The organism is Halorubrum sp. SS7 (assembly GCF_005435055.1).
Lineage (GTDB): Archaea > Halobacteriota > Halobacteria > Halobacteriales > Haloferacaceae > Halorubrum > Halorubrum salinarum.
The window spans coordinates 274423-328354 of sequence record NZ_SGXV01000002.1 but is presented as its reverse complement, the minus strand read 5'-3'; the positions used below and the strand labels follow the sequence as shown (position 1 = coordinate 328354).

At 71.9% G+C, this 53932-nt stretch carries 59 protein-coding genes and 2 tRNA genes (2 of these 61 running past the window's edge); 32 read left to right on the top strand and 29 right to left on the bottom strand.

The genetic code is table 11. From position 1 onward, the window contains the following. Positions 1–372 carry the 3' portion of a DUF5815 family protein gene (locus EXE44_RS04105; RefSeq protein ID WP_137716070.1) on the top strand. Its footprint begins 162 nt before the window's first position, so 372 of the gene's 534 nt are visible here — the last part of the coding sequence; its start codon lies off the left edge, out of view; its stop codon occupies positions 370–372. A gap of 141 nt (positions 373–513) precedes the next feature. Further along, complete coding sequence (locus tag EXE44_RS04100; RefSeq protein WP_121564246.1) at positions 514–738, top strand: hypothetical protein; 225 nt, start codon at positions 514–516, stop codon at positions 736–738. A gap of 78 nt (positions 739–816) precedes the next feature. On the opposite strand, the gene EXE44_RS04095 is transcribed toward EXE44_RS04100, so the two are convergent. Continuing rightward, complete coding sequence (locus EXE44_RS04095; RefSeq protein WP_137716069.1) at positions 817–1827, bottom strand: hypothetical protein; 1011 nt, start codon at positions 1825–1827, stop codon at positions 817–819. A gap of 200 nt (positions 1828–2027) precedes the next feature. Between EXE44_RS04095 and carB the strand changes: the two genes are divergently transcribed. Together carB and EXE44_RS04085 are read left to right on the top strand one after the other, a co-directional pair. Further along, positions 2028–5258 carry a carbamoyl-phosphate synthase large subunit gene (gene carB, locus EXE44_RS04090; protein ID WP_137716068.1) on the top strand — a complete coding sequence of 1077 codons (3231 nt, stop codon included), beginning with the start codon at positions 2028–2030 and terminating at the stop codon, positions 5256–5258. Positions 5259–5364: 106 nt separating this feature from the next. Further along, positions 5365–6240 carry a mechanosensitive ion channel family protein gene (locus tag EXE44_RS04085; protein ID WP_137716067.1) on the top strand — a complete coding sequence of 292 codons (876 nt, stop codon included), beginning with the start codon at positions 5365–5367 and terminating at the stop codon, positions 6238–6240. Between the two features lie 4 nt (positions 6241–6244). On the opposite strand, the gene EXE44_RS04080 is transcribed toward EXE44_RS04085, so the two are convergent. Further along, complete coding sequence (locus tag EXE44_RS04080; RefSeq protein ID WP_137716066.1) at positions 6245–6838, bottom strand: nitrous oxide reductase accessory protein NosL; 594 nt, start codon at positions 6836–6838, stop codon at positions 6245–6247. A gap of 104 nt (positions 6839–6942) precedes the next feature. Between EXE44_RS04080 and EXE44_RS04075 the strand changes: the two genes are divergently transcribed. From EXE44_RS04075 to EXE44_RS04065, 3 genes are read left to right on the top strand one after another with little or no spacing between them, the layout of a single operon-like run. Further along, entirely contained in the window at positions 6943–8961 is a 2019-nt protein-coding gene (locus EXE44_RS04075) for a NosD domain-containing protein (protein ID WP_137716065.1), read from the top strand. Then, positions 8958–9755, top strand: coding sequence for an ABC transporter ATP-binding protein (locus EXE44_RS04070; protein ID WP_121600689.1), 798 nt, complete (start codon positions 8958–8960; stop codon positions 9753–9755). Before EXE44_RS04075 ends, EXE44_RS04070 begins: the two co-directional genes overlap by 4 nt. After that, on the top strand, positions 9752–10615 hold the full coding sequence (locus tag EXE44_RS04065; RefSeq protein ID WP_137712044.1) for a copper ABC transporter permease: 864 nt from the start codon (positions 9752–9754) through the stop codon (positions 10613–10615). Before EXE44_RS04070 ends, EXE44_RS04065 begins: the two co-directional genes overlap by 4 nt. A gap of 14 nt (positions 10616–10629) precedes the next feature. On the opposite strand, the gene EXE44_RS04060 is transcribed toward EXE44_RS04065, so the two are convergent. After that, entirely contained in the window at positions 10630–10983 is a 354-nt protein-coding gene (locus EXE44_RS04060) for a hypothetical protein (protein ID WP_053772605.1), read from the bottom strand. 111 nt (positions 10984–11094) lie between these two features. Here EXE44_RS04060 and EXE44_RS04055 point away from each other — a divergent pair, with 111 nt between their 5' ends. From EXE44_RS04055 to EXE44_RS04040, 4 genes are all read left to right on the top strand, one after another. Next, positions 11095–11607, top strand: coding sequence for a helix-turn-helix domain-containing protein (locus tag EXE44_RS04055; protein ID WP_053772606.1), 513 nt, complete (start codon positions 11095–11097; stop codon positions 11605–11607). 99 nt (positions 11608–11706) lie between these two features. After that, positions 11707–12564: a sulfite exporter TauE/SafE family protein gene (locus tag EXE44_RS04050; protein ID WP_137716064.1), complete on the top strand. Its 858-nt coding sequence runs from the start codon at positions 11707–11709 to the stop codon at positions 12562–12564. Between the two features lie 103 nt (positions 12565–12667). Then, a complete protein-coding gene (locus tag EXE44_RS04045; RefSeq protein WP_137716063.1) occupies positions 12668–13357 on the top strand; it encodes an SCO family protein in 690 nt (229 codons plus the stop codon). Positions 13358–13447: 90 nt separating this feature from the next. Continuing rightward, the gene (locus EXE44_RS04040) at positions 13448–14074 is read left to right on the top strand and encodes a DJ-1/PfpI family protein (RefSeq protein WP_137716062.1); all 627 of its coding nucleotides are present in this window, start codon (positions 13448–13450) and stop codon (positions 14072–14074) included. Positions 14075–14092: 18 nt separating this feature from the next. Here EXE44_RS04040 and EXE44_RS04035 read toward each other — a convergent pair whose 3' ends face one another. Further along, the gene (locus EXE44_RS04035) at positions 14093–14557 is read right to left on the bottom strand and encodes a universal stress protein (protein ID WP_121564224.1); all 465 of its coding nucleotides are present in this window, start codon (positions 14555–14557) and stop codon (positions 14093–14095) included. Positions 14558–14617: 60 nt separating this feature from the next. Beyond that, a complete protein-coding gene (locus tag EXE44_RS04030) occupies positions 14618–15595 on the bottom strand; it encodes an aldo/keto reductase (protein WP_137716061.1) in 978 nt (325 codons plus the stop codon). A gap of 135 nt (positions 15596–15730) precedes the next feature. Here EXE44_RS04030 and EXE44_RS04025 point away from each other — a divergent pair, with 135 nt between their 5' ends. Continuing rightward, entirely contained in the window at positions 15731–16372 is a 642-nt protein-coding gene (locus EXE44_RS04025) for a ribonuclease HI family protein (RefSeq protein WP_137716060.1), read from the top strand. Positions 16373–16393: 21 nt separating this feature from the next. On the opposite strand, the gene EXE44_RS04020 is transcribed toward EXE44_RS04025, so the two are convergent. Both EXE44_RS04020 and trmB read right to left on the bottom strand, forming a co-directional pair. Further along, on the bottom strand, positions 16394–16744 hold the full coding sequence (locus EXE44_RS04020; protein ID WP_137716059.1) for a hypothetical protein: 351 nt from the start codon (positions 16742–16744) through the stop codon (positions 16394–16396). A gap of 58 nt (positions 16745–16802) precedes the next feature. Next, positions 16803–17855 (bottom strand): HTH-type sugar sensing transcriptional regulator TrmB, encoded by a 1053-nt coding sequence (trmB, locus tag EXE44_RS04015; RefSeq protein ID WP_137716058.1) that lies wholly within the window; start codon positions 17853–17855, stop codon positions 16803–16805. Between the two features lie 206 nt (positions 17856–18061). Between trmB and EXE44_RS04010 the strand changes: the two genes are divergently transcribed. The 4 genes from EXE44_RS04010 (at position 18062) to EXE44_RS03995 (ending at position 21697) form a co-directional block, all read left to right on the top strand. Beyond that, positions 18062–19132: a mechanosensitive ion channel family protein gene (locus tag EXE44_RS04010; RefSeq protein ID WP_137716057.1), complete on the top strand. Its 1071-nt coding sequence runs from the start codon at positions 18062–18064 to the stop codon at positions 19130–19132. Between the two features lie 43 nt (positions 19133–19175). After that, positions 19176–20801 (top strand): MATE family efflux transporter, encoded by a 1626-nt coding sequence (locus EXE44_RS04005; RefSeq protein ID WP_137716056.1) that lies wholly within the window; start codon positions 19176–19178, stop codon positions 20799–20801. 141 nt (positions 20802–20942) lie between these two features. Then, positions 20943–21260 (top strand): DUF6516 family protein, encoded by a 318-nt coding sequence (locus EXE44_RS04000; RefSeq protein ID WP_137695091.1) that lies wholly within the window; start codon positions 20943–20945, stop codon positions 21258–21260. A gap of 29 nt (positions 21261–21289) precedes the next feature. Next, positions 21290–21697, top strand: coding sequence for a transcriptional regulator (locus EXE44_RS03995; RefSeq protein WP_137716055.1), 408 nt, complete (start codon positions 21290–21292; stop codon positions 21695–21697). 135 nt (positions 21698–21832) lie between these two features. Here EXE44_RS03995 and EXE44_RS03990 read toward each other — a convergent pair whose 3' ends face one another. The 10 genes from EXE44_RS03990 to EXE44_RS03945 all read right to left on the bottom strand — a co-directional run bounded on the left by EXE44_RS03990 (position 21833) and on the right by EXE44_RS03945 (position 31779). Beyond that, positions 21833–22060 (bottom strand): hypothetical protein, encoded by a 228-nt coding sequence (locus EXE44_RS03990; RefSeq protein WP_053772616.1) that lies wholly within the window; start codon positions 22058–22060, stop codon positions 21833–21835. A gap of 100 nt (positions 22061–22160) precedes the next feature. After that, on the bottom strand, positions 22161–23363 hold the full coding sequence (locus EXE44_RS03985) for a DUF418 domain-containing protein (RefSeq protein WP_137716054.1): 1203 nt from the start codon (positions 23361–23363) through the stop codon (positions 22161–22163). Positions 23364–23453: 90 nt separating this feature from the next. Beyond that, positions 23454–24518 (bottom strand): Gfo/Idh/MocA family protein, encoded by a 1065-nt coding sequence (locus tag EXE44_RS03980; protein WP_137716053.1) that lies wholly within the window; start codon positions 24516–24518, stop codon positions 23454–23456. 110 nt (positions 24519–24628) lie between these two features. Further along, a complete protein-coding gene (locus tag EXE44_RS03975; protein ID WP_137716052.1) occupies positions 24629–25162 on the bottom strand; it encodes a hypothetical protein in 534 nt (177 codons plus the stop codon). A 72-nt stretch (positions 25163–25234) separates the two neighbouring features. After that, positions 25235–26941 carry a thiamine pyrophosphate-binding protein gene (locus EXE44_RS03970; RefSeq protein ID WP_137716051.1) on the bottom strand — a complete coding sequence of 569 codons (1707 nt, stop codon included), beginning with the start codon at positions 26939–26941 and terminating at the stop codon, positions 25235–25237. 76 nt (positions 26942–27017) lie between these two features. Then, positions 27018–28910, bottom strand: a complete 1893-nt coding sequence (locus EXE44_RS03965; RefSeq protein WP_137716050.1) for a DEAD/DEAH box helicase — start codon at positions 28908–28910, stop codon at positions 27018–27020. A gap of 364 nt (positions 28911–29274) precedes the next feature. Continuing rightward, entirely contained in the window at positions 29275–30024 is a 750-nt protein-coding gene (locus EXE44_RS03960) for a hypothetical protein (protein WP_137716049.1), read from the bottom strand. Positions 30025–30057: 33 nt separating this feature from the next. Beyond that, complete coding sequence (locus EXE44_RS03955) at positions 30058–30762, bottom strand: thermonuclease family protein (RefSeq protein ID WP_137716048.1); 705 nt, start codon at positions 30760–30762, stop codon at positions 30058–30060. A 64-nt stretch (positions 30763–30826) separates the two neighbouring features. Beyond that, entirely contained in the window at positions 30827–31483 is a 657-nt protein-coding gene (locus EXE44_RS03950) for a trans-aconitate 2-methyltransferase (protein ID WP_137716047.1), read from the bottom strand. 222 nt (positions 31484–31705) lie between these two features. Continuing rightward, positions 31706–31779: transfer RNA gene (locus EXE44_RS03945), tRNA-Tyr, on the bottom strand. A gap of 163 nt (positions 31780–31942) precedes the next feature. Between EXE44_RS03945 and EXE44_RS03940 the strand changes: the two genes are divergently transcribed. Both EXE44_RS03940 and EXE44_RS03935 read left to right on the top strand, forming a co-directional pair. Continuing rightward, positions 31943–32821: a hypothetical protein gene (locus EXE44_RS03940; protein WP_137716046.1), complete on the top strand. Its 879-nt coding sequence runs from the start codon at positions 31943–31945 to the stop codon at positions 32819–32821. 114 nt (positions 32822–32935) lie between these two features. Beyond that, positions 32936–33526 carry an NAD(P)/FAD-dependent oxidoreductase gene (locus EXE44_RS03935; protein WP_137716045.1) on the top strand — a complete coding sequence of 197 codons (591 nt, stop codon included), beginning with the start codon at positions 32936–32938 and terminating at the stop codon, positions 33524–33526. Between the two features lie 48 nt (positions 33527–33574). Here EXE44_RS03935 and EXE44_RS03930 read toward each other — a convergent pair whose 3' ends face one another. Both EXE44_RS03930 and EXE44_RS03925 read right to left on the bottom strand, forming a co-directional pair. Then, positions 33575–35200 (bottom strand): succinic semialdehyde dehydrogenase, encoded by a 1626-nt coding sequence (locus EXE44_RS03930; protein ID WP_137716044.1) that lies wholly within the window; start codon positions 35198–35200, stop codon positions 33575–33577. Positions 35201–35276: 76 nt separating this feature from the next. Beyond that, positions 35277–36359 (bottom strand): AI-2E family transporter, encoded by a 1083-nt coding sequence (locus tag EXE44_RS03925; RefSeq protein WP_241991788.1) that lies wholly within the window; start codon positions 36357–36359, stop codon positions 35277–35279. Between the two features lie 114 nt (positions 36360–36473). Here EXE44_RS03925 and EXE44_RS03920 point away from each other — a divergent pair, with 114 nt between their 5' ends. Together EXE44_RS03920 and EXE44_RS03915 are read left to right on the top strand one after the other, a co-directional pair. Then, the gene (locus EXE44_RS03920; protein WP_137716043.1) at positions 36474–37628 is read left to right on the top strand and encodes an aminotransferase class I/II-fold pyridoxal phosphate-dependent enzyme; all 1155 of its coding nucleotides are present in this window, start codon (positions 36474–36476) and stop codon (positions 37626–37628) included. Next, on the top strand, positions 37628–37912 hold the full coding sequence (locus tag EXE44_RS03915; protein WP_137716042.1) for a hypothetical protein: 285 nt from the start codon (positions 37628–37630) through the stop codon (positions 37910–37912). The genes EXE44_RS03920 and EXE44_RS03915 overlap by 1 nt, the downstream gene beginning before the upstream one ends. Positions 37913–37939: 27 nt before the next feature. Here the strand turns inward: EXE44_RS03915 and EXE44_RS03910 are convergent, their stop codons facing one another. After that, positions 37940–38641 carry a hypothetical protein gene (locus tag EXE44_RS03910; RefSeq protein WP_241991787.1) on the bottom strand — a complete coding sequence of 234 codons (702 nt, stop codon included), beginning with the start codon at positions 38639–38641 and terminating at the stop codon, positions 37940–37942. Between the two features lie 177 nt (positions 38642–38818). On the opposite strand from EXE44_RS03910, the gene EXE44_RS03905 reads away from it, so the two are divergent. After that, the gene (locus tag EXE44_RS03905; protein WP_017344606.1) at positions 38819–39196 is read left to right on the top strand and encodes a translation initiation factor IF-5A; all 378 of its coding nucleotides are present in this window, start codon (positions 38819–38821) and stop codon (positions 39194–39196) included. Between the two features lie 5 nt (positions 39197–39201). Continuing rightward, positions 39202–40044, top strand: a complete 843-nt coding sequence (speB, locus tag EXE44_RS03900; RefSeq protein WP_137716040.1) for an agmatinase — start codon at positions 39202–39204, stop codon at positions 40042–40044. 12 nt (positions 40045–40056) lie between these two features. Here speB and EXE44_RS03895 read toward each other — a convergent pair whose 3' ends face one another. After that, positions 40057–40308, bottom strand: coding sequence for a hypothetical protein (locus EXE44_RS03895; protein WP_053772633.1), 252 nt, complete (start codon positions 40306–40308; stop codon positions 40057–40059). Positions 40309–40404: 96 nt separating this feature from the next. Continuing rightward, positions 40405–42030 carry an amidohydrolase gene (locus EXE44_RS03890; protein ID WP_137716039.1) on the bottom strand — a complete coding sequence of 542 codons (1626 nt, stop codon included), beginning with the start codon at positions 42028–42030 and terminating at the stop codon, positions 40405–40407. 131 nt (positions 42031–42161) lie between these two features. Between EXE44_RS03890 and EXE44_RS03885 the strand changes: the two genes are divergently transcribed. Further along, positions 42162–42611: a universal stress protein gene (locus EXE44_RS03885; RefSeq protein WP_121564175.1), complete on the top strand. Its 450-nt coding sequence runs from the start codon at positions 42162–42164 to the stop codon at positions 42609–42611. Between the two features lie 51 nt (positions 42612–42662). Here the strand turns inward: EXE44_RS03885 and EXE44_RS03880 are convergent, their stop codons facing one another. Then, entirely contained in the window at positions 42663–43616 is a 954-nt protein-coding gene (locus EXE44_RS03880; protein WP_137716038.1) for an alpha/beta hydrolase, read from the bottom strand. A 49-nt stretch (positions 43617–43665) separates the two neighbouring features. Here EXE44_RS03880 and EXE44_RS03875 point away from each other — a divergent pair, with 49 nt between their 5' ends. After that, positions 43666–45048: a DEAD/DEAH box helicase family protein gene (locus EXE44_RS03875; protein ID WP_137716037.1), complete on the top strand. Its 1383-nt coding sequence runs from the start codon at positions 43666–43668 to the stop codon at positions 45046–45048. Between the two features lie 419 nt (positions 45049–45467). Here EXE44_RS03875 and udk read toward each other — a convergent pair whose 3' ends face one another. After that, the gene (gene udk, locus EXE44_RS03870; RefSeq protein WP_121564167.1) at positions 45468–46166 is read right to left on the bottom strand and encodes a uridine kinase; all 699 of its coding nucleotides are present in this window, start codon (positions 46164–46166) and stop codon (positions 45468–45470) included. Positions 46167–46366: 200 nt separating this feature from the next. Between udk and EXE44_RS03865 the strand changes: the two genes are divergently transcribed. The 4 genes from EXE44_RS03865 (at position 46367) to EXE44_RS03850 (ending at position 48142) form a co-directional block, all read left to right on the top strand. Then, entirely contained in the window at positions 46367–47089 is a 723-nt protein-coding gene (locus EXE44_RS03865; protein WP_137716036.1) for a cyclic nucleotide-binding/CBS domain-containing protein, read from the top strand. A gap of 66 nt (positions 47090–47155) precedes the next feature. Then, positions 47156–47743, top strand: coding sequence for a GNAT family N-acetyltransferase (locus tag EXE44_RS03860; protein ID WP_137716035.1), 588 nt, complete (start codon positions 47156–47158; stop codon positions 47741–47743). A gap of 61 nt (positions 47744–47804) precedes the next feature. Further along, positions 47805–47878, top strand: a tRNA-Thr gene (locus tag EXE44_RS03855). Between the two features lie 60 nt (positions 47879–47938). After that, positions 47939–48142 (top strand): hypothetical protein, encoded by a 204-nt coding sequence (locus EXE44_RS03850; protein ID WP_053772641.1) that lies wholly within the window; start codon positions 47939–47941, stop codon positions 48140–48142. Positions 48143–48182: 40 nt separating this feature from the next. Here EXE44_RS03850 and EXE44_RS03845 read toward each other — a convergent pair whose 3' ends face one another. Together EXE44_RS03845 and EXE44_RS03840 are read right to left on the bottom strand one after the other, a co-directional pair. Then, positions 48183–48602, bottom strand: a complete 420-nt coding sequence (locus EXE44_RS03845) for a universal stress protein (RefSeq protein ID WP_137716034.1) — start codon at positions 48600–48602, stop codon at positions 48183–48185. Between the two features lie 73 nt (positions 48603–48675). Next, entirely contained in the window at positions 48676–49188 is a 513-nt protein-coding gene (locus EXE44_RS03840) for a CinA family protein (protein ID WP_137716033.1), read from the bottom strand. A gap of 60 nt (positions 49189–49248) precedes the next feature. Here EXE44_RS03840 and EXE44_RS03835 point away from each other — a divergent pair, with 60 nt between their 5' ends. From EXE44_RS03835 to EXE44_RS03820, 4 genes are all read left to right on the top strand, one after another. Next, complete coding sequence (locus tag EXE44_RS03835) at positions 49249–49938, top strand: bifunctional 2-polyprenyl-6-hydroxyphenol methylase/3-demethylubiquinol 3-O-methyltransferase UbiG (protein ID WP_137716032.1); 690 nt, start codon at positions 49249–49251, stop codon at positions 49936–49938. After that, entirely contained in the window at positions 49935–50570 is a 636-nt protein-coding gene (locus EXE44_RS03830; RefSeq protein WP_137716031.1) for a hypothetical protein, read from the top strand. Before EXE44_RS03835 ends, EXE44_RS03830 begins: the two co-directional genes overlap by 4 nt. A gap of 68 nt (positions 50571–50638) precedes the next feature. Then, on the top strand, positions 50639–50917 hold the full coding sequence (locus tag EXE44_RS03825; protein WP_137716030.1) for a hypothetical protein: 279 nt from the start codon (positions 50639–50641) through the stop codon (positions 50915–50917). 71 nt (positions 50918–50988) lie between these two features. After that, entirely contained in the window at positions 50989–52170 is a 1182-nt protein-coding gene (locus EXE44_RS03820; protein ID WP_137716029.1) for a PAS domain S-box protein, read from the top strand. A 42-nt stretch (positions 52171–52212) separates the two neighbouring features. Here the strand turns inward: EXE44_RS03820 and EXE44_RS03815 are convergent, their stop codons facing one another. The 3 genes from EXE44_RS03815 to EXE44_RS03805 form a co-directional block, all read right to left on the bottom strand. Further along, positions 52213–52854, bottom strand: a complete 642-nt coding sequence (locus EXE44_RS03815) for a thymidine kinase (protein WP_121564147.1) — start codon at positions 52852–52854, stop codon at positions 52213–52215. 90 nt (positions 52855–52944) lie between these two features. Beyond that, on the bottom strand, positions 52945–53400 hold the full coding sequence (locus EXE44_RS03810; protein ID WP_137716028.1) for a hypothetical protein: 456 nt from the start codon (positions 53398–53400) through the stop codon (positions 52945–52947). A gap of 117 nt (positions 53401–53517) precedes the next feature. Beyond that, a protein-coding gene (locus EXE44_RS03805; protein WP_137716027.1) for an amidohydrolase family protein crosses the window boundary here: on the bottom strand, positions 53518–53932 show its 3' end. Its footprint extends 650 nt past the window's final position; only the last 415 of its 1065 coding nucleotides appear in the window; the start codon falls outside the window, past its right edge; its stop codon occupies positions 53518–53520.

Below are 53932 nucleotides of genomic sequence, written 5' to 3'. Positions count from 1 at the left end.
CTCCCGGACTTCCTCGTCGATGTCCTCCGCGAGGCGATCGACACCACCAGCGAGGAGATGCCCGAGTTCGACACGCCGCACCTGCTCGGCGTCGTCCTAGAGGAGTTCCCCGAGGCGGTCGTCGCGCACGACGCCAGCGAGAACGCCGACGTCGGGTACGCGATGGTGTGGGTCACCGAGTTCGACTCCCGCCGGCTCCACGAGATCGTCGTCGAGCTCGTCGTCGAACTGATGGAACACGCCGTGAGCCACGCGGACGACGACGAGGCGCTGTCGGCGTTCGAACGGGAGATGGTCGAGTTCGACGTGAGCGAGTTCGTCGAGCAGTACCGCGCGGAGCGCGACCTCGAGGCCGAGGACCCGTACGCCTGAGTCCGGGTCGCTACCCAGTTTCGAACGCGCAGTGGAACACCTCCGAAAGCCTGTTAGCGGGCGTCTCGCGCCCGCTGTCAGACAACCGTCCGACTTCTGTCTCACTGAACCCTATATGTTCGGAGACCGTACGTAAGACGTATGAGCGCCGGTGAATACGACCGGTACGAGCGGATCCGCGGCGTCCTCGCCGAGGCCGACGAGCCGCTGACGGCGCGGGAGATCCTGGCGCTCGTCGAGGAGTGCGACGAGTGCGAGGAGATCGGCAGCCCGCACCGGGTCGCCACGGTGCTCGGGCGGCGAGCCGAGCGCGGCGAGGTCGAGGTCATCGCCGGGCAGCCGTACCGATACCGGCTCAAGGCTTGAGCGCCGTCCCCGCGCGAGGCTGAGCTTCCGCGGCCCGCCACTCGGGGCGATGAGCCGACGGTCGTCCGACCTCCTCTCCTACGGCGAGACTATCAGATCGAACCGGTAGACGCCGTCACGGTACTCGACGACGACGTTCCGGAAGTCGACGCGCTCGTCGTAGCCGTCGATCGGTTCGAGGTCGTCCGCGATGGCGAGCGCGTCGAGGGCCTCGGTCAGTTCCGCCGACGGCGGTGCCCCCTCCTCGTAGCGACGCGGCTCCTCGGCGATGGCGTCGTCCAGGACGCCGGCGGCGGCCTCCGAGAGCCCGGCGTCGTCCACGTCCCGTTCGACGATGGCGTCGCGCGCGTACGCCGTGAACTCGCCCCGAGAATCGCTGATCTCGGTGATCGCGTACGTCCACTCCGGAACGTCGACCGTCCGCCGCTCGGCGACCGCTCGGAAGTACTCGTTCTCGTACGCCACGAAGTCGAACGACGGCGACGGGACGAGCTCGCTGGCGTCCGCGTCGAGCCCGTGGTGGAACTCGACGGTCTGGAGCTCGTCGAACTCGGGGTCGCCGAGGAAGCCGTCGTGACCCGCGTAGACCGCGTCGAGCGCCGCGTTCAGTACGCGTTCGTCTTGGTCGGAGAGGCCGAACGGCGGCCCGTCGAGCGTCGCGTCCTCCGGCGGTGCCTCGTCGACTCGTTCGAGCGCGAAGTGCCACCGCTCGGGTCGGCGTATCCGCTCGTCGACGATGTCGACTTCGTAGAAGGTGCCGTCGCGGCGGAGGAACGTCGGGCGCGGTCGCGTCTCGGTCCCCCACCGGTCGCGGCCGACGAGGGGCCACTGCTTGACGGTCACGCTCCCCGTGTCGAACAGCTCCGAGAGCCAGGCGGCCTTCGCCTCGGTCGCGAAGTCGACGCGGGTCACCGCGTCGATTTCGGTCGGGTCCGGCCACAGGTACGGGCGCTCGATCGACGACAGGTCCAGTTCGTCCGCGATGAGGGAGTACGCGTCGAGGTCGCCGGCGTTGAGACAGCCGGCCGTGGCGGCGGTGGCACCGGCGACGCCGAGCAGTCGGAGGGCACTGCGGCGGGAACAGCGCATATCACTCACCGAATTTCCGACATCTCGGTAAATCCCTTGTGGTGGACCCCTCAGCGCACCGAGACGCCGATGCGACGAGAAGATCGTGTGGTATCGTACCGACCACCGTGGTAGGACGTAGCTTGCGAAAATCGCAAACTCGTTGCGAGATTCGTACTCTACCGCCGACCTTATTACGATGAGCGTATTCCGTCCGCGTAATGAGCGAGGACCGGACGATTCTCCTTATCGGCAGCGGACCGATTCAGATCGGACAGGCGGCCGAGTTCGACTACTCCGGGGCGCAGGCGTGTCGCGCCCTCCAGGAGGAGGGCGCCCGCGTCGTCCTGGTGAACTCGAACCCCGCCACGATCATGACCGACCCCGAGACGGCCGACCGGGTGTACATCGAGCCGATCACGCCCGAGGCCATCGCGGAGGTCATCCGCATCGAGGAGCCGGACGGCGTCATCGCGGGGCTCGGCGGGCAGACCGGGCTCAACGTCACCGCCGAACTCGCAGAGGAGGGGATCTTGGAGGAACACGACGTCGAGGTGATGGGGACGCCGCTGGACACCATCTACGCGACGGAGGACCGCGACCTGTTCCGCCAGCGGATGGAGGGCCTCGGACAGCCGGTGCCGAAGTCGACCACCATCTCCTTGGACGACGACGAGTCGGTCACCGACTTCGACGAGGCGGCCTTCCGCGAGCGCGTCCAGGAGGCGGTCGACGCGGTGGGCGGCCTCCCCGTCATCGCGCGGACGACGTACACCCTCGGCGGCTCCGGCTCGGGCGTCGTCGACGAGTTCGAGGAGCTGGTCGAGCGCGTCCGCAAGGGGCTCCGCCTCTCGCGCAACAGCGAGGTGCTGATCACGGAGTCCATCGCGGGCTGGGTCGAACTTGAGTACGAGGTGATGCGGGACGCCGACGACTCCTGTATCATCATCTGTAACATGGAGAACATCGACCCGATGGGGATCCACACCGGCGAGTCGACGGTCGTCACGCCGTCGCAGGTGATCCCCGACGACGGCCACCAAGAGATGCGGGACGCGGCGCTCGAAGTGATCCGCGACCTGGGCATCCAGGGCGGCTGTAACATCCAGTTCGCGTGGCACGACGACGGCACCCCCGGCGGCGAGTACCGCGTCGTCGAGGTGAACCCGCGCGTCTCGCGCTCCTCGGCGCTCGCGTCGAAGGCGACCGGGTACCCGATCGCCCGCGTCACGGCGAAGGTCGCGCTGGGCAAGCGGCTCCACGAGATCGACAACGAGATCACCGGGGAGACGACTGCGGCCTTCGAGCCCGCCATCGACTACGTGGTGACGAAGGTGCCGCGCTGGCCCATCGACAAGTTCGACGACGTGGACTTCGAGCTCGGCACGGCGATGAAGTCCACCGGCGAGGCGATGTCGATCGGCCGCACCTTCGAGGAGAGCATGGTGAAGGCGCTCCGCTCCTCGGAGTACGACCCCGCGGTCGACTTCGAAACGGTCGACGACGCGACCCTCGAATCGGAGTACCTCGAACGGCCGAGCCCAGACCGCCCGTACGCGATGTTCGAGGCGTTCGACCGCGGCTACTCGGTCGACGAGGTCATCGACCTGACGGGCATCCACCGCTGGTACGTCGAGCGCTTCGAGAACATCGCCGACGGGACCGCGGCGGCCGCCGAGGGCGACTTCACCGAGGCCGCGATGGTCGGCCGCACCGACGCCGAGATCGCGGCGACCGCGGCCGCCGGCGGCGTCGACGCCGACGTGGGGCAAGTCGAGAGTTCGGTCCCCGACCGCACCTACAAGCAGGTGGACACCTGCGCGGGCGAGTTCGAGGCATCGACCCCGTACTACTACTCCGCGCGCCTGCCGGAGTTCCTTCAGGGCGCCGACACCGCCGGCGCGGCGAACGAGGTCCGCGTCGACCCCGACGTCGAGAGCGTCGTGGTCGTCGGCGGCGGGCCGATCCGCATCGGGCAGGGCGTCGAGTTCGACTACTGCGCGGTCCACGCGGTGCGCGCGCTCCGCGAGCTGGGCATCGACGCGCACGTGATCAACAACAACCCGGAGACGGTCTCGACCGACTACGACACCTCGGACGGGCTGTTCTTCGAGCCCATCTCCGCCGAGGAGGTCGCCGACGTGATCGAGACGACCGGCGCCGACGGCGTAATGGTCCAGTTCGGCGGGCAGACCTCCGTCAACGTGGGCGAGCCCCTCGAGGCGGAGATCGAGCGCCGCGGGCTCGACTGCGAGATCCTGGGCACGAGCGTCGAGGCGATGGACCTCGCCGAGGACCGCGACCGCTTCAACGTCCTGATGGACGAGCTCGGGATCGCCCAGCCCGAGGGCGGCACCGCGACGAGCGAGGCGGAGGCGCTGGAGCTGGCCCACGAGATCGGCTACCCGGTCTTAGTGCGCCCCTCCTACGTGCTCGGCGGCCGCGCGATGCGGGTCGTCGAGGACGACGCGGAGTTAGAGGAGTACATCGAGGAGGCGGTCCGCGTCTCGCCCGACAAGCCCATCCTCGTCGACCAGTTCCTCGACGACGCGGTCGAACTGGACGTCGACGCCGTCGCCGACGGTGAGGACGTGCTGCTCGGCGGCGTGATGGAACACGTCGAGAGCGCGGGCGTCCACTCGGGCGACTCCGCGTGTATGATCCCGCCGCGCTCGCTCGGCGACGAGACCCTCGGGCGGGTCCGCGAGGTCACCGAGGACATCGCCCGCGCGCTCGACACGGTCGGCCTGCTCAACGTCCAGCTGGCGGTGACGGGCGTCGACGACCCCGAAGCGGACAGCGAGGTGTACGTGTTGGAGGCGAACCCGCGCTCCTCGCGCACCGTCCCGTTCGTCTCGAAGGCGACCGGCGTCCCCATCGCGAAGCTGGCGGCGAAGGTGATGACCGACGACCTGACGCTCGCCGACCTCGACGCCGACGAGCAGATCCCCGAGCACCGCTCGGTGAAGGAGGTCGTCCTGCCGTTCGACCGCCTGCCGGGCTCGGACCCGCGGCTCGGCCCGGAGATGAAGTCCACGGGCGAGGTGATGGGCACCGCGACCTCCTTCGGCAAGGCGTACGACAAGGCGCAGGACTCCACCGGGAAGCCGATCCCGGAGTCCGGCACCGCCGTCGTCGACCTCTCGGCCGAGGAGTTCCCGGACCCGGGCACCGAGGCGGGCGAGGCGCTCGTCGACGGGTACGCCGAGCACTTCGAACTGAGCGAGGCGACGGACCTCATCGAGGCCGCCAAGCGCGGCGACCTCGACCTCATCGTCTCCCGCCAGCGCGACCTGCTGGAGGTCGCCGTCGAGGAGGAGATCACCTACTTCTCGACGCACGCCTCCGCGAAGGCGGCGCTGGAGGCGCTCGACCACGCGGGCGACGACCTCGACGTGATGGCGGTCTCCGACCGCCCGAAGCGCGTCGAGCGGTGGGGCGCCGCGGAATAGCCGCGGAGGCGACTCGGTCGGCCGGACGCTATTTTTCGGCTCGTGAGGGCTCACAAGCCCGATTTATCGGCTGTATTTAACTCCAATGGCGACGATCTGAGACGGTGTGACTTCGCAACTACTTCAGGCGGGCCTGCTCGCCGACCCGACCGCCGCCGTGGTATCGCTCGCCGTGACCGTCGTGACGTTCGTCGTCTCGTTCCTCGTGCTCTACCTCGTCGGGAAGTCGGTTCTCGTCAGGACGACCAAGCAGGTGTTGAACCAGCGCGACTACTCGCCGGCCATCGTCAGCCTCTCGTCCAGCATCGCGGGGGCGATCGCGCTGTTCGCGGCCGTCGCCATCGCGGCGACGGTGGCCGGGTTCCCGATGATCCTCGGGGCCTTCGCCACCATCTTCGGCGCGCTCGCGCTGGGGTTCGCGTTCGCGGCGAGCGACATCGTCCAGAACTTCGTCGCCGGCGTGTTCATCCTGAAGGACAAGCCCTTCGAGATCGGCGACTACATCGAGTGGAGCGGCAACGGCGGGATCGTCCGCGAGATCGACCTCCGCGTCTCGAAGCTCGACACGTGGGACAACGAACAGCTCACCGTGCCGAACGGCGACCTCGCCAACGCGGTCGTCAAGAACGTTCAGGCCAACGACACCCGGCGGGTCACCGTCGACTTCGGGGTCGATTACGGCACCGATGTGGACCGCGCCCGCGACATCCTCCTCGACGAGGCGGCGAAGACCGACGGCGTCCTCGCCGACCCGGAGCCGGCCGCACCGCTGACCGCGCTCGGCGACTCCGCCGTCGTGTTCAACCTCCGTGTGTGGATCGACCCCGCGGAGACCGGGGCCGGCGGCGTCAAACACGCGCTCACGGAGACCGTCATGCGCCGCTTCGACGAGGCAGACATCGGGTTCCCGTACCCCCACACCGAACTCGTCGGCTCGCTCGACGTCAACCAGATCGGTCGGGACGCGACGGCGGACGACTGACGGCTCACAGTGCTTCGAGCGTCGCGCGGTCCACCTCGGTCGCGGGCATCGTCTCGCCGCCGTACTCGGCGACGAACGACTCGACGTCGCCCTTCTCGCTGAACGGGATCAGGTCGGGTCCCATCGCGCCGATCACCTCGCTGCGCGCGACGACGGTGAGGGAGGGCTCGCGGGCGAACGCCTCGCTGTCGACGTGCGAGGAGAACATCGTGTCGCCGCCCTCCTCGAACACCTCCTGCTCGACCGCGGAGTAGTCGGTGAGAAACGTCGCGAGCGGCGTGCGCCCGGAGTCTTCGGCGTCGAACCGGTACGTGTACGTACAGGTGGCGCTACAGAACTGCGCCGGGCGACCGCCCTCCGGTTCGTCGTCCTCGAAGTGGACCTGCCCGACCGTTCCCGGGTGGTCCGCGACGATCATGCCGCACTGGTCGCATGCCTGGTCGTCGTCGATGGAGACCGGGGCGATCGAGTTCGACCCACCGCCGGCGCAACCGGCGACGGAACCGATCCCTGCGGCGGCGATTCCGGCGAGCACTCGACGCCGCGGGACGCTCATCGAGCTGGCGGGCGTGGGAGTCGATGGGTCGCGTTTCGTCATGGTCAGATTTGGAGTACCTGCCTCTTAGCCCCTCTGGACGCGTTCAGCGGCGCGTTCGAGGAACGAACCAGACGCCCTAAGTCGCCGGCGATCGAAGTACTCGCGTGGCAGTTTTCGACCCCGCTACCGCCCGGTCGCGTCGCCTCCGTCTCGCGGCCGTCGCGCTCGTCGCCCTCGCGGCCGTGGGGACCGCGGGCGCGTTCGCCGCGGACCCGAGCGAGTCGGTCCCCGAGCCGGTGCGCTTCGAGGACGCGGTCGAGTTGGGGCTCTCCTCGGAGACGGACGCCCTGATGGCGGGCGATGCGACGCTCCCGCGCGTCCAGGTGTTCTACTCGCAGCTCCAGTACGTCGTCGGCTACAACGGGATCGCCTCGTTCGTCGACTCGCGCGGAGACGGGCGGACCGAGCGACAGTTCGGCTACCCGCTCGTCGCGTACGTGGAGACGTTCGATCACCGAGACCCGGGCACGACCGAGTCCGGACTCTTCGCGGCGGGCGGGGCAGGCGGGTGGACGCCGGTCGACGAGGCGTTCTACGTCGTCGGCAGCGACGCCGAGACGCCGTCGGGCGAAGTCGTCGTCCCGTTCCGCGGCCGCGAGGCGGCGGCGGCGTTCGCCGACGACCACGGCGGGTCGGTCGTCGGGTGGGAGGCGGTCCGGACCCGGTCGTACGACGTCGACTCCGCGGCGACCGTGCGGTCGCTCGCCGCGGACCGCTGGCGGACGGCGAACCAGCGGCTCGCGGCCGCGGAACGGCGCGCGGACCGACCGGTCTCCGTCGTCGTCGGCGAGGACGCCCCCACCGTCTCCGCGGCGGTTGCGGCGGCGCCGCCGAACACGACAGTCCGCGTCCCGCCCGGGACCTACGAGGAGACGGTGACCGTGAACCGGTCCGTGACGATCGCCGGCGCGGGCGCCGGGCGGGGCGACGCAGCCGCGACCCGGATCGTCGGCAACGGCACCGGCTCGGTGGTCACCGTCCGCGCGGCCGACGTGGCGCTCACGGGGCTGCGAATCGCGGGAACGGGGAACCGGACCCGGGACCCGGAAGCCGCCCGTCAGTCCCGCGACCCGGAGGGCGGTACGTGGGACACGAACATCCAGCTCGGCTACGGCCACAGCGACGCCGGAGTGAAAGCCGTCGGCGCGCCGGGCCTCGTCGTCGACGAGGTGGTCGTGGACACGAACGCGAGCGGGCTCCTGCTGCGATCGGGTTCTCACGCGACCGCGAGCGGGCTCGTCGTCCACGGGACGGACGAGTGGCAGGCGGGGTTCATGGGCATCACAGGGATGGAGTCGCGCGTCACCGTCACGGACAGCCGGTTCGAGGGCGGGCGAGACGGGATCTACCTCCACCGCGCCGACGGCTCCGTCGTTCGGAACTCGACGTTCGTCGACAACCGGTACGGGACGCACCTCATGTACACCGGGGACGCGCTGGTCGCGGACAACGTCTTCCGAAATGAGCTGTTCGCCGGGGTGACCGTGATGACGCGGCCGGCCGGGAACGCGATCGTCGGCAACGACGTCCGCGACTCCAGCGCGGGGATCCAGGCGTCTGGAACGCGGACGTACGTCGGCTACAACACGCTCGTCGACAACGAGCTCGGCTTCTCCACGAGCGCCCGCGGGTCGCTGTACGAGCACAACGTCGTCGTCGGCAACGAGCTCGGGGCGCGGGCGACGACGGTCGTCCCCTCCAGTCGGGTCGTCGCCAACGACTTCGTCGGCAACGCGGACCACGCGGCGGCCGGGGCCGGCGCGCTGCGCGTGTGGGCCGACGGCGGCCGGGGGAACTTCTGGGAGGGCGCGAACGTCGGACCGCGCGGTCCTGGCGAACGGGCGTACCGCCCGACGTCGCCGGTCGACGGGGCGCTCCACCGGACGGTGAGCGCGGTAACGGTGCGTGAGTCCCCCGCCGCGCGGCTGCTCGACGCGCTCCGCGGGACCGTGCCCGGGGCGCGCTCGGGGAGCATCATCGATCCGGCGCCCGCGGCCGAACCGTATCACCCCGACCGGCTCGCCGCCGTCGCGGAGTCGGACGGCGACCCGGTCGAGTCGTCGTGGCGCTCCGCCGCCGGAGCGGACGGGAACGCCACGGCGACCGCGGAGGGGGCCGGATGAGCGACCGCACGCTCGCGGCGCTCGACGGCGTCACGCGCACCTACGGCGGCGTCGCGGTGCTCGACGACGTCTCACTGTCGGTCGGGACGGGCGTCACCGCCGTCATCGGTCCCAACGGCTCCGGCAAGTCGACGCTGCTCGGGGTCCTGAGCGGCGCGGTCGAACCCACCGCGGGGACGGTCCGGTACCCCGAGGGCGGTCCGCGCTCGGGGTCGGAGAAGCGCGTCGGCTACCTCCCGCAGCGGGTACCGTTCCGAGACGGGTTCACCGCCCGAGAGACCCTCGGGTTCTACGCGGCGCTCGCTGGCGGCGACCCCGACGCGGCGCTGGCGGCGGTCGGGCTCTCGGACGCGGCCGGGAAGCGGGTCGCGGACCTCTCCGGCGGGATGCGGCGGTTGCTCGGGATCGCACAGGCGAGGCTCGGCGACCCGGACGTCGTCGTCCTCGACGAGCCGACGAGCGGGCTCGACCCGGAGATGCGAGAGCGGGCGTTCCGCGCGGCGGCGCGGGCGGGCGACGACGCCGCCGTCGTCGTCAGCTCGCACGACCTCGACCTCGTCGACGCCCACGCCGACGCGGTCGTCGTCCTCCGCCGCGGCCGGGTCGCCGCGGCCGGGCGCCGCGAGCGCCTCCTCGACGAGCGGGGGGTCGACGACGTCGCGGCGCTGTACCGCGCGGTCGCAGCCGGCACCGACGGGGCGTCGTCGCCCGCGGGCGGCGGGGCGGAGGAGGGCGGAGAGAGCGGCGGAGCCGACGCCGAGTCGGTCCACGTCACGGGGGTGTCCGACCGGTGAACTCTCCGTTCGGCGGCGTGTGGGTCGTCTTCCGGCGCGAGCTGGTCACGGTGCGCCGGACGCCCGGGTACGCCGTTCTCGCTGCCGGGCTGCTTGTCGTCCTCGCCGGCCTCGTCGCGGTCGGGGGCGGCGGCGCGACCGGGTTCGTGCCCGCGGTCGTCGACCTGCTGTTGCCCGCCGAGGTGCTTGTGCCGCTGCTGGCGGTCGTGCTCGGGTACCGCTCGCTGTTCGCCGACGCCGCGAGCGGGGAGCTCAGCGTGATCCGGACGTATCCGGTGAGCGCGACCGGGTACGTCCTCGGGGTGCTGCTCGCCCGGACGGTCGCGCTCGTCGCGCTCGTGGGTGGCCCGTTTGCGCTCGTCGGCGCCTACGTGTGGCTCACCGCCGCGCCGGACACGGGCATCTTCGCGACGCACGCCGGTGTCGACTCGCCGGTGCTTTTCGTCCGCTTCATCGCGCTCGTCGTGCCGTTCGGCGCGGCGTACCTCGCGCTCTCGGCGGCGGTGTCGACGGTCGCGACGAGCCGGCGGAGCGCGGTCGCGCTCGCGCTCCTCGCGCTGCTCGGCGGCGTTCTCGCCGGCGACCTCGCGGTGCTTCGATCGCTGTCGGCCGGGGCGTCGCCGGGCGGGATCGCCGGGTCGGTCGCGCTCTCCCCGAACGGTGCGTTCCGGGGACTCGTCTTCGAGCACGTGATCGGCGTCGCCTTCGCGCCGGAGGGCGGGTTCGTCCAGACCGGGCGGGCGGTGGCCTCGCTCGTCGGGTGGACCGTCGGCGGGACCGTCGTCTCCGTCGCCGCCGTCGCGTTCGGGCCCCGCGTCGGCGTCGCGGTCGAACGCCTCCGCGGGAGCGTCGGCCGGTAGGCGCGTCGCTCGGCTCAGTCCGAGGCGGCGTCGTCGCCGACCGCGCCGGGCGCGTGGGCGTACACCGCATAGAGGACGGTCGCGGCGATGAGGAAGTCCAGGCTGTGCGCGAGGAGGTGGTGGACCGGCATCGGCACGGCTCCCAGAACGGTCCCGACGCCGACCACCGACCGAGCCAGGAGCGCGCCGACGGCGAGGGAGATCAGTCGGTACTGCGCCTGCCGGCGGCGTCGGTAGGCGGCGAGGCTGACGGCGAAGAGGAGACTCGTCCCGAGTCCGGCGGCGACCACGACCGCCAGGATCGGCAGCGACCCCTCCACGGACCATCCGGCGAGCGCCGACACCGACCCCGAGAGCGACTGCGTCACACCGGCCCTTGGGAGCCGACCGACAAGAAGACGTGCCCCGCCGCCGTTCCCAGAGCGAGAGACCGCACGGGCGCCTTTTATTCCGAGCGGGGGTAGGTCGATCCCCCGAAAATGGCGGACACCAGAGACAGGATCCGACGCCACGTCCGCGACGCCCCCGGCGTCCACTTCAACCGGATCGGCCGCGAGCTCGACATCGCGACCGGACAGGCGCAGTACCACCTCCGCCGGCTCGTCCGGGACGGCGAGCTCGCGGTCGAACGCATCGGCGGGCGCGCGCACTACTTCGATCCGGCGGTCGATCCGTGGGACCGGCGGACGCTCGCGTTTCTCAGGCGGGAGACGGCCCGCGAGATCGTCGTCAGGCTCCACGCCGACGGCCCAACCCGGCCGGCGGCGCTCGCCGGTGACCTCGACCTCGCGAAGAGCACGGTGTCGTGGCACGTCTCGACGCTCGCGGACCACGGGATCGTCGAGAAGTCCCCCGACCGGCCGATGACCGTCGCGCTGGCGCGTCCGGACCGGACGGCCGCGCTCCTCGACGAGGTGTCGCCGTCGCTGCCCGACCGGCTCGTCGACCGCTTTGTCCGCACGGTCGACTCGCTCCTCGACGCCGAGGGGTGACGGCGTGGGCGCCGGGCGAGGGGATCGGCGTGAACCGGGCTCGCGCCCGTTCGCCGATCACACCAGATCGGTTAGCGACCCTGCGGTCGTTGATCCGGTATGGACGTCCTCATCGATACCGGGGCGCTTCGACTCGTCGACGCCGTCGGAACGGCGACCTGTGAGCCGAGCGGCTCCCTGTACGCGACCGAGTCGCTCGGCATCGGCGTCTTCCTGCTCGTCGGACTGCTCGGCGGCGCGCACTGTCTCGGCATGTGTGGCCCGCTCGTCACCACCTACGCCGATCGGATGCGGTCCAGGCAGGCCGGCGGCGGTCGCGGGCGAGACGACGACCTCACCCTCCGCCAGGTGCGCCAGCACGCGCTCTTCAACCTCGGACGCACGGCGAGCTACGCGACCCTCGGCGGGGCCTTCGGTCTCGCCGGCAGCCTCGCGTTCGTCACGGGGCGGACGGTCACCGGCGTCGCCGACGACGTCCACGCGCTCACCGGCATCTTCGTCGGCGGGGTGATCATCGCCGTCGGCGCGCGCTACGCGCTCCGCCTCCGGCTGGAGTCCGTCCCGATACCGGGGTTCGACCGGGCGGCGAGCGCGGTGAGCGACCGGATCGTCGCCCGCGTCGACGCGTGGGTCGGAGACTGGCGGATCGTCGGCCTGGGGGCGGCGCACGGCTTTCTCCCGTGCCCGCTCCTGTACCCGGCCTTCCTCTACGCGTTCGTCCAGGGGAGCGCGCTCGGGGGAACGGTCGCGCTCGGTGCCCTCGGCCTCGGCACCGTGCCGTCGCTGCTGCTTTTCGGTACGGTGTTCGGGTCGATGCGTCTCGAAACGCGGCTGCGGATCCACCGGGTGCTCGGCGTCGCCTTCGTAGCCCTTGGATACGTCCCGCTCCAGCACGGGCTCGCGACGCTCGGCGTGCCGCTGCCGCACCCGCCGATCCCGTACTACACCCCGTTTTGACTCGGGCGACCGACTCGCCGCGCGCGCTCCCGCGTGACCCGGGCCGCTCGCGTTCGTCGATCGCACCAGACGCGTTATGCGCCGCTCGCCCCTTCGCTCGGGTATGAACCGACGAACGCTGCTCGCCGGCGTCGGAACGGCCGCCGCCGGCTCCGTCGCGGGCTGTACGTCGCGCCTGTTCGGTGGAAGCCCGGACGACGTCGTGCTCGATCCGCAGTCGGACCAGCTCGCGGACAGCGAGGACCTCGCGTATCCCGCGTACGGCCAGCCGCTCCCGTCGTTCGAGCTGCCGGCTCCCCTCGCGGACGAGACGTTCGACAGCGACGAGCTCGACCGGACCGCCCTCGTGACCGGCGTGTTCACGTTCTGTCCCGCGGAGTGTTCGATCCTCCTCCGCCAGTGGGCGACGGTACAGCGCCGCGTCGCGGCGGCGGGGCTGACCGACGACACGTACTTTATCCCGATCACGTTCGATCCGGAGCGCGACGACGCGGCGGCGCTCCGCGACAACGCCGAGTCGATCGGCGCCGACCTCGAGGCGGGCAACTGGCTCTACCTGCGGCCGGAGACGCCGGCTCGCGCGAAGGCGGTGGTCGAGGACCGACTGGGGATCGGCTTCGAGCGGACGACGGAGAGCGACCGCCTCCCGGGCTACGACTTCACCCACCTCGTCGTGACCCTGCTCGTCAACCCCGACGGCGTGGTCGAACGGGCCTACCGCGGCGAGCGGATCGACCCGGAGCGCGTCGCGGGAGACATGGAGCGCGTCGTCGCCGCGTTCGACGACGAGTGACGCCCCGTCGAACGCTCAGACCGACGCGCGGCCGGGACCCCGCTCGACCGGAGGGGAACGCACAAGCCGTCCGCCGCCCTCCGGAGCGGTATGAACGTCGACGTGCTGTTATACGACGGGTTCGACGAACTCGACGGCATCGGGCCGTACGAGGTGTTCGACTACGCGCTCGGCTACGCCGCCGCGGACGGCGAGCGCGCCGGCCGCGTCAGGTACGTCACGCTCGACGAGCGAGAGACGGTGACCGCGAGCCACGGGACCCGCGTGGGCGTGGACGGAGTCCTTCCCGACCCCGAGTCGGCCGACGCGCCCGACCTGCTCGTCGTCCCCGGCGGCGGCTGGAGCGCGCGCGACGAGGACGCGAGCGCCTGGGCGGAGGCCCAGAAGGGCGACGTGCCGCGCGCGCTCGCCGGCCACCACGAGGCCGGCACCCGAATCGCCTCGGTGTGTACCGGATCGATGCTGCTCGCGGAGGCGGGCGTCACCGACGGCCGCCGGGCCGTGACGCACGCGTCGGCGGTCGAGGAGCTCCGCGAGTCGGGCGCCGAGGTCGTCGACGCCCGCGTCGTCGACGACGGCGACCTGCTGTCCGCGGGCGGCGTCACCTCCGGGATCGACCTGGCGCTGTACGTCGTCGGGCGCGAGTTCGGCGAGGAGGTCGCCGATCGGGTGGCGACCGTCATCGAGTACGAGCGACGGTACGAGGTAGCCGAGTAGGCCGGACCGCGCGAGGGCTCAGTCGTCGTCCTCCGGCAGCGGCGGGCCCTCGTCGTCGACCTCGTTGGTCGTGATCCCGCCGTCGGCGTCGACGGTGATCACGGTACAGTCGAGCTCGCCGCGGAGGAAGGAGTCGATGTCGGGGTCGGAGAGCAGCTTCTGGACCATCCGCCGCCACCGGCCGGCCTGCTTCGATCCGATGACGACCACGTCGGCGCCCTCAGCCACGACCTCTTCGAGGATCGTCTCCTCGACGAGGAAGCCGCGGCGGACGACGTAGCGCGCGCGGTCGACCCGACCGATTCGCTCCTCGACGGCGCGCTTGAGGTCGCTGCGCGAGACGCCCCCGGAGCGCTGGTACAGGTCGACGTGGAGGATCGTGAGGTCCGCGTCGCGCTCCTCGGCGACGCGGGTCGCCTCTCGGAGCGTCGCCGCCGAGTGCGACGAGGGAGGGAACCGGACGGGGACCACGACGAGCGTCATGTCAGACCGGTCGCGCTCGGGACGTAAATACGCTGTCGATGTGGCGTCCGCGCGGGCGCGTCAGCTGTGGCCGTCTATCGGCACCGGCTCGTACGGCTCGGCCAGCCAGTCGAGGTCCGAGTCGGAGAGGTCGACGTCGAGCGCCTCGACGGCGTCGACGACGTACTCCGGCTTCCGCGCGCCGACGATGGGGGCGTCGACCGCGTCCTGATGGAGGAGCCACGCCAGCGCGATCTGCGCCATCTTGACGCCCTTCTCGGCGGCGAGCTCCGCGACGCGCTCGTTTATCTCCCGCCCGCCGCCGGCCGCGTACGTCTTCAGGCGCTCGTGGAGGTACCGGTCGGTCTCGCCCCGGACCGTCGCCTCCAGTTCGTCGTGCGGCCGCGTGAGGTACCCGCGGGCGAGCGGGCTCCACGGGATCAGCCCCACGTCCCGATTCTCGCAGAGGGGGACCATCTCGCGCTCCTCCTCGCGGTACGCGAGGTTGTAGTGGTTCTGCATGGTGACGAACGGCTCGCGGCCGCCCCGCTCGGCCGCGTGGCACGCCTCGGCGAACTGGTGGGCCCACATCGACGAGGCGCCGACGTGGCGCACGTCCCCGCGGCGGACGGCGTCGTCGAGCGTCCGCAGCGTCTCCTCGATGGGCGTCTCCTCGTCCCAGCGGTGAATCTGGTAGAGGTCGACCGTATCGGTCCCGAGCCGGTCGAGGCTGTTCGCCAGCTCCTGTTCGATCGCCTTCCGGGAGAGCCCGCCGGAGTTCGGGTCCTCGTCGTCCATCTGGAAGTACACCTTCGTCGCGATCACCTGTCGGTCGCGGTCGTAGCCGTCGAGCGCCTCGCCGAGCACGCGCTCGCTCTCTCCCCCGTTGTAGGCGTTCGCGGTGTCGAAGAAGTTGATCCCGTGGTCGATCGCGGTGTCGACGACCTCCTGTGCCTCCTCGGCCGAGAGGTGCCAGTCCGCGTCGCCGCCGAAGGTGTTCGTCCCGATGCCTATCCGGCTCACCTTCGTCCCGGACCCGCCGAGCGTCGTGTACTCCATACGGCGGCCACGCGCGGCGGGGAGGAAGGCGTTCCGCTCGCGGCCGCTCCGCCGGGGCGCCCGCGCCTTTTTGTCTCGGCGGTCGAACCCGTTGGTGATGGACCGACAGGGAGCGCGCCGGACGACGGAGGAGTGATGGACCGACTCCCCACGGAGGGGCTCTCGCCGCTCGCGAGTCGCGTCGACGAGGTGCTGGCGCGGTACGGGTACGAGATCGGCCCCGCCATCGACGCGATCGACGCGGCCGTGTCCGGCTACGGCGGCCTGTTCGACCCGGGGACCGGCGACGGCGAGATCCGGACCGCCGTCGAGGCGGTCCTCGCCGCCGACCCGCCGGCCGAGGAGCGCGGCTCGTGGGGCTCCGACGACGGCGCCGCCGTCCTCTACGTCGACGGGAGCGCCCGCGGGAACCGGGGGCCGGCGGGGGCGGGCGCCGTGTTGCGGACCGACGGCGAGCAGGCGGTCCGGCTGGGGCGACCGGTCGGCATGGCGGGGAACAACGTCGCGGAGTACGCCGCGCTCCACATGGGGCTGGAGGCGCTGGCCGCGCGCTGCGACCCGGCCGCCGTCGAGGTCCGCATCGACTCGCGGACCGTCATCGACGACGTCTGGGGCGCTGGCGACGGCGTCGCGTCGGCCGCGCCGTACAGGCCGGCGATCCGGGAGCGGGTCGCGGCGCTGTCCGCCTGCGAGTGGACGCACCTGGCCGACAGCGACCCCAACCCGGCGGACGCGCGGGCCGCGGTCGGCGCCGACATCGCGGCGCTCGGCCCGTGATCCGAGCCGGCGGTCAGTCCCTCACGACCCGTCTCGGTCGCCGTCGGGGGCGACGAGGTCGTCGTCGCCCCTCGGCGCTTCGAGCCGGACCGGGTGGTTCGCGTGCCGCGCGTGGGTCCGCGCCCAGCGCCGGGCGGGCCGCTCCGCCAGGAAGCGCTCGCCGTCCGGGCAGCGCTCGCACCGAGCGATCCACGGGGTCACGTCGTCCGGGTAGTGACCGGTGTGGCGCTCGTGGTCGATCGCGAACTGCTCGACCGCGTGGCCGCCGGGGTCGAGGCCGTCGACCTCGCGGTCGAGGTCCCACTCGCGGCCGCACCGCTCGCAGGAGACGGTCGGTACCGCCCGGTCGTCGTCGGACGCGTCGTCGGTCACGGGGACGCTTCGGACCGCACGCACTTGAACGGCGACCGCGCGGCGCCCGGGCCCCGACTCACAGCGCCGGCGGCTCGCCGCGGCCGATCACGATCTCCTGGCCCTCGACGTCCTCCAAGGCGGCGACGCGGCCCCCGATCTCGACGCGCCCCTCGTCGGTCTCGACGACGAGCGAGGCGACCTCCTCGGTGTCGACGAACGCCACGTCGACCACCTTCCCGCGGACCGTCACCTCCTCGCCGGTCTCGATGTCGCGCCCCTCGACGGTGGCGTAGAACTCCTCGCCGTCGAACTCCCGCACGTCCTTCACGGCGCGGCGGATCGAGGCGTAGCGGCGCGGGAAGGGCCGCTCCGCTCCGTCGGTGGCCAGCGTCTCGGCGGTCGTCCACAGGACGGTGCCGAAGAAGCCCGAGACGAGGAAGCCGAGCGCGGACCGGTTGAAGATGACGCCGTAGCGCTCGCGGTCGTCGCGCAGCGCGTCCTGCGTGGCGTACACGGAGTACTCGCCGTCGCCGACCGCGAGGACCGGCGTGGTGATTCCTCGGCGAGCGCGCGCGATGGTCGCGACCTCGAGGTAGTCGAACTCCGCCGGGTCGGGCGCGTTCGACGCGGGCGTGACGAGCAGCTCGACGCTGACGCCCGCCGCGACCTTCGCGGCGAGCTCGTCGCGGAACCGCCGGAGGAGCCCGGGCGTGAGCGACACCGCGAGCTCGTACTCCGCGTTCTCGATCACCTCCTCGATGTACCGGAGGATCGTCGAGCGCGACTTCACGAGCGACACCGCCTCGGTCTCCCTGGTCGGCGCGGTGTAGCGGGCCTCGAGCTCGTCGACCATCTCCGCGAACGACGAGCGGAGCTCGCCGAACGCGTCGTCGGGGTCGACGGCAACGATCTTCATCGGGCGGGACTCGCGGAGCTCGACGAGCCCGCGGTCCGAGAGGCTCCGGACCGTGTCGTACACCCGCGGCTGCGGGATGTCGGTCCGGTCGGCGATGTCGCTCGCCGTCAGCTCCCCGTGTTCCAACACCGCGAGGTACGCGTCGATCTCGTATTCGCCGAGGTTGAACCGGTCCCCGACGCGGTCGAGGGTGTCCCGGAGGTCGTCCGTCATGTACAGACGATCGGGGGCGGGGATTATAGCTTTTTACTATGAGCCGAGTTGTACGCGTTTTCAGAGTTCGCTCCCTCGCCCCGCCGCCCGACCGCTCACACGTACGTCCGGTCGTAGTCCCCGGCGCGGGTGCGGCCGAGGCGGCGCGCCCGCCGTCGCCGGCCGCGGGGAGAAACGCTTTTTCCGATGGCCGTCCGCGGGTCTCCATGGTCTTCCCGGAGGCGACGGCGGTCGCCGGCGTCGCGTCGCGGCTCGCCGGCCTCGGGTCTCAACTCGCCGACCTGCCGGGAGCGGGGCTGTTGACCGTCGTCGCGTCCGTCGCGGTCGGCGTCGTCCTCGCGAACTTCCTCGTCCGGCTGATCGGTCGCCCCGTGGCCCGGCGGGTGTCGCGGCAGAGCGTCGCGCAGACGATCGTCCGCGGCGTCCGGGCGGGGACGATCGCGGCCGCCCTGCTCGTCGGCCTCAGCGCGGCCGGCTTCCAGTTCGAGGAGCTCCTCCTCGGGACGGCGGTGTTCTCGGCCGTCATCGGTATCGTCCTCGCGCCGCTGGTGGGGAACTTCATCAACGGCGTCTTCATCCTCGCGGACCAGCCGTTCGAGATCGGCGACATGATCGAGTTGGAGGACGGGACCGCGGGGTTCGTCGAGGACATCACGATCCGCTACACGAAGATCTTCACCGTCGACAACACCTTCCTCGTCGTGCCGAACGGCACGATGCGCGAGCGCGACGTGACGAACCTCTCGGCCGAAGACGAGCGGACCCGCCGCTCTATCGACGTGCTGGTCACCTACGAGAGCGACATCCCGGAGGCGCGGCGGCTGATCGAGATGGCGGCGCGCGACTGCGACGCTGTCATCGACGGCGGCCCCGACATCCGGATCGGCGTTGCCCGGTACATGGCGGGCCCGGACTGTCGGCTCCACGAGTTCGCGGACGACGGGATCCTCCTCCGGCTGCGGTACTGGGTGAAGAAGCCGTACAAGCTCGCGAAGGTCCAGTCGGACGTGAACACCGAGATCCGCGAGCGGCTCGCGGACGCCGACGTGGAGATGGCGTACCCGCACCGGCACCTCGTCTTCGACGACACGTCGGGCGTCGCCCGCGTCGACGCCGGGAGCGAGGCGCCGCGGGCCGCCGCCCCCGACGCGCCGGCGGCAGACGCGTCGGAGATCGGCGACGGCGCGGGCTCGGACGCCGCCGGCGACGGCGCCGCCCGAGGCGGCGTCGACCCCGACCCCGACCGCGGCGACGTGAGCGGCGGCGGGGCCGGGTAACCGGATCGGAAGCCTGATAGAGCGCCCCCGGCGTGTTACGGCAGTGAGCGACGAGCCCGCTGCCGACCCCGACGGCTCCTCCGCCGACGGTTCCCCCGACGACCCCTCCGGCGACCGGCCGGACGACGGCGTCGCCGGGCCGTCGGGCGATCCCGACGACGACGGCCCCCTCGACGACGAGTCGATCACCGAGGGGAGCCTCCTCCGGCCGCTGTTCCGACTGGCGTGGCCGATCGTCGTCATCCAGCTGCTACAGGTCACGTACAACATCGTCGACACCCTCTACCTCGGCCGCCTCTCCGCAGAGGCCGTCGGCGCGATCAGCCTCGCGTTCCCGCTCATCTTCCTGCTGATCGCGGTCGCCGGCGGCTTCACGACCGCGGGCGCGATCCTCGTCGCGCAGTACACGGGCGCCGACGGCGACGGGTCCGCCGGCCTCGTGGCCGGACAGACCATCTTCACCGTCTCGGTGCTGTCCGTGCTCATCGGCATCGGCGGGTACTTCTACACCCGGCCGGCCCTGGAGATACTGCCGAGCGACGCCGACACCGCGGCGACGGTGATCCCGCTCGCGGCCGACTACATGGAGGTGATCTTCGCCGGGATCCCCCTGATGTTCGGCTTCTTCGTCTTCTCGGCGCTGATGCGCGGCTACGGCGACACGCGGACGCCGATGGCGGTCATGTTCGTCTCCGTCCTGCTCAACGTCCTGCTGGACCCGTTCTTCATCTTCGGGTTCGACGGGAATCCGCTGTTCCAGTGGCTGGCCGCAGTGCCCGGCGTCGCCGCGCTCGACCCGGTCGCGCTGGAGGCGACCCTGCTCTCGGCGACCGGAATCACCGGAATCGGGATCAAGGGCGCCGCGCTCGCGACCATCCTCTCGCGGGGCGTCGCGACCGCCATCGGGCTCTGGATCCTGTTCGGCACCGGCTACGGCCCGAACGTGACGCTCGGTCACCTCGCGCCCGACCTCGACTTCATCCGCGACATCTTCCGGCTCGGCCTGCCGTCCAGCGTCGAGCAGACGACGAGCGCGCTCGCGATGATCACGCTCACCGCGATGATCGTCACGTTCTCGCCGCCGGTGGTCGCCGCCTACGGCCTCGGCAACCGCCTCATCTCGCTCGTCTTCCTGCCCGCGATGGGGCTCGGGCGCGCCATCGACACGATGGTCGGGCAGAACCTCGGCGCGGACCGCGCCGACCGCGCCGCCAAGGCGGTGAAGTTCGCCGCCACGACGGGCGCGGGCGTGATGTTCCTCGTCGCCGTCGTCGCCGTGGCGTTCACCGAGCCGATCGTCGGGGCGTTCCTCGGCGACGTGCCGGACGCGCCGGCGACGATCGGCTACGCGGTCGACTACGTCCGGATCCGGTCGGTCGAGTTCGCCTTCATCGGCGTCTCGCAGGTAATCTTAGGCGCGTTCCGCGGCGCGGGCAACACGAAGACCGCGATGGTCATCTCAATCGTCACCCTCTGGGTCGGCCGGGTCGCGAGCGTTGCCTACCTCGTGTTCGTGGCCGACTGGGGCGAGACCGGCGTGTGGGTCGGGATGGCGCTCGGGAACGTCCTCGGCGCGGCGGTCGGCGTCGCGTGGTTCTCGCGGGGGACGTGGACCGAACGCTACATCGACGACCCGGACCCCGGCGTCGACCCCGTCGGCGACGACTGACTGCGCCGGATCCGTTGTTTGAAGATCGGTAACTAACGGACAAGGAACATCTGAGGATCTCACTGACGGGCGACGTTCCCGTTCGGTGTTGGACTTCTGCCCAACGCTTATGCCGTTGGGTGGTGTCCCAACACGTAAGGGATGCCCTCAGAGGCGTTCTTCCAGTACACACACGTCGAAGCCGGCCTCGTCGAGAACGTCGTCCTTCGGCCGACCGACGACACCGAGACGTACCCCTCGGGCTGGAAGTACACCCTCCATCTGGGCACCCTCGACGATCTCACGCTCGTCCGGTACGACAACTCCCACGAGGATACCAAGGGACACGAACATCACACCGCAGCGGGCGATCTCGACGGCGTCGGATTCCCTGGAATGGAGGAGCTGCTCGTCGAGTTCTGGGCGAGTGCGGACGAGTACTGGGACGTTGTCGGCGGCGACCCACCCCGACCGCACTGATCGAACACCCTCCGACCCACACCTCAACCATGACCACACTCCACATCACCGTCGGCGACCGAGAACAGCTCCGTGAGGACGCACTCCAGTTCGTCCAAGACGTCGAGGACGACGACCAGGACGGAAAAGCGACGCTCCAGTTCGGAACCTACGACGACTTCGTCGACAGTCTCACGCCGCTCCGCCTGAATCTCATCCGAGCGATCGCCGAGGAAGCTCCCGAGAGCATGCGCGAAGCGGCGCGGCTCGTCGAGAGGGACGTGTCTGACGTCCACTCTGACCTGAAGCAGCTGGAAGTACTGGGTATCCTTACGCTCGAAGAGGGCGGGCCCGGCGGCGCGATACAACCGGTCGTCCCGTTCGATCGAATCGAAGTCCACATCGACTACCCACTCATCGATGACGGCGATGCCGACGGCGCCCCCGCGAGCGCGTAGTCGGTTCGTCTCAAGCCGGGAAGGTCCTCAGCGATCAATTCGCACTCTTCAGCGACCAGCCGTGTCAGACGAGTATATGTCTTGAGAAGAGATTTCAACGCCGTTGACGCTCCGCATAACCGATCCCCTGTGCGCTCAGTGCCTGAACAGGTAGACTGCGTCGTCGTCGCGGAGCAGGCAGAACCGCGCGCCGTCGTTCTCGGGGAACGTGGTCCCCGCCTGCCGCGTGACGAAGAGCCGCGAGAAGACGTCGTCGCACACGGGACACGCCATCGCTTCCCTGTTCTCCCAGAGGCTCGTCCGGCCGGAGTCGCGGAGCTGTTTCAGTTCGTGGCGGTGATCGTGAACGTCGAAGCCGGTCATGGAGGGAGGTTCGGCGGCCGGGTGTTGAACGTGTCCTCGCGAGTCTCAGTTCGGAGAACGCGCGCGCTCGGACCGCGGTCGTCGAAGGGCGCAGCGCGGGTCAGCCCTCGAGGCGCATCGGCTGCGCCTCCCCGTAGGTGAGCGTCCGCCACACCCACTCGACCGGGCCGAACCGGAAGTACCGCAGCCAGAGCACCGAGAGCGGCACCTGAACCGCCCAGATGGCGACGACGATCCCCATCGCCTCGACGCGGCTGACGGAGCCGAACAGCCCGAGGCCGTGGCCGTAGAATATCGTCGTCGCGATCACCGTCTGGAGCAGGTAGTTCGTGAACGCGGTCCGGCCGACCGCGGCGAGCGCGCGGGTCACGATCCCCTCGCCGCGCCGCCGGACGAACAGCGTGACGAGCCCGACGTAGCCGCCGGCGACGAGGAGGCTCCCGACGTAGTTGAACTGCCGCCAGTACAGCGCGGCGCCCGCGCTCCAGTCGTTCGCCTCGATGTAGGCGACGCCCGCGACGACGATCGCGACGCCGACGACGCCGCCCGCGACGAGCCGCCGGTAGAACGCGGTCGAGCGCTCGCCGGTCAGCACGCCCCGCTTGTACAGCGCCATCCCGAGCAGCATGACGCCGCCGACCCGCCAGAAGCTCGACCCGATGAACCCGCTCGTCTGTCGCTGGAGCGAGGAGTCGACGCGGTGGCTCATCTGCTCGAGCCAGCCGCCGCGGTAGGCGGCCACCTGCTGCCGTATCGCGGCCTCCGAGGGCATCCACTGGCCGGCGATCGCCTCCCCGCCGATCGACACCGCCGCGAACAGTTCGATCGCGGGGACGAAGAGGAGGAAGATCCCGGCCAGCCCGGCGAGCCGGCGCGCGTCGAGGTCGCGGACGAACAGCAGGAAGATCCCGGTCAACCCGTACGTGACGAGGATGTCGCCGTACCACAGCAGGTACGCGTGGAGGAGTCCGATCGCGATCAGCACCGCGGTCCGGCGGAGGTGGAGGCGGACGGCGTCTTGCCCCTTCTCCTCTTTGCTCTCGATGAACAGGAGGACGCCGGCGCCGAACAGCGCCGAGAAGACTGTGATGAACTTCGACTGCGCGAACACGTGGCCGACGAACCACGTCCAGTAGTCGATCCCGGTGAAGTCGCCGTACACGTTGGGGTTGAGCAGGGTCTGCTCCGGCATCGAGAACACCCGGATGTTGATGACGAGGATGCCGAGCAGCGCGAACCCCCGGAGGGCGTCGAGGCTGGTGATGCGTTCGGAGGGCGGCGTCGGGCCGGGATCGCTGGTCACGAGTTGTCACCGGGAACGACCCCCAGCACCGAATAGGTTCCCATCGCGGAGGCCGTCGCCCGCCGGCCGACCGGTTCGATCGGGGCGCGGTCAGTCCAGTCGGACCGCCGCGCCGGTCTCGGAGGACCGGTAGATGGCGTCGATGACGCGCTGGACGCGGAGCCCCTCCTCGACGGTGTTGATCGCGGGCGCCTCGCCCGCGGCGACGGCTTCGAGGAACGTCGCCTGCTCCGCGGCGTGAGCGTCCCCCTCGCGCGTCTCCACGCTCGCGTCCGTGAGGTGGTGGCCGCCGCCCACGCCCGCCTCGTGGACGGTGAGGTCGTCGCTGCCGCGGTCGAACGTCGCCCCGGCCTCGGTGCCCCGGACGACGAACTCGTCGGTTGCCGGGCGGTTCGTCGCCCACGCTACCTCCAGCGACACCGTGGATCCGTCGGCGCCGCGGATGAACGCCGACGCCGAGTCGTCGACGTCGAACCCCTCCGATCCGGCGTCGTCGCCCCACATGTGGACGTACGCGTAGTCGTCGCGGCCGCCGAACTCCGAGCGCGTCTCGCCCGACACCTCGACGACCCCGGGGTGATCGAGGAAGTAGAGCGCGAGGTCGACCGCGTGGACGCCGATGTCGATGAGCGCGCCGCCCCCGGCCACGTCCGACGAGGTGAACCACGACCCCCGGCCGGGGACGCCGCGGCGCCGCACGTAGTTCGCCTCGACGTGCGTGGTCTCCCCGAACCGCCCCTCGTCCTGGTAGTGTTTGATCACCCGGACCGGCTCCGCGAACCGGTTGTTGAACCCGATCATACAGAACCCCTCGGCGTCGCGGGCGGCGTCGGCGATGCGCTCGGCGCTCGCTACCGTGTGCGCCAGCGGCTTCTCCAAGAGCACGTCGAGGCCGGCTTCCAGCGCCGAGGTCGCGTACTCCTCGTGGAAACGGTTCGGCGTGGTGACCAGCACGGCGTCGCACTCGTCATAGAGGGCCGCCTCGTCCTCGTACGCGGGGAGGCCGAACTCCTCGTGGAACCGCGCGCGGGCGTCGGCGTCGATGTCCATGCCGCCGACGAGGTTCGCGCCGCGTTCGACCAGCTTCGTCGCGTGGTGGGACCCGATGCCGCCGAGGCCGACGATGCCGACGGCGACGTCGTTCGGATGCGTCATGGCCGGAATTCACAACGAGTGTTGTTAAGGCTCACGTCCGGGCGAACGCGGTGGGACTCGGGGATTCGGTCGAGTGAGTCTCGGTCATAGAGGGACCGCGGGAGCCGCGGTCACGCCGCCGGGACCGCGACGAGGGCGGTCACCGCGGCGTCGACGACGACCGTCGCGGCGTCGGTCACCGACGGCGTGATTCCGAGTGCGGTCGTCACGGCGTCGACCGCCGCGGGCGACATCGAGTCGACGACGTCGAAGAGGCCGCCGATCGAGTCGGCGTTCTCGGCGAGGGCGTCCCGCGCGTCGATCAGGGCCCGGAACTGCTCCGGTTCGCGGGCGATCACGAAGCGACCGACCGTCGCGCCGGTCCCGAGGAAGGCGAGGAGGGCGAGCGCCCGCGAGATCGCGAGCAGCTTCAACAGGATCGGGAGCGCCAGCGCGAGCGCGAGCGCGGCGACGACCCCCGTGACGACCGCGCCCAGCGAACCGCCGTCGGCGAGGTCGACGACGCCCGCTCCGGAGAGGAGGACGAACCCGCCGACGAAGAGGGCCAGCGATCCCCACATGAACAGTGCCAGCAGGCGGACGGGACCGTCGTAACCGCCGCCGGCGTCGTCCGGCACGTCGTCGTGGACCCACGGGTTGCGCATACGCGCAGTCGGGAGTAGACCCTGATATAGTTCGCTTCAGATCTCGGAAACGCCGGGCGTGAAACGGAGCGGCTATTCGCCGGGGCGAGGCCCGGTCATCCACTCGCTCGCCTGCGGCTCGCCCGGGTCGGTGACGACCTCCACGAGTGCCGGTCCATCCCGCTCGCGAGCGCGCTCCACGGCGTCGCCGACCGCGTCGCGGTCGCGGACGCGCTCGGCGGGCAGCCCCATCCCGGACGCGACCGCGACGAGGTCGAGGCCGGTCTCCGCCCAGCCGTAGCTCCCCTCGGGGAACTCGTAGGAGCGCTCCGCCTCCTCGCTGATGATCGCGTAGTCGTCGTTGTTGAGCGCGACGACGGTCACGTCGATCCCCTCGCTCGCCAGGGTGTGGAGCTCGTGGACGCACATCATGAGCCCCCCGTCGCCGGTGAGCGCGACGACGTCGCGCTCCGGGTTCGCCAGCTTGGCCCCGATCGCCGAGGGGAGCCCGGTCCCCATCGTCGCCCACGAGCCCGGGTTGACGTACGACCGCGGCCCCGCGGCCGGGAACGAGACGAGCGTCCACAGCCGGAACCCGCCCGCGTCGGCGGTGACGACCGCGTCCTCGGGTATCGCGTCGCGCACCGCGGAGAGCACCTCGACGGACCGGAGCGGATCGTCGGAACCGCTGTCCTCGGAGAGCGCTTCGAACCGATCGCGGTCGGCCGCGCGGACGGCCTCGGCGCGCGCGGCGCCGGAGCGCTCGCGGGCCGCCGGGCGCACCTCGTCGAGCGCGCCGTCGAGGTCGCGCAGGAAGCGGTCGGCGTCGGCGACGACGCCGAGGTCGGCGTCGTAGCCGAACCCCACGTCGTCGCCGTCGAGCGTGACGTGGATCAGCCTCTCCGGCATCGAGACGGACCACGAGGCGGTCGCGACCGCGTCGAGGTCGGAGCCGACGACGAGGCCAACGTCCGCGCAGGCGAGCAGGTCGCGGAGGTCCGCGCTCGCGCCGCCGCAGAGGACGCCGGCCGAGAGGGGGTGCGTCTCCGGCAGGGTCCCCTTCCCCTTGTACGTCGTCACGACGGGAGCGTCCAGACTCTCGGCGACCGAGCGGAGCGCCTCGCTCGCGCCCGAGCGCCTGACCCCGCCGCCGGCGAGGACGACCGGCGACGCCGCGTCGACCAAGCGGTCCGCGGCGTCTCGCACCGCGTCCGGGGGAGCGGTCGGCGGCGGCGAGGGGTCGCGGTCGCCGACGGCCGGTTGGGGGGTTCGGCCCGCGAGCACGTCTTTCGGGATCCCGACGCGGACCGGCCCCTGCGGGTGTTCGCGCGCGGTGCGGATCGCCTCGACGACCGCCGGGACCGCGCCGGCGGGCGAGTCGACGAGGACGTTCTCCTTGACGACGGTGTCGTACGTCTCGGGCGGCGTCTCGTGGATGCCGTCGCCGCCGCGGACCGACCGCTCGGTCTCCACGGCGAGGTGGAGCAGCGGGACGCAGTCGTTCAGGGCGTTCTTCAGCCCGTTCATCGCGTTCGTGTCGCCGGGCCCGGGGACGACGCAGGTGGCCGCCATCGCGCCCGGCTGGCTCGACTCGGCGTACCCCCACGCCTCGTGCGGAACGGCCGTCTCGTGGCGGGCGACGACGAACCGCGCGTCGCGGTCGGCGAGCGCCCGGTTAAGCGGGAGGGTCTGCTTGCCGGGGATACCGAAGACGGTGTCGACGCCGCGGTTGAGCATGGCGTCGACGACCGCCTCGGCGACGGTCGGGTGCGTCTCGTCGGCGGGTTCGTCCGCGTCCATACCGCGAACTCGACCGAGCGGGTGTTGAAGCCTTCGACGCCGACGGGGACCGCGCGACCGGGGGCGGTGCGTCCACTCACTCGGCGACGTTCGTCTCGCGGACGCGGACGCCCTTCCGGCCGAGGTGCCGCATCTGCCGCCGGGCGAACTCCTCCTCGCTCGATCCCCGCGTCGCGAGGACGTAGACGAGCGCGGAGCCGGAGGGGCGCATCGTCCGACCGGCGCGCTGTGAGCCCTGTCGCCGGGACCCCCCGAGCCCGCTCGCGACGACCGCGAGTTCGGCGTTCGGGAGGTCGATCCCCTCGTCGCCGACGCGGGAGACGACGAGCGCGGCGAGGTCGCCGTCGTCGCCTCCCGATCCGTCATCCTCCCGCTCGGCCCGGAACCGGCGGAACAGCTCCGCGCGCTCGTGGTGCGGCGTCTCGCCGCTGACGAACGGGACGCCGAGCGCGTCGGCGATCGCCTCGCCCTGATCGAGGTACTCGACGAAGACGAGCGCCTTCTTGTCGCGGTGGGCGGCGAGCAGGTAGCGGATCTCCTCGACCTTCGCGGGGTTCTCGGCGGCGAGGCGTCTGCGCTCCCGGCCGTCCGCGGCCGCGTACTCGTTGCGGGCCATCTCGTCGCGCCACGGGACGTAACGGATCTCGACCTCGGGCTCCTGGACGAAGCCCGCCTCGAACAGCGCGTCCCAGTCGGCGCCGATCGGCTGCCCGATCAGGGTGTATATCTCCTCCTCGCTGCCGGTCTCGCTGACGGGGGTCGCCGAGAGCCCGAGCCGGTGTTTCGCCTGTAGCTCGGCCGAGCGCGAGAAGACGGGAGCGGTGATGTGATGGGCCTCGTCGAAGCAGATCAGCCCCCACTCGCGGGAGTCGAAGAGGCTGCGGTGGCGGTCCATCCCGGCGATCTGGTAGGTCGCGATCGTGACGGGCCGGACGTCCTTCGTCCCGCCGTGGTAGAGTCCGATGTCGGCGGGATCGACGGTGGAGTGGTCGAGCAGCTCCTCGCGCCACTGCTCGGCGAGCTCGCGCGAGGGGACCAGGATGAGGGTCTCGCCCCCGACCGCGGCGATCGTGGCGATCGCGGCGACGGTCTTCCCGGAGCCCGGCGGCCCGACGTACACCCCGGACTTGCGGTCGAGGAACGTCTCCACCCACGTTTCCTGGTAATCGCGGAGGTCGGTCGTGAGTTCGATCTCGACGGGGTCGCCCGTCTCCAGGTCGCGGTCGTCCTCGACGGGGTAGCCGGCGTCGTAGAGCGCGCGCTTGACCGCCGCGACCGCCGCCTCGTTGACCCACGCCTCCGTGTCCGAGATGGGCGCGCGGAGGTGGTCGTCGTCGAGGTGCTGGTCCGCGACGTTCCCCATCAGGTTCTCCGAGGCGGCTTCGAGGACGACGTACTCGTCCTCGTGGGTGTACAGCCGGAAGCGGTGCGCGCGCCGCCACTGGTCGCGCACCCAGTCTTCGAGGTGGTCGTACCGGCGGGGCAGCACCGAGCGGAGCGCCCCCACGAGCCCGTCGGCGTCGTCGAACGGCGCGGCCCACACGTCCTCCTGTCGGATCCGATAGAGGTACCCGCGGGTCCCCGGTTCGGTGCCGGTGGTGTCGACGAGGTTCGCGAACTGCGAGAGCCGCGCGCGGGTGTATTGCGTGGGCCGGTCGACGACGATCTCGCGGCGCTTCGGGAAGACCACGACGCGCTCGCGGCTCGCCAGCGCGCCCCAGTCGCGCGGGTAGAAGACCACGGGGTCGGCCTCGACGTCCAGCCGGTCCACGTCGCCGCGGTCGACGAGCGCGGCGAGCGCGTCGCGGGCGGCGGCCTGGGTCGTGCCGAGCCGGCGGGCGACCTCGCTCGCGGTCGCGACCGGGCGCTCCTCGGCTTCGAGCGCCTCGTGGAAGCGGTCTATCGAGAGGTCGTCAGCGTCGTTCTCGCTGGAATCGTCGCCGGCGTCGTCGCCGGTGTCGTCGGTCATCATCGCCGCTTCGGCCGCGACGCGGAAATGGATAGCGTCAGCCGACGGGACGAGTCGGCTACTTCATGGAAACTGGGATGGGTTGCCGGCGGGCGATCGACCGGAAACACCTCCAAGGCCCCGGTCGTGAGGCCCGCCCCACACCGCAACCACACCTGGCGCCTCCCCAGCCTCGTCGCTCGCTGCTCGCGGTTTCACCGCTCGCAATCGAGGTGCTCGCTTCGCTCGCACCTCGCACCGCTCGCGACTCCCTCGCACGCGCTCCTCGCGCCCTGCGGTCGCTCGGAGGCGCGCGCCACCGCACGGCTCGGCCGCCCGTGAATCGCGTGAAAATTCGGGTGCCGGTTAGAAACAGTGCTGCCAGCTACCGCCCCGGCGAGCGCTGCCGACACCGCCGCGACGTGATCCCTTCCTTCGAGCGGAACCGACAGCCGCAGTCGGTACAGCGCACGAACGGCTCGCCGGGTTCGGTTTCGAGGCGGTGCTCGCCCACCTCGAAGGGGCGGGTGACGGTCCGGGGGCGGATCCGGTCGGGGATCGGCGTCGCCGCCGACTCGCTCAGCGCGGCCCGCACGGCGATGGTGTCGACGTCGACTCCGTCCCACCGCGGCGCTTCGAGCGCGGCCTCGCGGTCCGCCACCTCGGTCCAGCCGGTGACGACGACCGGTGAGTTCGTCTCGGTGTCGCTCACGACCACGACGAAGCGGACGCCCCCTTCGACGAGGGCGAACCGCCAGCCGTCGGTGCTGTTCCACCGCAGTTGTCCCTCCCGGATCGCGTCGCTCACGGTGCGCGTCGAGACGTACCGACCGGGCTGTTCGAGCCGCTCGCGGAAGTGGTCGGTGAGCGCGTAGAGGGAGGGATCCCGGACCGGCGGGTCCTCCGGCGTCCGGGCGGCGGCCTCCCCGCCGTGCGGCGGGTCGACCGACCGATAGTCCGCGGACCGATCGGTTCGCCCGGCCCGAGCGCGGCGGCGCGCCGGCGACTCCGGCGGGGACCGGGGCCGCGCGTCTGCCTGCCGGCTCGCGGCGGCGGTCGTGGAAGCGGTCCGACGCTCCGTCGATCCGGGCCCGAGGGGCTCCGCGTCCCCCGACCCGCCCTGTCGGGATGCCACTACACCACCGTACCGAGCGCGCTCTTAAGTGTGTTACGCCGACACAGGGGTCGCGGTCGCGTCGGCCTCGAATCCGGGGAGCGTCCGGGGGTCCGCGCCGTCGACCTCGCTCGTCTCGGCGGAGGACTCGGCCTCGTCGAACGCCCAGAGGCCGGCGCCGCGCTCCCTCGCGCCCGCCTCGGCGGCCGCGTACGCGTCGCGCTTCGCGAACTCGGTGTCGTAGAGCCGGGCGTACCCCTCCGTCAGCAGGCGCTCGTTGAAGTCCTCGCCGTCGACGTACAGCACCGCCAGCAGGCGACCGTACCCGCCGCGGCGGTCGCCGCCGGTGACGACCGTGACCGTCTCGCCGGCGAGTTCCGACTCCGCGAACGTCGTGGCCTCGCCGCCCCACGTCGCGAGGTGCGCGCGACCGGCGTCGGTGTCCGGGATCCCCTCGAACTCGCCCGGCGCCGTCGACCCGACGCTCGTCTCGGGCGTGTCGACGCCGAGGAGCCGGACGGTGTCGACCTCGCCGTTCGGGAACTCGACCTCCATCGTGTCGCCGTCGACGACGCGCACGACGGTGCCCGTCCACGCCGTGTCGGCCGGGTCGTCGGGATCGACGCCGTCCGGATCGGCGGGCGGGCTGTCGAGGGCGGTGGGCTGCGAGCCGGAGCCCGTGTCCGGTGCCGGGGCACCGGCGCAGCCGGCCAGCACGAGGAGAACGACGACGGCGATCGACTGCCAGCGAACGCTCATACGCGGTCGTCGCCGGGCGTCGGCAAAAGTCGGGCGGTGACGGCGCCGTCCCCTGCCGCCGGGGTCAGCCCTCGGGCTTGTTCACGATCACGCAGGGGTTCACTCGACCGATCGAACGCCAGTCGTCCTCGTCGACCGCCTTCCAGAAGCTGCGGGGCCTCCGGGAGAGGGTGGCCTCGATGTCCTCGTACGTGAGGAGGTTCTCGCCGTCGAGCACGAGTTCGAATCGCTCGGGATCGGTGTCCGGGTCCTCCCGGTACATTCGCCTGGTGTGCCGGTTCGGGTAGTTGAACACCAGGTGTCCGCCGGGCGCGACGCGGGAGTACAGCGAGTCGAGGGCCGACCGGACGTCCGCGACGTAGTGGAGCGTCGCGATACACGTGACACAGTCGAACCGGCGGTCGACGTCCAACGCCGGGAGCCGCGCCGTCTCGAAGCGCAGGCCGTCGACCTCGCGCTCGGCGGCGATCGATCGGTTCCGCCGAACGACTGACGCCGCCGCGTCGTATCCGTAGAGGTCGGCGTCCGGGTGGCGGTCGGCGGCCTCGAACAGCATGAACGCCGGCCCGCAGCCGACGTCGGCCAGCGACCCGGGGAAGCCGTCGAAGAACCGCTCTAGGCGGTCGACGGTTCGCTCGCCGGCGGCACGCATCTCGTCTAACCCGTCTCGGTCCGTGGCCTCCCAGTGGTCGTCCCAGTCGATCGTCGACGGAAACGACATCCTCGCAGGGTCTATGCGTCGTGGTCAAGGTCAAGCCTTCGGCGATTCGAGCGCCGCGAAAATCTCGGAGGCCGCGTCTCTCCGGGGACTGTCTTAGTCCGCCCTCCTCGAATTGATACGCGCGAGTCTCGCTGCGGTCACCCCGCTGTTCCCCGCTCGCTTCGCTCGCGGGGACGGAATCGAGCCGAGCCACGTTCGGCAACGAATCGACTGGAAAACGAGTCCGCCCTCCCCGAATTGAACGGGGGACAAGTCGATCTACAGTCGACTGCTCTACCAGGCTGAGCTAAGGGCGGTTACCGAAACATAGCCGCCGGATTCGACTTAAGGGTTCCCTTTCAGCGCAGGTGTGATCCGCCGTACCGCGGCGCGGATCGACCGACGCGAACGCCCGCCGGGACCGCGCTCCCGGCACGCTCGCCGCGCGGCAGTTAAGTCGCTCGCGGCGGGAGCGGGGGCATGGCCGACGGCGACGACAGACAGGCGACGTTCGGGTCGGACGGGAGCCTCGAAACCGAGACGACGCCGGACGCGACGGGCGAGAACGACTTCGGCGAGGAGAAGGAGCCGAACGAGACGGACGGCGGGTACAGCCGGTACGTCGTCTCCAGCCTCCTCCAGAAGGCGGTCCGGCGCTCCGACGAGGAGGTCGCGGCGTGGGCGGCCTGGGAGCTTTCCCGCTCCGGATACGCCTGGAACCTCTGGGACCGCCTCAACCTCTACGTCGTCGAGGACCTCCGCGCGGGCGACGAGGTCGCGCTCCTGATCGACCGCTACGAGGAGCTCGCCACCGAGCGCTGGGAGCCGGACGCGTGGAAGGGTCGCCTCTGTGCGGTCCACGCCGCGCTCGCGGCCGCCCGCGCCCGCTCGACCCGCGAGGCGTCGAACGCGGACGCCTACTTCTCCGCCGTCGCCGAGGTCCGCGCCGAGGCCCGCGAGCGCGGCGAGGAGCCGGCCCACGACTTCCCGGTCGGCGACCTCGAACCGGAGGGGAAGTTCGACGCCGTCTTCGACGGCCACACCGGAGAGGGGTCGAAGCGCGGGCGCGGTACGCGCTTCTTCAAGACCCACGGCGCCCGCGTCGGGCCGGAGGGCGAGGACGATCAGAGCGCGCGCTGGCAGCGCCTCGCGATGATCCTCGACGAGGACACCGAATACGACGCCGACGAACTCGACCGCGCCGTCGAACCGGTCGACCCGGACGACCCGTGGGGTGTGCCCGGCGGGGAGAGCGAGGGAGCGGACGACAGCCGGGAGGGCGACCGAGACGACGGTCGGGAGGGCGACGACGGTGATGACGACGCTCCCGACGGTTCGCTCGGTGATTTCGGGGCGTAGACCGTCCGGGTCGCTGGGGGCGGCGCGTCGACGCCGCGACCGCTCCGTTTCGGCCCGCCGCGTCGATCCCCGCTTCCGTCAACCCTTATGCCCGGGCGCGGTGATATAGCGACCATGTCAGATGTCGTAATCGTCGGCGGCGGCCCCGCCGGGCTGAGCGCCGGACTGTTCGCGAGCAAGAACGGCCTCGACACCGTCCTCTTCGACACGGACGGGACGTGGATGCACAAGGCGCACCTGTTCAACTACCTCGGCGTGGGCTCGGTCGGCGGCAGCGAGTTCATGGCGACCGCGCGCCAGCAGGTCGACGACTTCGGCGTCGACCGCCACCAGGGCGAGGAGGTCACCGGCGTCGAGTCGACCGACGACGGCTTCGCCGTGACGACCGAGGAGGACGAGTACGAGGCCGACTACGTCGTCCTCGCGACGGGCGCGAACCGCGACCTCGCGGAGGAGCTGGGCTGCGAGTTCGACGACGACGACACCGTCAGCGTCGGCGTCTCGATGGAGACCAGCGTCGAGGGCGCCTACGCGACGGGGGCGATGGCCCGCGCCGAGGAGTGGCAGGCGGTCATCTCCGCGGGCGACGGCGCGGCCGCCGCGCTCAACATCCTCTCGAACGAGAAGGGCGAGCACTACCACGACTTCGACGTGCCGGACACCGCGGCCTCCGTGTTCGGCGACCTGATCGACGACGGGGAGTGAGGCGGCGGCCGGCGCCTCGGGCCCGGGTCCTCGGCTCGATACGCTCCGTCAGCGGCGCGAGAAGCGCCGTCTGACCGCGTCGACCACGCGGCTCGCTCGCCGCCCGACCCCCATCGCCGCGAACGCGCCGCGGACGAACCAGTCGGTCGGGATCCGGTCCGGAAACGTCAGCGGGCCGACCCGCGAGACGCCCACCGTCCGCGTCTCCGTGTATCGCCGGATCCCCTCCGGCCCGTGTCGACGGCCGAGCCCGGAGTCGCCGAACCCGCCCATCGGCGCGTCGACCGCGCCCCACGTGGCGAGGAACGCGTCGTTGACGTTCACCGTGCCGCAGTCGATCTCCCGGGCGATCTCGGCGCCGCGCTCGCGGTCCCCGGTCCAGACGCTCGCGTTGAGCCCGTAGGGAGAGTCGTTCGCGGCCGCTATCGCCGCGTCGGCGTCCGAGACAGGCGTCACCGCGGCGACGGGCCCGAACGTCTCCTCGCAGGCGACGGTCGCGTCGGGCTCGACGCCGGTCAAGACGGTGGGCTCGTAGCAGTAGGGCCCGACGTCCGGCCGCGCGCGGCCGCCGGTCTCGACGGTGGCGCCGCGCTCGCGGGCGTCCTCGACGTGCGACTCGACCCGGGCCAGCTGGTCGTCGTCGACGAGCGACCCGAGGTCGGCGTCGTAGTCGTACCCCGTCCCGAGCGTTACCGCCTCGGTCTCGCGGACGAACGCGTCGAGGAAGGCGTCGTACGCGGACTCGACGACGTAGATCCGCTCGGCGGAGAGGCAGAGCTGGCCCGCGTTCGAGAAGCAGGCCTGGACCGCGCCGCGGGCCGCCTCGTCGACGTTGGCGTCGCCGAGGACGACGAGCGGGTTGTTGCCGCCGAGCTCCAGCGAGCAGCCGATCAGGTTCCGGCCCGCGCGCTCCGCGATGACCCGGCCGGTGGCCGTGCTGCCGGTGAACGCGACGTAGTCGACCGCGTCGATCAGCGGCGGCCCGACCTCCGGCCCCTCGCCGGTGACCACCTGGAACAGGTCCGCCGGGAGGCCGGCGACCTCCAGCAGTTCGGAGAGCAGCAGGGCCCCGAACGGCGTCTTCTCGTCGGGCTTGAGCACGACCGCGTTGCCGGCGGCCAAGGCGGGGATCGCGTCCGCCATCGAGAGGGTGAGCGGGTAGTTCCACGGCGAGATGACCCCGACGACGCCGACCGGCTCGCGGGTAACCGTCGCGGTCGTGATCCCGGGCGCGACCCCCCGCCGGCGCTCCTCGGCGAGCGCGTCCGGCGCCTCGCTCGCGACGTACGCGCAGCCGGTCGGCACGTCGAACAGCTCCTCGACGGCGGTGCGCCGGGACTTGCCCGTCTCCAACTGGAGCAGGTCGAGCAGCTCCTCGCGGCGGTCCGCGACGAGGTCGCCGAACCGGTCGACGACCCGGGCGCGCTCCGCCGCGGGCGTCTCGGCCCACTCGGCCTGCGCGTCCCGCGCGCGGTCGACGGCGGCCGCCACGTCGTCCGCGTCGCAGGCCGGCACGCGCCCGATCCGCTCGCCGGTCGCCGGGGCGAACACGTCGATGGCGTCGTCGCCGTCCGCCGGCCGCGAGCGGGCCACGCGCTCGGGGAGGTCGTCGAGGCGTCGCGCAGCGAGCGTCGGGGCGTCACCGACCGCGGTGGGGAGATCCGTCGGGGGCATCGGATACCGTGACGACGGTCGGCGGAGGGAAAGCGGTACCGGCGGCGGAGAGGGGGGGTCGTGGATCGGGCGCCGGTCAGTCCGACGAGTCCTCGCGCCCCTCGACGGAGGGGGCCTCGGGCGCGGCGGACCCGGATTCGTGAGCGACGGAGCCGGGTTCGTGCGCGGCGGACCCCGACTCGGCGCCGTGTTCGGTGAGCATGTCGATCACCTCGAGCAGCAGCGAGACGACGAGGGGGCCGACGATGACCCCCACCGCGCCGAGCGTGAGGATGCCGCCGACGAACCCGACGAAGTACAGCCCCGGCGATATCTTCCCGGTCCACCCGGCGAGCCGCGTCCGGATCACCGCGTCGGGGACGAAGGCAACGACGACGAGGCCGATCACCAGCACGGCGATCGCTCGCCCGGGCTGGCCGACGAGGACGTCGCCGGCGCCGAGGGCGACGATGAGGACGCTCGGCCCGACGACTGGGATGAACTGGAGGACGCCGGCGATCACGGCCAACAGGACCGGCGAGCCGTAGCCGAGGACGCGGAACACCACGAGCGCGAGGACGAACGTTCCGGCCGCGGTCGCCGCCTGAAGGACGTAGATCGAGTACAGCGTCCGCCGGGTCCGCTCGTGGAGCCGAGTCGGGATGTCGTGGTACTCGGGCGGTAGGACGCCGAAGACGGCGGTGCCGACGGCTCCCGGCCGGTAGAGGATGCCGTACACGAGGAAGGTGAACACGACGAGTTCCAAGACGAGCACGGGCGCCGCGCCCGCGAGCGCGAGCGCGACGTCCCGCACGAACCCCTCGGCGGCCGCGACGAACGGCGCGATGTCGACGACCGTCTCGAACCCGCCGACGCTGATCGGGACGGCGTCCGGGATCCGTTCGAGGAGGTCGATCAGCTGCGACCGCCGGCGGTAGAGAGCGTACAGGAGCGGCGCCACGAGGAGCACGGCGCCGGCGAACGCGACCGCGGTGGCGGCGGCGCACGCGATCCGGCGCGAGAGCCCGCGACCGACGAGCCGCTGTCGGAGGGGGTAGAGGACGTACGCGACGGTGACCGCGAACACGACCGTTCGCAGCACCTCCGCCAGCACGGCCGCCGCGAGCGTCGCGAGCGCGACGAGCAGCGCGCCCAACAGCCGCTGCCGGTTGAGAACCATGTCGCCCTGTCGCGATCGGCGAGGAAAGTCGTTGCGGTGATCGCGGCCCGACTCGGAGCGAGGGCGGGCACCCGAGACCACAGCACCTAACCTCGCGCCTCCCCGAGTACGCCCATGCGCATCGACCCGTTCGGCCTCGAACGCTGGTTCGCGGAGCACGAACACGAGGCCGACATCATGCTGGCCGAAAGCGGCATCCGGTCGCTCGACGCGAGTCGGTTCGACCTCGACCCGGGGAAGCTCGGCTACGTCATCCCGACGAACGGCGACCCCGAGTTCCGGGCGTCCGTCGGCGACCGCTACGACCGGTCCGCCGACGAGGTCCTCTTCACGTGCGGCACCCAAGAGGCGAACTTCCTGACGTTCCTCTCGCTGCTCGGCGACGAGGCCGCCGTCGACGGGGAGGGCGGGGAGACCGGCGTCGGCTCCGGCACCCACGCGGTCGTCGTCACGCCGACGTACCAGGCGCTCCACGCCGTCCCCGACGCCTTCGGCGAGGTGACGCGCGTCGAGCTGGAGCCGCCCGAGTGGGAGCTGGACCCCGACGCGGTCGCCGACGCGGCCCGCGACGACACCGCCGTGATCGTCGTGAACAACCCGAACAACCCGACCGGGCGGTACCACGACGAGGCCGCGATGCGGGCGGTGTACGACGTGGCGGTCGAGCGCGACGCCTACCTGCTCTGCGACGAGGTGTATCGCCTGCTCGCCGAGGACCCGCAGCCGCCGGTCGCGAGCTACGGCGCGCACGGGATCTCGACCACGAGCCTCACGAAGGCGTACGGGCTCGCCGGGCTGCGGTTCGGCTGGGTCGCCGGCCCGGAGCCCGTCGTCGAGCGCGCGTGGCAGTGGAAGGACTACACGACCATCTCGCCGAGCCTGTTCGGCCAACACGTCGCGAAGCAGGCGCTCGGCGCGCGCGAGGACCGCATCCTGGCCGAGAACCGCGAGCTGGCGGCGGACCACCGCGACCGCGTCGCGAACTGGGTCGACGAGCACGGCCTCGACTGGCTCGATCCGGTCGGCGTCAACGCGTTCGTGACGGTCCCCGACGGCTTCGAGGACGCGGAGGCGTTCTGCCGGACGGTCGTCGAGGAGGCGAGCGTCGTCCTCGCGCCCGGGAACCTGTTCGGCTTCCCGGGCCGGTTCCGGATCGGATTCGGGCTGCCGACCGAGGAGCTGGAAGACGGGCTCGACCGCGTGAGCCGCGTGATCGAGGCGCACGCGGCGGCGTCCGACGCGGCCGCGACGAGCGGGGGTGACGCCTGATGGGCCTGCTCGGCGACCTCAAGGACGACGTGGTCGAGTTCGTCCGCGACCCGACCGACGAGCAGAAGATCCTGGTGACCGCGGCCGTCGCCATCGCGATCGCGGACCGCGCACTCTACTTCGTCAACTTCCCGTTCGTCGTGCGGACGACGGCCGCGGTCGGCGTCGGCTTCATCGTCATGTTCCTCGTCAGCTACCTGTACACGGGACAACTCGTCCCGCCGGACGGGAACGTCGACGACGACGAGGAGCCGGAGGAGTACGTCGACGAGCTCGACCCGTAGACCGCTTTTTTCCGCGATCGGGGCACCCTACGTCGCCGCGGCCGACGCCGCCGCCGCGCCGCCGGCCGCGGCCGCCCCGCTCCCGTTCGCGTAGTTCACCGCGTCGCCCCAGTCGACCGGAGGGACGCCGGGGTCGCCGTCGTCGCCGGCCTCGACGTCGCTCCGGAGGTCGCGGTGGTCGTAGTCCGGGTCGCGGAGCCGCTCCGCGAGGCCGGGCGTCACGGCGACGCGTTTCACCGTCCGGCCGACGTCGCCGATCGACCCGTCGTCGAGGCCGAACTCCACGTCGTAGCCGCGCACGTGGGCGTCGTCGAACTCGTCGTGGAGCGCCGCGGCGGCGCGGGCGGCGTGGCGGTAGACGCCGTCTTTCCCGGGATCGGCCGTCGCGAGCGGGACCCTGACCACGGGGACGTACACCGGGTCGCCGTCGTCGTGTTCGGCGACCTCGTGGAGCCCGGTGGACGAGGGGACATCGGCGTCCTCGCGGACCGGCGCGTCGGTCGGGGAGGGGAGGTCGTTGCCGAGCGCGTCGGCGACGCGGTCAACACGGTCGTCGCCCGAGCGGTATACCAATACGATGATGCCGCCGAGGATCATCAGGCCGCCGCCCACGAACGCGCCGGCGAGGGCGAGCCTCCCGGCGGTCAGCGGGAGGGCGGCCGGGACGCCGGACGGGGCGGCGCCGAGCGCGGCGACCGGAATCGAGGCATCGAGCGGAGGGGAAGCCATCGGAGACACGACCGACGATCCCGGCGGATTCGGTTTGAGTGTTTCCCCGAAAAGGGTCCGTCGCGCCCGGCGACCGGTCCCGGCGCTCCGCACCGTGAGGGCGCGAAGACGCCGCTCCGACGGGCGTCCCGGCGGCGTTCCAAACCGTTTATACCCGCCCCGCGGGAATTGGCGTTCATGCCGCGAGAGCAGAAGCAGGTTCGCGAACTCCAGGAGGGCAGCTACGTGATGATGGACGACGCGCCCTGTAAGATCAACCACTACAGCACCGCCAAACCCGGAAAACACGGCAGCGCGAAGGCACGCGTCGAGGGGAAGGGCGTCTTCGACGACAAGAAGCGCTCGCTCTCGCAGCCGGTCGACGCGAAGGTGTGGGTCCCGATCATCGAGCGCAAGCAGGGGCAGGTCGTCAACGTCAGCGGTGACGAGGTCCAGGTGATGGACTTAGACACCTACGACACGTTCACGATGCGCATCCCCGAGGGCGAGGACTTCACCTCGGACGACAACATCGAGTACCTCGACTACGAGGGCCAACGGAAGATCATCGGGTAGTCGGCATGTTCCCCGGGGCGACGACCGACCGCGAAGCTGCTTCCCACGTGGTCGTCGGCGCTCCGCTCGACGCCACGACCACTTTTCAGCCGGGCGCCCGGTTCGGACCGGACCGGGTCCGGCGATTCGCAGAGACGTACGACGACTACGACCGCCGCACCGACAGCCGCTTCTCCGCGCTCGGCGTCCACGACGCCGGCGACGTGCGTCCCTGGGACGACGTGCCGGCGTACCTCGACCACCTCGCCGCCGAGCTGCGGAGCGTCGTCTACGACGGCGCCGTCCCCCTCCTCCTCGGCGGCGAGCACACGGTCACCTACGCCGGCGTCGACGCGGTGGAACCCGACGCGCTCGTCGTCGTCGACGCGCACCTCGACCTCCGCGAGGCGTACGACGGGAACCCGTGGAACCACGCCTGCGTCACCCGCCGGTGCCTCGACGACCTCGGCGTCGACCGCGCGGTGATCGTCGGCGCCCGGACCGGCTCCGAGGCGGAGTGGGACCGCGCGGCCGAGGCCGACGTGGAGGTCGTCGCGCCCGCGGACGCCCGCGACTGGCTCGACGCCCTCGACGGCGACACCTTCGCGGACGAGTCCGTCTACTGCTCCGTCGACGTCGACGGGCTCGACCCGGGGTACGCCCCCGGAACCGGGACGATGGAGCCGTTCGGCTTAGAGCCCCGAGAGGTCCGGGACCTCGTGCGCGCCGTCGCACCGGCCGCCGACGGGTTCGACGTCGTCGAGGTGAACGACCGCGACGACGGGCAGGCGGCGGCGGTCGCGGGCAAGCTGCTGCGGGAGTTCGTCTTCGCGCACGCGGCGGCCCGCGACGACGAGCCGAGCGAGTGACGGACGAGAGCGTTACGAGACCTCCGAGAGGCGTTTCCGCGCGGCGGTCACCGCCTCCATGGCGTCGATCCACTCGCGGGGGTCGGTACACCAGATGCGGTCGCCTTCGACGCTGACACAGAAGACGGACTCCCCGGATGGAGCGAGCGTGACGCGGTCGACGTCGGGGCGGTCGCCGAGGTACGCGTCGATGAGCCGTCGGGCGGTCTCCGCCTCCGACCGGAGGCGGTTCCCCTCGGCGTACTCGATGGCTATCTCTGCCATGCTGCCGCGTTAGAACTACACGATTAATAACTACTGTTTTCTGGCAGCGATTGCGGGTTTCACGGTCCGTCCGTCGAAACGCTCCTCGCCGCCGCCTCACCGGTCGTCGAACACGACCTCGCCGTCGACGACCGTCAGGGCGACGTCGATGTCGTCGATAGCGTCGGACGCCTCCCACGGCGAGTCGTCGAGCGCGACGAGGTCGGCCCGCTTCCCGGGTTCGATCGTCCCGAGTCGGTCCTCGTCGAACCCGGCGTAGGCGGCGCCGCTCGTGTACGCGCGCAGCGCCTCGGTGACCGTGAGCCGCTGGGCCTCTGCCGGGGCGGTGACCGCGTGGTGGACGCCGACGAGCGGGTCCATCGGCATCCCGTCGGAGCCGAAGGCGAGCTCGACCCCCGCGTCGAGCATGTCGCGGTAGCGGTTCGTCTCTGCGGTGCGCTCGGAGCCCAGTCGCTTCTCGTAGAGGCCGCCCTCGCCCGCCCACTTCAGGAAGTTCGGCTGGACGCTCGCGACGACGCCGGTCGCCGCGAGGCGCTCGATCGCGTCGTCGTCGGCCAGTTCGACGTGTTCGATCCGGTGGCGCGCCTCGCCCGCGTCGGTCCGCGAGGCGTCCTCGTAGGCGTCGAGCACGGCGTCGACCGCCTCGTCGCCGATGGCGTGGGCGGTGAACTGGAGGCCCGCCTCGGTCGCGGCCGCGACCGTCTCGTCCAGCTCCTCGGGGTCGACGACCCACTGCCCGGTCTCGTCGGGCGCGTCCGCGTACGGCGCCGAGAGGCGGGCCGTCCGGCCGCCGAAGCTCCCGTCCGTGTACGACTTGATCGCGCCGGTCTCGACGAACTCGCTCCCGGCGTTCGTGGCGAGGCCGACCTCCCGCACCGCGTCGAGGTGGTCGCTCCAGTAGTTGATCCGGACGCGGGCGGTGAGCTCGCCGGCCGCGTCGAGGTCGCGGTAGACCCGCGGGGCGTGCGAGTCCCGGACCATGTCGTGGAAGCCGGTGATCCCGCGCTCGGCGCACTGGTCGAGCGCGGCCTCGACGACGGCGCGCGTCTCCTCGCGGTCCGGCTCGACCGCCCGGTAGATCGGGTCGATGGCGGCCTCGAGGAGGACCCCGGTCGGCTCGCCGTCCTCGGTCGGCACCGTCCCGTCGGGCGCGTCGGCGAGCGCGTCCGCGAACCGGTCGAGCGCGACGCCGTTGACCGCCGCGACGTGCATGTCCTCGCGGAACGCCGCGACCGGGCGCTCGGTCGAGACGCGGTCGAGGTCCGCGCGGGTCAGGTAGCGCGACTCGTCCCACGTCGACTCGTCATAGCCGTAGCCCAGCACCCACTCGCCGGTCCCGTCGCCGTCGCTCGCCGCGTCGCCCCCGCCGGCCGACTCGCCGCCGCTCGCCTCCCGTTCCACTTCCGCCGCGCGCTCCGCGAGCAGGTCGACGGCCGCCCCGGGGGAGTCGGCCGCGGAGAGGTCCGCGTGGACGAGGTACCGCCCCACGGTCGTCAGGTGGGTGTGCGCGTCGACGAACCCGGGGAGGAGCACGCGCCCGCCGAGGTCGACCACGTCGGTGTCGACGCCCGCGAGCAGCTCCACGTCGTGGGTCCGCCCGGTCCTGACGACCGCACCGTCGCGCACGGCGACGGCCTCCGCGACCTCGTCGCCGCCGTCGTCCGGGTCCGCGAGCGTGTGTACCTCCCCGTTCACGAAGATCCGGTCCACGGCCTCTGTCATGGGACTTCGGCGGGCGCACAGCGTGTTAACCGTTCGGGAACCGGTCGGACGGCGGCGCCGGCGGCCCCCGACTGAACCGGCCGTCGAGAACGGGCGACCGATTTATTCGCTCGCCCGTCGAACCGTCGCGTATGTACGACAACGTCCTCCTCCCGACCGACGGCAGCGTCGGCGTCGACCGCGCGACCGACCACGCGATAGACGCCGCCGACCGCTACGACGCGACGCTCCACGTCCTCTACGTGGTCGACAGCGACGTGGTGAACGCCTACTCCGGCGACGAGTTCGTCGACGGCGCCGAGGGCGCCGAGGAGACCCTCGAAGAGAGCGGCCGCGAGGCGCTCGACGCGGTCGCGTCCCGCGCGGACGAGGCCGGCGTCGAGACCGTCACCGCCCTGCGGTACGGCGTCCCCCACGAGGAGATCCTCCGGTACGTCGACGAGGCGGACGTGGACCTCACGGTGATGGGGTCGAAGACGCGCTCCGGCGACTACCGACGGATGCTCGGCTCCGTCACCGAGCGCGTCTCCCGGCAGTCGACCGCGCCCGTGAGCATCGTGAAGACGACCGTCGACGCCTGATCGGAGTCGGCGCCCGGGGCTCGGGAACGCGACCCTGACCCCGCGGCCGCCTCACAACCGTTCTCGCACGTCCTCGGCGACCGCGGACAGCGCCGCCTCCGCGGTCGGCACGCGGTCGGCGAGGCTACAGAACCCGTGCGCCATCGCCGGGTAGTGGCGGTGCTCGACCGCCGTCCCCTCGCGCCCGAACCGCTCCGCGAGCGCGGCGCCGTCGTCGCGCAGGGGGTCGAAGCCGGCGGTGACGACCGTCGCGGGGGGCAGGTCGCCGAGGTGGGCCGCCCGGAGCGGCACCGCGTAGGGGTTCGCGGCGTCGACCGGGCTCCGGAGGTACTGGCCGTAGAACCACCGCATGTCCGCGCGGGTGAGCAGGGGACCGTCGGCGTTCGCCCGGTAGGAGTCCGTCTCGAAGTCGTGGCCGGCGATCGGATAGAGCAGGAACTGGCCGGCGGGGGTCGGCGGCTCGTCGAACTCCCGGGCGCGGAGCGACGCGGCGACCGCGAGCGCGCCGCCCGCGCTGGTCCCCGAGACGCCGATCCGGTCGGGGTCGACGCCGAGCGCGTCGGCCGTCTCCGCGACCCACGCGACGGCGGCGGCCGCCTCGTCGACCGGCACCGGGAAGGGATGCTCCGGGGCAAGGCGGTAGTCGACGGAGACGACGACGGCGTCGGCGCGGACGGCGAGTTCGCGGCAGATACCGTCGACCGAGTCGAGCGTCCCGAGCGTCCACCCGCCCCCGTGGAAGTGGACGAGGGCGCGGCTCGGCTCGCCGTCGGCCGCGTCGAGCGCGGCCTCCGGCCGGTACACCCGCACCGGCACCTCGCCGTGCGGGCCGTCGAAGGCGAGATCGCGCACTTCGGCCACGGGCGGCTCGGGCGGCCCGGAGAACAGGTCGTCCTCGAGGTCGCGGGCGGCCGCGACGGAGAGGTCGCTCCACGCGGGCAGGCCCAGCGACTCGATCTCGTCGATCGCCGCGGCGAGGTCCGGGTCGAGTTCGTCCGCGCGCATACCGGAGCGAGGCGGTGGGCCTTTGTAAGTCGGTCGGCAACTCCGGGCGATGGACGTCCGGCTGACCTACGAGGACGGCACGATCCGGGTCGACGCGGACGCCGACCTCGCGCCCGACGCGCTCCCGCCGCTCCCGGGGGTCGAGACCGACCCCCGGACCGGGACCGGCCGGGCGCCCGCGCACCGCTACGCCGAACTCCGGCGGGCGCTCCAGGTGGCCGGCGTCTCGGTCGACGACCGCGTCCTCGACGCGAGCGACCGCGCCGCGAGCGAGGCGGGGCTGCCGGACGCGCTCGCGACGGACTACGACCTCCGCGAGTACCAGCGCGAGGCGTTGGACGCCTGGCGCGAGGCGGACGACCGCGGCGTGATCGAACTCCCGACCGGGGCGGGCAAGACCGTGATCGCGGTCCGCGCGATGGTCGACCTGGGCGTCCCGACGCTCGTGGTCGTCCCCACCGTCGACCTCCTCGACCAGTGGCAGCGCGAACTCGAACGGGAGTTCGACGCGCCGATCGGTCGGTTCGGCGGCGGCGAGCAGCGCCGGGAGGCGGTCACGGTGTCGACGTACGACTCGGCGTACCTCAAGGCGGACGGCGTCGGCGACGCCTTCGAGTTCGTCGTCTTCGACGAGGTCCACCACCTCGGCGGCGAGGGGTACCGCGACGCCGCCCGCCTCCTCGCCGCGCCGGCGCGGCTCGGCCTCACCGCCACCTTCGAGCGCCCGGACGGCGCCCACGAGGTCGTCGCCGACCTAGTCGGCGACCGCGTCTACGCGCTCGACGTGGACGACCTGGCGGGCGACCACCTCGCGCCCTACGACATCCGGCGGATCGAGGTGGAGATGACGGCGGAAGAGCGCGAGCGATACGACGAGAGGCAGGGCACCTTCGTCGAGTACGTGCGCGACGCCGGCATCACGTTTTCGAGCGGCAGCGACTACCAGGAGCTCGTCAAGCGCTCGGGCAACGACCCCGCGGCCCGCGAGGCGCTCCTCGCGAAGCAGGACGCCCGCGAGATCATGATGAACGCCGACCGCAAGGTCGAGCGGCTCGGCGAAATCTTAGAGCGCCACCGCGACGACCGCGTCATCGTGTTCACGGCCCACACCGACCTCGTCTACCGCCTCTCCGAGCGCTTCCTCCTGCCCGCGATCACCGCCGAGACGGGCGCGAAGGAGCGCCGCGAGATCTTAGAGCGCTTCCGCGACGGCACCTACAGCCGGGTCGTCGCCGCGAACGTCCTCGACGAGGGGGTCGACGTGCCCGACGCCAACGTGGCGGTCCTGCTCTCCGGCTCGGGCAGCGAGCGCGAGTTCACCCAGCGGCTCGGCCGCGTGCTCCGTCCGAAGGAGGACGGCGGCCGGGCGACGCTCTACGAGCTGGTCAGCGCCGAGACCGCCGAGGAGCGGGTGGCGAGTCGGCGGCGGTGAGCGGGAACGGTCGGGAGTTGGTATTTAAATGCCTGTGAGCGACAACGACAATTCCTTATAAACGACGGTGCGGTGGCGCGTGCCGACGAGCGGCCGGAGGCCGCGAGTCGCACGCGCGAGGGAGTCAGTCGCCGGAGCGAAGCGGAGGCGACTGACGAGGCTGGGGAGGCGTGAGGCTGCGGTCGCGGTGCGGGGCGGGACTCAAAGGGGCAGCCGGGAGGCCGCAGTAGGCGATGTAAGCACCGCAGCGAGCGGAGTGAGCGAGGAGCGCAACGAGCGTATTGCGGCCTCCCGGCTGGGGCTTTTGAGGTGTTCGCCGTCGATCCATAGTCGATTATTTATAAGCGAGAGACGGCAATTGTGGCGATGGTAACCGCAGTTCCGGCATCCGTCCTCAGAGATACGACGTATCGGACCGATTAATCGTCGCCGTCGACGTCGAGCGAGCGCTTCTCGCCGAGCTCCTGTTCGAGGCTGCCGCGCTCCCAACTGCGGACGGCGTCGCCCTCGACCTCGGCGCGGAGCTTCTCCTCTAAGAGGTTCACGGCGACGCTGTTGGCGCCCTCGGGGATGATCACGTCGGCGTGCTTCTTCGACGGCTCGATGAACTGCTCGTGCATCGGCTTCACCGTCGAGAGGTACTGGTCGATGACGCCCTCCAGGTCGCGGCCGCGCTCGATCACGTCCCGGCGGATGCGGCGGAGGATGCGCACGTCGGCGTCGGTCTCGACGAACAGCCGGAGGTCCATCATGTCGTTTATCTCCTCGTCGTACAGCGCGAGGATGCCCTCCAAGACGATCACGTCGGTCGGCTCGACGGTGACGCGCTCGTCTTTCCGGTTGTGGACCTCGAAGTCGTACTGGGGCATCTCGACGGACTGACCCTCCAGCAGGGCTTCGAGGTGGTCCCGCAGCAGCTCCCACTCGAACGCCGAGGGGTGGTCGTAGTTGACCTCCTGACGCTCCTCGAACTCGAGGTGCGAGAGGTCCTCGTAGTAGTTGTCCAGCGGGATCCGGGTGACGCTGTCGCCGAGGTCGCGGGTGACGAGCCGGGAGACCGTCGTCTTCCCGGCGCCCGTCCCGCCCGCGATCCCGATCACGAACGAGGGAATGGCCATATCGCAGTTCGAACGCCGGAGGGTTTGAACGCTCCCTTTCCTCGCCGCGTGCGATCCGAGTCACCGCTGCGCACGCACTGGGGATCGCCGCGCGTCGCACGTCCGGCGCCCGGCGTGTGAACCGATCGCAATGGTACGACCGGCGCGGATTTAACCCTACCGGGGGCACCTTTTAGCCGGTCGGAGCGGATCCCGGTCGTATGCGAACAGACACCACGGTTCGTGACGTGATGCATCGCGAGTTCCTCGGCGTCAGCGAGTCGGACTCGCTCTCGGAGGCGGCCGCCCTGCTGGTCGACGAGGAGACGAACTGCCTGGTCGTCGTGCGCGGGGGCGAGCCGGTCGGACGCCTGGAGTCCCGCGACGCGCTCGACGCGCTGCTGGACGCGACGACCGGCGGGTCGGACGGCGGTCCGGCCCCCGCCGACCTCACCGTCGGCGACGTGATGGGTCCGCCGCTGCCGGCGGTGACGCCCGACGACTCGCTGGCGGCGGTCGAGGAGCGCCTCGTCGCGGAGGGGGCGGACCGCGTCGTCGCCGTCGCGGACGGGGAGGCCGTCGGCGTCGTCACGGACGGCGACGCGCTCGCCGCGGGCGCGCCGCGGACGGGCACCGGCACCGAGGCCTTCGGCGAGGAGCCCGCGGCGGGCGAGCCCGGAGCCAACGGGGCGGTGCTGTCGACCGCGCCCGCCGCGGACGCCGGCGCCGAGCGGCGCGCCGAGGCGACGATGGATCCGGAGGCGGCGGAGCGCACGGCGGTCGCGACGGGGGACGAGACCGCCGACACCGACGGCGGCGCCGACGCGACCGGCGGCGCGAGCGGGGGATCGACCCAGGGCGTCTGCGAGAACTGCGGCGCGCTCGTCCCCGACCTCGTCACCGCGAACGGGCAGGCCGTCTGCCCGAACTGCCGCGAGATCTGAGCCCGCGTCGAGGCGAGCGAGCCGCCGGCCGGCAGCCTCAACACGCCGCGAGCCGAAGGCGTGCGCATGGGCGAGTCGGACGCGCGGGTCGAGCCGGCGACCGCCGACGATGTCGACGCCGTCACCGACATGTGGGTCTCGCTCGCGGCCGGGCAGCGGGAGCACGGCGCCACGCTCCGCGCCGAGGCGAACCGCGCGACCGTCCGCGAGTGGGTCGCGCAGTCGGTCGTCACGGGCGAGCTGTTCGTCGCTCGCGCTCCGTCTCCCGAAGCGGAGACGGAGAGGGGAGGAGACGGTACATCAGATCCGGTCGGCTTCGTCGGCTTCTCGCTCGAACGCGGCGACTACGAGCGCGACGCCGTCCGCGGGACCGTCAGTAACCTCTACGTGGTCCCGGAGCGGCGCGGGGAGGGGATCGGCGCGGCGCTGCTCGACGCGGCGGAGTGCGAGCTCGCCGAGGCCGGCGCCGAACGCGTGGCGCTGGAGGCGCTCGCCGACAACGACCGCGCCCGGGCGTTCTACGCGGCGCGCGGCTACGTCCCGCACCGGGTCGAACTGACGAAGTCGCTGGGGGACTCCGAAGGCGAGCCGCCCGACTCCAAGGCCGAGTCGCATGACGGTGAGGGCGCGGACCCGACCGACGAAAGCGGCTGACTCCGGCCGGGTTCGCGGAAAGCGACACGCACTCATAGGAGGACCGAGTACGGCCGCACGCGCCAGGGGAGCATGGGTGGTTCATGCACTCGACTTGTAATCGAGACTTCCGGGGTTCAAATCCCTGCCCTGGCTTCGACCCCGTCGCGACCCTCCGCGGGCATTTCTTAAGTAGCCCCGACGCCCACGTCGGGTATGGACTCGTCGGACCGCGCGCTGCTCGGCGTGGCCGGGATCGTCGGCGCGCTCGTGGTCGCGATCGCGTTCGCGGGCGGCGTCCTCTTCGGCTTCGGGGAGTCGGCCGCGCGCCCGATCCGACTCCTCGCGGTCGAGCCCCTCACGTGGATCGTGATCGCCGCGCTGGTCGTCGCGGTCGTCGGGAACGCCTACATCGACTGACGGCGGACCGGCGCGCGGACCGCGGCCGAACCTCCCAGACTCACCGCACGACCGTGACCGGTACCGGCGACCGCTGGAACACCGTCTTCGCGACGTTGCCGACGAACAGGCGGTCGGCCAGCGACCCGCTGTGGGTGCCCAACACGACCACGTCGAACTCCTCCGCGCGGTCGATTATCTGCCGCGCGGGGCGGCCCGCCTCCACGGCCGTCTCGACGGTCGCGTCGTACTCGGCCGCGATCTCCCGCGCCCGTTCGAACACCGGCGCGGCGGCCTCGCGGACCCCGTCCTCGCCGTCCTCCGACAGCGCGATCCCCGCGGCCTGTCCCATCATCGGCGACGCGCCGCCGACCACGGTCAGGACGGTGATCTCGGCGTCTGGGTGTCCGTCGAGCGCGTACCGGAGCGCGCGCTCGGAGAGGTCTGAGCCGTCCATCGCCACGAGTACGCGCTCGATCATACCGGCAATACGCGCCGTCACCTGATAAACGCACCTGGTGACCCGAGGGCGGGCGGACGGACCGACTCCGGCCTCACCCGTCGACGTCCTCGACGGTCCGGACGAGGGCGTCGAGCGCCCGCTCGGCGGCGCCCCGCTTCACCGCGTCGCGGTCGCCGTCGATGACGGCCCGCTCGGTCCGGACGAACGACTCCCCGGTGCCCCACGGCGCGGCGTGCGCGACGCCGAAGTGGACGAGCCCCACCGGTTTCTCGTCGGTCCCCCCCGTCGGGCCGGCGATGCCGGTCGTCGCGACCGCCCAGTCCGCGTCCGCCCGGTCGCGGGCGCCCGCCGCCATCTCGCGGACCACCGGTTCGCTCACGGCGCCGTGCGCGTCGAGCGACTCGCGGGAGACGCCGAGCAGTTCGCGCTTGGCGTCGTACGTGTACGTCACGAAGCCGCGGTCGAAGTAGGCGCTCGCGCCCGGGGCGTCCGTCACCCGCGAGCCGACGAGGCCGCCCGTGAGCGACTCCGCGGTCGCGAGCGTCTCGTCGCGGTCGGCGAGGAGCGCGTTCAGGCGCTCGGCGGGGTCCGTCGCGTCGTCCATACGACCCACTCCGGACGAGGCGCCCCTGAGGTTTACGCCCCGGCGCGCCGAACGGCGACCGTGACCGACACCGACTGGGACGAGCGCTTCGCGTCGGGGGAGTACCCCCGCGCGCCGGAGCCGTCCCCCGTGCTTCGCGCCTACGAGCCGTCGCTCCCCGACGGTCGCGCGCTCGACGTCGCCGCCGGCACCGGCCGCAACGCGGTGTTCCTCGCGGACCGCGGCTACGACGTCGACGCGCTGGACGCCTCGGCGGAGGGGCTCCGGATCGTCCGCGAGCGCGCCGCCGAACGCGGCGTCGCCGACCGGATCGAAACGATCGAAGCGGACGCGACGACGCACGAACTCCCGGCGGAGGCGTACGACCTCGTCACGATGAGCTACTTCCACACCCTCGACCGCTTCGCCGACCTCGTCGCGTCGCTCTCGCCCGGCGGGTACCTCTTCGTCGAGGGCCACCTCCGCTCGGCGGAGCCGTCGCTGTCGGGACCGAGCGACGACCGCTACCGCTTCGCGGCGAACGAGTTGCTCCGCGCAGGGCTCGGACTGAGCGTGCGCTACTACGACGAGACGACGACGGAGCGCCCCGGCGACCGCCGCCGCGCGACGGCGCGGCTGCTGGCGCGGAAGTCGACCGGCGGCCGGCAGTCGTATCCGCCGCGCCCCGACGCGCCCGCCCGCTGGCCGGGAGGCGAGCGCGACTCGGCTGGCGCGGACGACGCCGCGGCCGCGGGCGAGAAGGACCCGTGAACGACGGCGACTCCGCGTCGCCCGCGGCCGTCCTCCGGTCGCTCGTGGCACGCGCCGTCGACGCCGACCCCGAGCGCCTCGACGACCGGGTCGACCTCCTCGAACGCGGGCGCGAATCGGCAGACGACGAGGCGACCGAGAGCGGATCACCGAGCGACCGGGCGGTCGGCGGCGACCGCGAGACCCCCGCCCGGCGACTGGCCGACCTCGTCGGCGAGTCCGAGAGCGTCGTCGCCGTCGTCCCGCGGTTCGAGGCCGACCTCGCCCGTCGGCTGAACGCGGCGCTGACGGCGGGAGACGACGGAGCCAACGGCGCGACCGACACCGAACCCGACGCGGTCGCGCCGCGAGAGGCCCGCGTCGTGTTCACCGGCGCCGCGGCCGACCGCCTCGCCGGAGCGACGGGGCCGATGGTCCGGCGCGCGCTCGCCGACCGCGGCGTCGACGCGTACCGCCACGACGGCGACTCGCCGGTGGCGGTGGCGCTCGGCGACGACCGCGCCGTCGTCGGACTGGTCGACGACGCGGGGGTCGCCGCCCTGCTGTGGACGGACGACCCCGCGGTCCGCGAGTGGGCGGGAGCCACCTGCCGTCGCTACCTCGACGCGGCCGAGCGAGTGACCGACGACTGACCGGCCGGGGCAGACCGCACGGGCCGGTCCCCCGGTCCGCTTTTCAGGACCGGCGTCGAAGGACCGGTATGAAAGCGTTACTGCTGTTGGTGGCCGGAATCGGCGGACTGCTCGAAGCCGTCGCCCCGCGGCGCGCCGTCGCGCTCTGGACGCGCGCGCTCTACCGGAACGCCGGCGAGGCGGAGCCGCGCGAGTGGGTGTACGCGGCCGCGAAGGTCGAGGGAACGCTGGTGGCGGCCGGCGCGCTCGTGGGGCTGTTCCGCCTCGCGACCGCGGAGGACGACGGTGCGGAGGGCGGCGACGCGGAGGGTGGCGACGCGGACGGCGGCGACGCGGACGCGGCGTGAGCCGCTAGCCCGCCGGCGGCGCGCGCCGGTCGACCCGAACGTATATTTGACCGGTCGCGGTATGAGTTGTCATGTCGAGGCCCTCCTCGGACGCCCGGTCGGCGGACGCGTCGAGCCTCCGCGTGCTCCACGTCGACGACGACCCGGCCTACCTCGACCTGACCGCGACCTACCTCGAACGGATCGACGAGGCGTTCGCGGTGACCTCCGAGACCGACGTGGACGACGCCTTGGAGACGCTCGACGACGAGGCGATCGACTGCGTCGTCTCCGACTACGACATGCCGGAGGCCGACGGCCTGGAACTCCTCCAGCGGGTCCGCGACCGCGGGATCGAGGTCCCCTTCGTGCTGTTCACCGGGAAGGGGAGCGAGGAGATAGCGAGCGAGGCGATCTCGGCCGGCGCGACGGACTACATCCAGAAGCGCGGCGGGAACGACCAGTACGAGGTGCTGGCCAACCGGGTCCGCAACGCGGTCGACCAGCACCGGTCGCGGGCCGCGCTCGCCGAGAGCGAAGAGCGGCTCTCGCGGTTCATCGAGCAGTCGCCGCTGGGGACGATCGAGTACGACGCCGACTTCCGGATCGTTCGGGCGAACCCCGCCGCGGAGGAGATCCTCGGCTACGACGAGTCGGAGCTCCTCGGCGGGACGTGGCTCCCGTTCGTGCCCGCGTCCGAGCGCCGACACGTCGCCGCGCTCGAACGCGACCTCCTCTCGGACAAGGGCGGGTACCAGAGCGTCAACGAGAACGTCCGCGGCGACGGCGAGCGGATCCGCTGCGCGTGGCACAACCAGGTGGTGACCGACGCCGACGGGGCGGTGATCGGCGTGTTCTCGCAGTTCGAGGACGTGACCGAGGAGACGGCGCGCAAACGCGAGATAGAACGGACGAACGCCGTGCTGTCGACCGCCCTCGACGCGCTCCCCGTGGGGATGCTCGTCGAGGACGCCGACAGGCGGGTGATCCGCGTGAACCAGCGGCTCTTCGACCTGTTCGGCCTCGACGGCGACCCGGAGGACGCCACCGGGCTCGACTGCCGCGAGCTCGCCGCCGACCTGAGCGGGGAGTTCGCCGACCCGGGGGAGTTCGTCGCGCGGATCGAGCGCGTCGTCGACGCCGGGGCCCCGGTGAACGACGAGCGGCTGGCGCTCGCCGACGGGACGGCGCTGATCCGGACGTACCGACCGATCGACCTGCCGGGCGGCGACGGGCACCTCTGGGCCTACCGGCGGGCGAAACGCCCGGAGTGAGGCGGCGGGCCGCGTCGTCGGACGCCGGGGCCGGGACCGGGCTCAGTCGTTCGCGGAGTCGGCCTCAGCGCTCTCGAACGGCCGCTCCTCCTCGGGCCGGTCGCCGGTCAGCAGCACGTGGCAGTCGCGGCACCGCGCCTCGTAGGACTCCTCGGCGCCGACGAGGATCGTCGGGTCGTCGACGTGGGCGGGCTCGCCCTCGATGAGCCGCTGGTTCCGGGAGGCGGGCTCGCCGCAGACTGAGCAGATCGCCTGGAGCTTGTCGACGTACTCGGCGGTCGCCATGAGCTGCGGGAGCGGGTCGAACGGCTCGCCGCGGAACGTCTGGTCGGTGCCGGAGACGATCACGCGGCTGCCGCGGTCCGCGAGCGCGTTACAGACCTCGACGAGCGCGTCCGAGAAGAAGTTCGCCTCGTCGATCGCGACGACCTCGGCCGGGTCGTCGTCGAGGATGTCGAGGGGGCCGTCGCCCTCGTTGTCGACGACGGTCGCCTCCCACTGGCGGCCCGTGTGGCTGCCGATCGTCGCCTCGCCGTAGCGGTCGTCGACCGCGGGCGTGTAGACGGCGACCGACTGCCCGGCGATCTCGGAGCGCCGGAGCCGGCGGAGCAGCTCCTCGGTCTTGCCCGAGAACATCGACCCGGAGATGACCTCGATCCAGCCGGATCGAGTGATGGCGTGCATACCGGATCGGGCCGGAGCCAGCGACAAAACCGTTTCTCTCCCGGCGCGCGGCGCTCGGGGAACCGGCGCGGTCCCGCCGTCGACGCGGCGTCAGAGCGCGGTCGCGACGCCGACGGCGACGGCGGCGACGAGGACGTACGCCGCCGCGGAAGCGGCCCAGTCGCGACGGATCGGGCCGAGCCGCTGACGCGGGAGCCCCGAAGCGCGAGGGAGCGGGACGAGCGCGAAGAAACCGACCATCAGCGCGAACTGCGCGACGCCGGCGACCGGCAGCGCGACGCCGACCCCGACGCCAAGCGCCGCCTGTACCGCTGAGACGAGGCCGACGAACAGCAGCCCCGAACCCGCCCCGGCGACGTAGTGGACCCACGTCGCCAAGCGCTCGGGGGCGTCGTCGACGGGCGTGTCGGTGAGGACGCTCGCGGCGACCTTCGGGGCCGTCGTCCCCTCGGGGAGCCGCGCCATCACCGGGTCCATCGCGAGCGTCGCGGCGAGTCCGACTACCGGCCCGAGCGCGAGGCCGGCGAGCAGCGAGAGGGTCGTCATAGGGGAGGTCACGGGCGGGAACGGTTTCACTCCGTCGGCGGGGGAAAGCGACGGCGGAAAGCGGCGGGGGAAGGCGGCGGAGAAAAGCGTCACGCGGACGGCGCCCCGGCGGGCGACTCAGTCCCCGCGCGGGACGACCGTCTCGCCGCCGATCACGACCCGCGAGACGTCGGCCTGTCCGGCGCGCCTGACGACCGCGCGGACGAGGTCGCGCGCGCCGGCGAGGTTGTCGGAGTCGCCGTCGAGGACGAGCAGGTCGGCGTCGGCGCCGGGCTCGACTACGCCGCGGTTCAGCCCGGCTATCTCGGCGCCGTTGACCGTCGCCATCCGCAGCACCTCGCGGGCGGGGAGGTCGGCGAGCTTCGCCGCGAACTCCATCTCGCGGAACATCGACGGCGAGTCGGTCATCACGTTGTCGGTGCCGAGCGCGACGGTGGTTCGCTCCGCCAGCTCGCGGATCGGCGGCACGCCGACGTTCGTCACGAGGTTCGAGCGCGGGCAGACGACGACCGGGGTCCCGCGGTCGGCGAGG

Excerpts from the sequence above, each read along its gene's own strand:
- EXE44_RS03940 (WP_137716046.1), top strand. The coding sequence starts at position 31,943 with ATGGCCGACGGCGACGACAGACAGGCGACGTTCGGGTCGGACGGGAGC.
- EXE44_RS04025 (WP_137716060.1), top strand. The coding sequence starts at position 15,731 with ATGGACCGACTCCCCACGGAGGGGCTCTCGCCGCTCGCGAGTCGCGTC.
- EXE44_RS03925 (WP_241991788.1), bottom strand. The coding sequence starts at position 36,359 with ATGGTTCTCAACCGGCAGCGGCTGTTGGGCGCGCTGCTCGTCGCGCTC.
- EXE44_RS03920 (WP_137716043.1), top strand. The coding sequence starts at position 36,474 with ATGCGCATCGACCCGTTCGGCCTCGAACGCTGGTTCGCGGAGCACGAA.
- EXE44_RS03880 (WP_137716038.1), bottom strand. The coding sequence starts at position 43,616 with ATGCGCGCGGACGAACTCGACCCGGACCTCGCCGCGGCGATCGACGAG.
- EXE44_RS03995 (WP_137716055.1), top strand. The coding sequence starts at position 21,290 with ATGACCACACTCCACATCACCGTCGGCGACCGAGAACAGCTCCGTGAG.
- EXE44_RS04055 (WP_053772606.1), top strand. The coding sequence starts at position 11,095 with ATGGCGGACACCAGAGACAGGATCCGACGCCACGTCCGCGACGCCCCC.
- EXE44_RS04045 (WP_137716063.1), top strand. The coding sequence starts at position 12,668 with ATGAACCGACGAACGCTGCTCGCCGGCGTCGGAACGGCCGCCGCCGGC.
- EXE44_RS04050 (WP_137716064.1), top strand. The coding sequence starts at position 11,707 with ATGGACGTCCTCATCGATACCGGGGCGCTTCGACTCGTCGACGCCGTC.
- EXE44_RS03825 (WP_137716030.1), top strand. The coding sequence starts at position 50,639 with ATGAAAGCGTTACTGCTGTTGGTGGCCGGAATCGGCGGACTGCTCGAA.
- EXE44_RS04010 (WP_137716057.1), top strand. The coding sequence starts at position 18,062 with ATGGTCTTCCCGGAGGCGACGGCGGTCGCCGGCGTCGCGTCGCGGCTC.
- EXE44_RS03850 (WP_053772641.1), top strand. The coding sequence starts at position 47,939 with ATGGACTCGTCGGACCGCGCGCTGCTCGGCGTGGCCGGGATCGTCGGC.
- udk (WP_121564167.1), bottom strand. The coding sequence starts at position 46,166 with ATGGCCATTCCCTCGTTCGTGATCGGGATCGCGGGCGGGACGGGCGCC.
- speB (WP_137716040.1), top strand. The coding sequence starts at position 39,202 with ATGTTCCCCGGGGCGACGACCGACCGCGAAGCTGCTTCCCACGTGGTC.
- EXE44_RS04095 (WP_137716069.1), bottom strand. The coding sequence starts at position 1,827 with ATGCGCTGTTCCCGCCGCAGTGCCCTCCGACTGCTCGGCGTCGCCGGT.
- EXE44_RS03930 (WP_137716044.1), bottom strand. The coding sequence starts at position 35,200 with ATGCCCCCGACGGATCTCCCCACCGCGGTCGGTGACGCCCCGACGCTC.
- EXE44_RS04070 (WP_121600689.1), top strand. The coding sequence starts at position 8,958 with ATGAGCGACCGCACGCTCGCGGCGCTCGACGGCGTCACGCGCACCTAC.
- EXE44_RS03910 (WP_241991787.1), bottom strand. The coding sequence starts at position 38,641 with ATGGCTTCCCCTCCGCTCGATGCCTCGATTCCGGTCGCCGCGCTCGGC.
- EXE44_RS04000 (WP_137695091.1), top strand. The coding sequence starts at position 20,943 with ATGCCCTCAGAGGCGTTCTTCCAGTACACACACGTCGAAGCCGGCCTC.
- EXE44_RS03990 (WP_053772616.1), bottom strand. The coding sequence starts at position 22,060 with ATGACCGGCTTCGACGTTCACGATCACCGCCACGAACTGAAACAGCTC.
- EXE44_RS04100 (WP_121564246.1), top strand. The coding sequence starts at position 514 with ATGAGCGCCGGTGAATACGACCGGTACGAGCGGATCCGCGGCGTCCTC.
- EXE44_RS03820 (WP_137716029.1), top strand. The coding sequence starts at position 50,989 with ATGTCGAGGCCCTCCTCGGACGCCCGGTCGGCGGACGCGTCGAGCCTC.
- EXE44_RS03970 (WP_137716051.1), bottom strand. The coding sequence starts at position 26,941 with ATGGACGCGGACGAACCCGCCGACGAGACGCACCCGACCGTCGCCGAG.
- EXE44_RS03815 (WP_121564147.1), bottom strand. The coding sequence starts at position 52,854 with ATGCACGCCATCACTCGATCCGGCTGGATCGAGGTCATCTCCGGGTCG.
- EXE44_RS04035 (WP_121564224.1), bottom strand. The coding sequence starts at position 14,557 with ATGACGCTCGTCGTGGTCCCCGTCCGGTTCCCTCCCTCGTCGCACTCG.
- EXE44_RS03810 (WP_137716028.1), bottom strand. The coding sequence starts at position 53,400 with ATGACGACCCTCTCGCTGCTCGCCGGCCTCGCGCTCGGGCCGGTAGTC.
- EXE44_RS03965 (WP_137716050.1), bottom strand. The coding sequence starts at position 28,910 with ATGACCGACGACACCGGCGACGACGCCGGCGACGATTCCAGCGAGAAC.
- EXE44_RS04080 (WP_137716066.1), bottom strand. The coding sequence starts at position 6,838 with ATGACGAAACGCGACCCATCGACTCCCACGCCCGCCAGCTCGATGAGC.
- EXE44_RS03915 (WP_137716042.1), top strand. The coding sequence starts at position 37,628 with ATGGGCCTGCTCGGCGACCTCAAGGACGACGTGGTCGAGTTCGTCCGC.
- EXE44_RS03955 (WP_137716048.1), bottom strand. The coding sequence starts at position 30,762 with ATGAGCGTTCGCTGGCAGTCGATCGCCGTCGTCGTTCTCCTCGTGCTG.
- trmB (WP_137716058.1), bottom strand. The coding sequence starts at position 17,855 with ATGACGGACGACCTCCGGGACACCCTCGACCGCGTCGGGGACCGGTTC.
- EXE44_RS03875 (WP_137716037.1), top strand. The coding sequence starts at position 43,666 with ATGGACGTCCGGCTGACCTACGAGGACGGCACGATCCGGGTCGACGCG.
- EXE44_RS03840 (WP_137716033.1), bottom strand. The coding sequence starts at position 49,188 with ATGGACGACGCGACGGACCCCGCCGAGCGCCTGAACGCGCTCCTCGCC.
- EXE44_RS03890 (WP_137716039.1), bottom strand. The coding sequence starts at position 42,030 with ATGACAGAGGCCGTGGACCGGATCTTCGTGAACGGGGAGGTACACACG.
- EXE44_RS04040 (WP_137716062.1), top strand. The coding sequence starts at position 13,448 with ATGAACGTCGACGTGCTGTTATACGACGGGTTCGACGAACTCGACGGC.
- EXE44_RS03845 (WP_137716034.1), bottom strand. The coding sequence starts at position 48,602 with ATGATCGAGCGCGTACTCGTGGCGATGGACGGCTCAGACCTCTCCGAG.
- EXE44_RS04030 (WP_137716061.1), bottom strand. The coding sequence starts at position 15,595 with ATGGAGTACACGACGCTCGGCGGGTCCGGGACGAAGGTGAGCCGGATA.
- EXE44_RS03935 (WP_137716045.1), top strand. The coding sequence starts at position 32,936 with ATGTCAGATGTCGTAATCGTCGGCGGCGGCCCCGCCGGGCTGAGCGCC.
- EXE44_RS03905 (WP_017344606.1), top strand. The coding sequence starts at position 38,819 with ATGCCGCGAGAGCAGAAGCAGGTTCGCGAACTCCAGGAGGGCAGCTAC.
- EXE44_RS03860 (WP_137716035.1), top strand. The coding sequence starts at position 47,156 with ATGGGCGAGTCGGACGCGCGGGTCGAGCCGGCGACCGCCGACGATGTC.
- EXE44_RS03975 (WP_137716052.1), bottom strand. The coding sequence starts at position 25,162 with ATGCGCAACCCGTGGGTCCACGACGACGTGCCGGACGACGCCGGCGGC.
- EXE44_RS03980 (WP_137716053.1), bottom strand. The coding sequence starts at position 24,518 with ATGACGCATCCGAACGACGTCGCCGTCGGCATCGTCGGCCTCGGCGGC.
- EXE44_RS03885 (WP_121564175.1), top strand. The coding sequence starts at position 42,162 with ATGTACGACAACGTCCTCCTCCCGACCGACGGCAGCGTCGGCGTCGAC.
- EXE44_RS03950 (WP_137716047.1), bottom strand. The coding sequence starts at position 31,483 with ATGTCGTTTCCGTCGACGATCGACTGGGACGACCACTGGGAGGCCACG.
- EXE44_RS03865 (WP_137716036.1), top strand. The coding sequence starts at position 46,367 with ATGCGAACAGACACCACGGTTCGTGACGTGATGCATCGCGAGTTCCTC.
- EXE44_RS03895 (WP_053772633.1), bottom strand. The coding sequence starts at position 40,308 with ATGGCAGAGATAGCCATCGAGTACGCCGAGGGGAACCGCCTCCGGTCG.
- carB (WP_137716068.1), top strand. The coding sequence starts at position 2,028 with ATGAGCGAGGACCGGACGATTCTCCTTATCGGCAGCGGACCGATTCAG.